Source organism: Paenibacillus sp. 01L418, assembly GCF_056400045.1.
The window spans coordinates 1-51,408 of sequence record NZ_JBFTSN010000026.1 but is presented as its reverse complement, the minus strand read 5'-3'; the positions used below and the strand labels follow the sequence as shown (position 1 = coordinate 51,408).

Sequence of the window (51,408 nt, the reverse complement as noted above, 5' to 3'; positions counted from 1 at the left end):
CCAGCGTGTTATAGAAGCAGTTTTTATAAAACTTAACGATTTCAGGCCACTTTTCCAGAGATGAAATCAATGCGTCACTCTTTTTCATATCGGTAATAGACAGATTCATTCGCAAACATTCCTCCTAATGGTGATCCTTCTACAAGTTGGATAAAGCTTCGTGATAAGCGCTTACAAATAGTATATTATAAACAATATGTCAACATGTCAATATACCAACTAGTAATTTCCTTAATTTTTTTTACAAAATTTGAATACAAATGGGCTGGAATCGCATTGGAACGCACAAAAAAAAGAGGGAGCAGCATCGGCGGTGCAGCTCCCTCTTACCGTATTATTTTAATATGACTGTGGTGTAAGCCGGAATGGTCAGTTTCCCATTATCCAACTTTGCCCCATCATTGCTTGAGCGAATGATCCCCTCGTATGATCCAAAAGTTTTGGATGGCTGAAGATCAGCCATCTGATCCTCGCCCGATAGATTGTGCACAACGAGCACTCTCTCGCTAGCAATGACGCGAACATATACACTTAGCTTCTGATTGGCAGGCTCCAGCTTAAACTCGGCTATTCCGCCATTGCGCAAAGCGGGCTCCTCGTTCCGCCACTTTATGAGCTCGCGATAATGGTTTAACAGCGAATTCTTATCTGCTGTCTGTGCCTCAACAGATACCGTCTCGGCATTCCCATTGAATCGCGATTTCTCCCAAGTGGTTTGGCCTTCTCCTCCACTTGCTGCGCTATACCAAGGCATTGGCTCACGAATGTATTCATCCGGCTTAGCCCCTTTCATGCCCAGCTCCTCACCATAATAAAGGTACGGGGTGCCTGGCAAAGTAAGCAGCATTGCAGCAGCCATCTTGGCATGATTAATATTGCCGTTTAAAACCGTCATGACACGATTCTGGTCATGATTGCTTAGGAACGGCGCATCAACAAATGTACCACCAGATGATTTCTCGTAAACGCCGTATGCACGTCCTAGAGAATAAGCTAAGTCTGCATCCTTCTCCGTATCGGCCGCACTCAGCAGCCGACCAGCTAGATCAAAGTGGAATGCGGAGTTCAGCGCTTGGTCAAAGTAAGGCGCAATAACCGTTAGTGAATCCCAAACCTCTCCGATCAGATAAGCATCTGGCTTCACTTTGTTCATGCCAGCTCGGAACTCTTGCCACCAAGCTTTATTTTTCGCTTGAATCTCAGGCGTGCTGGCCGTAGACGCGAAGTCGCCGTAAATATGCTTTGCCGCATCAAGGCGGAAGCCGTCCAGCCCCTGCTCCAGCCAGTATTGTCCGATCTTAATCAATTCCTCGCGAACCTTCGGCTCGTCAAAGTTCAGATCGGGCATGCCTTCCCAGAAGACACCTAAATACTTGAGACTGCCATAGCTATGCCATGGATCACCACCAACTGCCCCATCTGCTCTAACCTTCTCACCTTGTTTAGCAAATGTGTACCAGCTGCGGTAAGGACTGTTCTCATCCTTTAATGCTTCTTTGAACCAAGGATGTTCCTTGCTCGAATGATTAACGACAAGATCCATAATAACTTTAATATCGCGCTTATGCGCTTCATCCAACAGCTTCTGCAAACCATCCAGCGTGCCGTATTCCGGATTTACCGCATAATAATCGGTTGTATCATAGCCATGGTAGCTTGGCGAAGCGTTAATCGGCATTAGCCAAATACCGCTAACCCCAAGCTCCTTTAAGTAATCAAGCTTAGCGGTTACACCATTCAAATCGCCGATTCCATCTCCGTTCGTATCATAGAAGGAACGGACAAATATTTCATAGTATACGCCGCCAGGCTGCTCATCTACTGTGTAAGCAGCAGTGGAAGCTTCCCCGCTTGCACCTTCTTCATCCGCTTCTGCAGAAGCTGTGCTACTTGGTTTATTATTGTTCGCCGCCTCCTCTGAAGAGCAAGCAGCGAGCATAATAAAGATTAGCGAGCATAACAGGACTATCGCATAACGCAAACGGCTGCGGTTCATTCTCTTATCCTTTCGAAGCGCCAGACATCAGCCCTTGTACAAGGAAGCGCTGCAAGAAGATGAATAGGAGAGTAATCGGGATCGCAATCAACACCGCACCCGCGGCAAACAACGTGAAGTTGCTGTTCTGATAATTGCTTACAAGATCCCACATTCCTACAGCAAGTGTCCAGTTGTCTTTGCTTCGAAGTACCAATCTTGCAAAGATAAAGTCTACCCATGAACCAGCAAATGTAGTCAGCGCTACATAGGTTAACATCGGACGCGACAGCGGAAGCATGATTTTTACGAACACCTGCAGATGAGTTGCTCCGTCGATCCGAGCCGCTTCATCCAAGCTCCGAGGAATCGTATCGTAAAAGCCTTTAACGACAAAGCCACCGAGCACTGCACCAGCAGAATATACGATAATGAGCGCCGCATGTGTATCGAGCAGGTTAAGCTGCAATAAGAAGATAAAGATAGCGATCATACTCATGAAGCCAGGGAACATGCCCAGTACAAGCATAATCGTCAGTGTCATCTTACGGCCGCGGAAGCGGAAGCGCGACAACGCGTACATGCTGAGCGTGACCAGAATCGTAGAGAAGATCATCGTCAACGTCGCAATTTTGAGCGTATTCACGTACCAAACACCGTATTGGAAGCTTGGATTCGTAAATAACTCCTTATAATGAACAATTGTGAATGTATCAGGAATAAGACTGTCGCTAAACAGAGCCGTGCCCGGGCGAAGCGAGGATAGCAGCACCCAAAGAGCAGGATAGATAGCGCACACAGCTATAAATATTAGAACGACATAGCTAAGTGTCAGGCGCACAATATTGGCGGTTTTCCGGCCCATTTTCATTGAATCATATCCTCCTCTTTAAATGACCGTGAGCGGCGATAGTTATAAATAGAGAACGACGCTACGATCAAGAAAATGATGATACCGATCGCGGATGCCATATTGAACTGACTGTTGTTCAGCGTTAGCTTATACAACCAGGTTACAAGCAAGTCCGTGCTGCCGGCGTACTGGTAATCACCTTTAACCGGGTCACCGTTCGTGAGCAAGAAAATAACGTTAAAGTTATTCATGTTGCCAGCGAACTGTGTAATCAGAATCGGTGCCGTCGAGAACAAAATAAATGGCATCGTAATAATACGGAATTTCTGTATGCCTGTTGCGCCGTCAACATCGGCAGCTTCGTACAGGTCTTTCGGAATTGCAGTCAATACGCCTAGAATAAGTACCATTGAAACCGGGATACCAATCCACATATTAACGATAATAACCGTTACCTTTGCCCAAAATGGATCTGTCAGCCAAGGCAGCTTGCCCATACCAAAAAACTTTAAGTATTGATTGATCGGACCAAATTGTCCATTAAACAAATTTCTCATGACGAGCAAGGAGATCAATTGCGGAATGGCATAAGGAATAATGAACAATGTCCGCCATAGCTTTTTAAAACGAATGCCTTTTTGCTCAATTAGCAGCGCAACTAACAAACCGCCGAAATACGTCGTTACCGTTGCAATAACAGCCCATACAATCGTCCAAGTAAATACGCCAACGAATGTATGGCTCCACGTTTTCAAAGTCAATAGATTAGCAAACGTTTGGAAGCCTACCCAGTCAACCAGCTTAGCTGGCGGAATATGATCAGGCGATGCGTAGTTGGTGAAAGCAAGCATAATCATGAAGATAATCGGCATGATCGTTAGAAACAATACACCGAGCGCCGGAAGCGTAAGCAGTAAGTGCGGAAAATTACGATCCGTTACATAAGCCCACGTCTTCCGAAAGCTTGCTGGCGCCACTCCTGCGTCTCTTTGCTTGCCGTTCAGATAAGCATCGCGGATATTCATAACATAGATAAAGACAAATAGCAGGAATAAAATTAACGTTATTAATCCACTGATTAGAAGAAAGATCGAATGGTCTCCCTCTACACGAACACTGATTTTACCTATTTTCTCAAGCCCTTGCGTTTTCTCTCCGAGCGTGACAACTCCCCAAATCGCTCTTCCTAGGTTTGGAATAAAATACATGAGCGCCGCTGCTTCAACAGCAAGCATAATTAAGCCTTTTATAAATTGGCGGTTATACAATTGGCCAAGACCCATTACGAGTAACGACAATATAGCCGCGGTGCTGCGATGACGATTCATCCCGCCTGGCTCCCTTCCTTTCATATAAAAAAACTTGTTGCAACTTGCTAGTATGGAAAGTATCGCTTATAAAACATCGGTTCACCCGCCGAAGGAATTCGGCGGGTGAAACCGTTGATATGATGTTATTTCGATGCCGCTGCGCCGTTGTTAGCGTCTTTAATTTGTTGCACGGCATTGTCTAAAGCTGCTTTTGCATCTTTGCCGGAGTTCCATACGTCAGAGAATGCTGCTCCGATAGGAGTCCATACATTGCCCATCTCAGGGATGGAAGGCATTGGCGTCGATTGGTTGAATTGCTCCAAGAAACCTTTTACCACTTCATTGCCTTGTACAGTAGGATCTGCTGCTGCTTCTGTGTTCGCAGGAATAGCGCCTGTCAGTTCAAAGTTTTTCAACTGAGCTTCTTTTGTAGATGCATAGTAAGAGAATAGACGTGCTGCATTCGGGTATTTCGAGAATGAGTTAACATACCAAGCTTTAATGCCTGAGAAGGAAGAAGCCGGTTGGCCGTTGATGCTAGGCAATGGAGCTACGCCGAAATCGATGCCAGCGTTTCTGTAATCGCCGATAGTCCAAGGTCCGTTAATATCCATTGCAAGTGTACCGCCGATGAACAAACCTTTTTTAATATCGTAGTTGATATCGCCAGAGTTAAGCGGCAAAATGCTGTCTTTCAATGAACCGTAGTATTTCAAACCAGCGATTGCGCCTTCTGTGTTAAGGCCGATATCGTCTTTGTTTTGACCGTTATCGCCGTATACATAACCGCCAGTTGAGATGAACGGATAGCTGAAGTAGAAGTTTCCTACATCCCACATAAGACCGTATTTGTTGTTTTTCGTATCGTTGAACGTTTTCGAGAATGCTACTACCTCATCAAACGTTTTTGGAGCTTCTTTGATTAGTGCTTTGTTATAAAACAATGCGTATGTTTCTACCGAGCGCGGGTATCCATAAAGCACGCCGTCATAAGATACTGCATTTACTGCAATTTCCGAGTTTGCGCTTCTTGATTGCTCTTCATAGTAGTCATTTGGCAAAACCAATCCAGCTGTTACTGCTTTACCAAGGTTATCATGAGGGAAAAGAACAACGTCAGCGCCAAGACCTGCAGGGCCGTCTGTAACCAGCTTGTTTACTTGATCGCCTGCGCCGATTTCCTCGAATTTAATTTCAATGCCGTATTTTGCAGTGAATTCCTTCGCGATGGCTTCAACGAAAGGACGTTCCTCTTTACTTTCCCATATAAGCAGTGATGCGCCTTCTTCAGGAACGATTTCTTCTGATGCAGTACCTTCGTTAGCAGGTGTATTATTCGTTGGAGCATTTGTTGCATTTCCAGTTTTCTCTGTGTTTTCTGCCTTATTTGTTCCACCACAAGCGGAAACGATAAACAAGGCTGTGATTAATGACATTACAAACCACTTTTTCATGCTAGGTGATCCCCCTCCATAATGTGTTTCATGCCTTTTTTTTGAATTCGCGGCGTTCCAACAATTCCTCAAGCTCTTTTCTAATAGGCTGCATTCGCACAAACGTTTTATTCATCGTTCTGAAAAGCTTACTTCCATCATAAATTGGTAAGCTCAACAATGCGCAAACGTTTGTACAAATCATACTAGAAAATAATTTGTGAGCGGTTTTTATGCCGTTTCACAGCTGAAAACATGGTGGAATTGTTTTGAAAGCGTTCTATTCGTGGATTCATCATACAACAAGGTGCACGGTTTGTTAAAACGTTTGCACAGTTCAATATTCCGCTTAAATACGGAGTTATCTTCAATTTTCTTCGATATTCTCCTTCTCATTCAGTTTTTCAATATTTGTGAAACGCTTACTTTAGATATATATTTACTTTTAGGCAACAGTTGCATTAGGATGAAGCATATAAAGCAAGCACGTTTGCGCGGGTGGGGGTTCAACTTAATATGGTAACCATTAAAGATATTGCAAAAGCTGCAGGGGTATCTCCTTCCACTGTATCAAGAGTCGTCTCTAATCATCCTAGAATTAGCAAGGCAACCTCTCAGAAGGTCAAACGGTATATGGAAGAAATGGGCTACCATCCTAACGTGATGGCGAAGAGTCTGGTATCAAAAACAACACAAACCTTAGCCATAATGCTGCCTCGACCAGCTGAAGAGCTGTTTCAGGACTTTTTCTTCGGTGAATTGCTTCGCGGAATATTGACGCAATCAACAAGAGCGGGATACGATATGCTGCTTACCGCAGCGACGTCGCCAAGCGACGAGACGGAAACCGTATCACGTCTTGTATTCGGTAGACGAGTTGACGGCGTTATCTTGTTATCCTCTCGGGTAAATGACCCTTTAATCGACCTATTGGACAAACATAAGTTTCCTACTGTATTAATAGGCCGCACAGAAAATCGGCCTAATATATTATCAGTCGATAATAACAATGAGCAAGCAGCTTATGATGCGACGCAGCATCTCATTGTCCAAGGCCATGAAAGAATCGGTTTTGTTAGCGGTCCGCCATCGTTAACCGTTGCACATGACCGGATGGAAGGCTACCGCAGAGCCATGTCCGAAGCCGGTTTGCCTGTTCGATCCGAATGGATCGTTGAAGGCGAGTTTCTTCAGCAAAGCGGCTATCGTGCCATGTCATTTATGATGAGCCTGCCCGAAAGACCTAGCGGCCTTGTTGTCATCGATGATGTGGTCGGATTCGGCGTATTGCGCGGCCTGACAGAGCTTGGGTACAAGGTGCCTGATGATCTTAGCATCGTAAGTTTCAATAACATTGCATTGTCCGAACTTGCAACACCGCCGATCAGCTCAATAGATATCGGAACCTATCAGCTCGGCTACACCGCATCACAAATGTTGATTCGTCTTATCCAAGAAGAAAGCATACACCAGAACAGAATGATTATTCCCCATAGGCTGATCGTTCGCGAATCATCGATTCAAACCGTATCCAAGAGGAGTTGACAGCATGTCAAATAAAAAACCATTTTTAGTGGATGCCATTATCGGCAATTCCAAGTTTCTCGCATCGCTTGGCCGCACAGGCAAAATGTATCGCCTGTGGTGGCCGAACATTGATTTGCCGCAGCATGTAGACGCTATCCGCACAGGAATTCAGTGGGCGCAATCCCCTGTTTCCTGGTTTGATGAAGAAACGAACGGCTTCACTCATGAGACGGCATATGTTGCAAAAACAAACATTTTGCAAGTGAATGCTCGTACTGACCAACAGCCCGTTCAAGTGGGCAGCTTGCATTTTGCTGTTCCCGGCCAAGATATTATCGTTCGTGAATACACGTTCACAAACGTCAGCGATCAAGCTGCTTCCTTCTCGTTTATCGTTCACTCTTCTTTTCTCGTAAGCGAGAATAATCTATATAACACAACTATGTTTAATGCCGCTGAAGACTCCTTGGTTCATTTCCGCCATAAGTATTATTTTGCGCTTTCAAGTGCAAACGTATGCACAGGTTATCAATCAGGAATCAACTGGGATAACGTTCAGCATGGTGAGTTGAACGGCAATAACATTGATATGAAACCAGATGGTGCCTTGAACTGGCGTATCAATGAGCTTGCAGCAGGCGCATCCGTAACGATTCCCGTCTATATAACAGCCGGCCATGATGAAGAAAGCGTACTGCAACAAATGCGTACTGCAAAAAGCAAAACAAGCGCAGAATGGGTTCAAGAAACGACAACCTACTGGCATGAATTTTTGGCTGCCGCTGCCCCTTGTCCGATTGGCGACAACGAAATCTCAGATCTATATGACCGATCCCTGCTTATGTTCAAGCTCATGTCCGATGAGCAAACGGGCAGCATTATCGCTGCTCCAGAATTTGATGAAAATTTCACGCGCTGCGGGGGTTATTCCTACTGCTGGGGCCGAGATGCCGCATTCATTACGACTGCGCTTGATAAAGCAGGTCTTGGCGCTCTGTCCGACAGCTTCTATGCATGGACGCTTTCTGCGCAATCACCAGATGGTTCATGGCAGCAGCGGCATTATCATGATGGCAGCTTAGCGCCGTCATGGGGTTTGCAAATTGATGAAGGCTCGTCGATTCTTTGGGGAATGTGGCAGCATTATTTGGAGAAAAAGGACTCTGATTTCGCTAAGCAGGTATGGCCTGCTGTAGAGAAAGGCGCATCCTTCTTGATGAGCTTCCTCGATGCAGAGAGCGGCTTGCCGAAGCCTAGCATCGACCTGTGGGAAGAGCGTGAAGCGTCGCATACGTACTCCTCAGCCGCTGTATACGGCGGGTTGACGGCAGCAGCGAGCTTTGCCGAGCTAGCAGGCAAACCTGAGCTTGCAGCTGAATGGACTGCTGCTGCGGAGCGGATATCAGCAGCGATCAAAGAGCTATGCTGGAACGAGGAAGGCGGCCGATTCTACCGCGGAGTTGACCTAACAGTAAACGCAGGCAAATACGAGCAAGCCTTGGCAGCTGGCTCAACTGGTTATGTGACTGAAAGCAATAAAGGCTACAAGAAGCATGTTCTCGATCATGATGCTGTAATTGATATCAGCCTGCTTGGCATCGCTGTACCGTTTGGAGCGGTAGCGGCAGATGATGACTCCATGCGCCGCACTGCTGATGCTGTTGAAGCTGCATTGACTGTACCGGGCGTCGGCGGCATTAAGCGCTATGAGGACGATATCTATATTGGCGGTAACCCATGGATTCTCACTACACTATGGCTTGCTCACTATCGCATTCAAACCGGCAGCATTGATGAAGCGAAGCAATTGCTGAAGTGGGCGATGGACCATCGTACGGAGACCGGCCTCCTGCCAGAGCAAGTAGACAAAAACACCGGCGAAACCGCTTGGGTTGTCCCGCTTACTTGGTCGCATGCCATGTTTATATTGACGATTTTCATGCTTGCGGAAGCGGAAGCAAAGTAAAGTAAAACCTGCTCTATCCGATTTTAAAAAATCACAAATAAATGAAACCCCGACGGTTGCTTGAACCGTCGGGGTTTTTTATGCTTGAATTCCGCGCTGCTGATTTACATCAAGACCAATTGTAGACGGCAGTATCAGACGTGCCTGTCGAACTCGCAGGTGAAGTAAACGAGCGGTTCGTTCCACTCTCCCAGATGACATTGCCGAGACTGTCCTTCTTAATGAACTTGAATTCAAAGGTCGTCCCTTTCGGCACACTTACCGGCAGAAACCATACTGGATAGTTCGGATTCATCATCGCTTCCGTCGATTTAGCTGCATCCCAGCTGCCAAGCTCAGGAATGCTGCCGACGATATGAATATTTTGTCCAACTGTCGTTGTGGCATTGACCTTAAAGATGACCTGCACCTGATCACCCGACAGTACCTCGTAAGTAAAGCTATTGCTGACATTTGTTCCTTTCGTAACCGTAATGCTGCGTGAACCGGCAGCTACAGCTGGAACGACAGCTTCGATAAACGTATCATTGTTAGATACGATTGTTGCAGCAACCGTACCGAATTTCACGGTAGCCGTGCCGCCTAAGCCCGTTCCGTAAATATAAACGGTATTGCCTGGGCGTCCTGAGGTAGAAACAACATCTCCGATTCTTGGAACCGTAGTGCCAAGCGATGGATTGTACGCCAAAATGTTAACCTCGCCGCCTGAAAGCGTGAAGCTGGAAATTTTATTTTGACCTGATACGCTCGTAACCGTATTCGACGCGCCCATTAGCAGCCCGGACAATCCATCTGTGTAAGTTCCTACAGGCAACGTTGTATTAATTGCAGGAACCGTATACGAAATATCTGGCTGTCTATTTACAGCGACAATCACTTGCTTGTCGTAGAACTGACGCTGGTAAACGAGAACATTGTCTGTGCTGTACAGAATGGAAGTTGTACCATAAGCGATCGCTTCGTTGGACTGACGCAAGGCCGATAGATTCTTGATCACTTTGAAAGCCGTTGTCGTCTCATCGAAAGCAGCCGCCTTCTGCATAAATGAACGGCCAGCAATATCGCTGCTGTCCGCGGAGGACATATACTGCTCCGTACCATAATAAATATTTGGTGTTCCACGTGATGTCATAAGCGTTGCAAGCGCAGCATGATAAGGCTTATTGTTCGATTGAATATAGCGGAACCGCGTAACGTCGTGGTTGTCCAGGAATGTTACCGCTTGATTCTCATAGGAATAATCGGCGCTCGTTTGTGTCAGCATATTACCGAAAGTAGACATCGTCTCGGTGAAGTTGCCGAAAGCATTTGTTGCAGAACGATAAAATTCAAAATCAAGATTATTCACGCCCGTACGGTCAGGGAAGGTACGGAATTCATCATATTTCGGGTCAGGTCTGCTAATAAAAAATTCACCAAAATGAGTGAGCGGTCCGCCTGCAGCGGAGTCAATGGCGTCTTTCAAACCTTTCGTGAATGCAGGATTCATATGCAGCGTTGCATCATGGCGGAAGCCATCAACGCCCTTCGATTTCCAGAATGTCGCTGCCTTCTCCAAATGCGCAACTACATTGGCATTCTCTTGCGAGAAATCCGCAAGCGAGCCGAGTTCCTTATGACGGAAGCCATAACGAGAATTGTCGCCTGCGCGATCGCCTAATCCGTGAAACCAGCCGTTTACATCATTATTCGGGTCGGCGATTAGGTTTTCTATTTTGCCATCGTTGTTGTAATCGTAAGGGTTGCCAGCAGCATTAAAGGCATAATTGCCGCTTGCGTCTTTATCCGGCTCATAGAGCTTGCCGTCTTCTGGAGAATTGCCGTTAGTCGGGTTTTGCCAGCGGCTCGTATGATTCGTTACAAAATCAATGACCAGCTTCATTCCTTGATTATGGAGAGCATCACGAAGATTCTCAAAGTCCTTCATGAGCCCAAAATGCTGATTCGTCGCAAAATAATTGCGAACATGATAGCCATGGAAGCTCGTCCATTTATTCATGCTGCCGCCAGGCTGGTAATCCTCAATTACTGTATCTCTATTCTCGTAGGGTGCGGATATCCAAACAGCTGTTACACCCATATTTTTCAAATAAGGAATTTTGTCGATAATCCCTTGCCAATCTCCGCCTTGATAAAGCTTTAAATCATTGCCATCCCCTTTACCATCGCCATTCGCATCATCAAATAAAGCAGCGGAGGAGCCAGCAGGGATATTATTGCTTGTGTTGCCATCATAAAATCGATCCGTAATAATTTGATACACCGTATCCTTTGGCGTAACTGGACTAAGCGCGGACGATGCGGTTAATGCCTCTGCTTCTCTTGGATTAACACTAATTGCCGGCAATACAAGTGCTGCTGCTAATACGAACAAAGCTAACCTTTTCCCTATAACCTTCATCCATTCAACACTCCCCACTATTTTGAAATGCAGATTTATTGCCTAGTTCAAAAAATACCCTCCGTTTAGACGCATGATTTCACCTAGGCTCCTAGAAGTTTGGCATCACCCCCTTCATAGATTGCTGCTTATCACGCTGCTTCTGTTCATTTCTTTACTGCTGTGCTTTGCCTAATGGTCAGCTCGACTCCAATTACGACCTTGCGATCGACAGCAGCATCCTTATCCATTTGTGCAGTCAGCAATTTCACAGCCGTCTGTCCTTTGAGCACAATATCCTGATGAACGGTCGTTAAGCCGGGCACCATATAATGGCTGTTCTGATTATCGTCAAAACCCATTACGGATACATCACGCGGCACAACGATACCGAGATCATGCAAGCCTTTAATTAATCCAATAGCGAGAACATCCGATAAAGCGAATACAGCCGTTAGCTCCTGTCCTCTTGAAGCGATTTGAGATGCCGTGCGATAACCGCTAATGGAGGAGGTAGGAACCTCGAAAACATGGTCGCTTTGGTAGGCCATCCCTGCTTCTTCCAGCGCTCTCTTATAGCCGAGCCACCGTCTATGATTAACGCCTTCTTCCAGCAGTGTCCCGGTCAATAATGCGATGTTCTGGTGTCCAAGTGATAGCAGATGTTTTGTTCCGATATAACCCCCAAGCTCATCATCCAACCCAACTTGGTACAGCTCATTGTTTTTTAAATAGCTATCCATAAACACACAAGGCACATTCAACTCTAAAATTCGCTCGTATATCGGTGAACCCTCAAATACGCCAATAATGATCAAACCATCCAAATGGCGCTCACGAACGAATGAAAAGGTTTCATCCGGCTCTACCCCAACAAGAAGGACATGCAGCTTCTCATTCCGTGCCCCTTCTTCAATGCCCGTAACAAGCTGCCAATAAAACGGATTGTCATGCAGTCTGCCTTTCTCCAAGAAAGGGACAATGACCGCTATTAGCGATGATTTCTTATCCTTTAAATTGCGAGCGGACATGCTTGGCGTGAAATTCATCTCAGCGATAGCTGCTTGAACCGACTGAACCGTGTTAGGCGCTACTCTGCCTGTTCCATTCAGTACGTTGGATACCGTAGCWATCGATACTTTTGCGCGTTTAGCAACATCTTTAATCGTTATTCGTTCCTGACTCATGACGAACCACCTTTACAATAATTAAACGTTTCATCTACGTTAAACACTTATGAACAAAGAGTTTAAATTAGGAGATATATGAAATTAATAAATAATTGATTAAACGTTTCATTTAATAATTCATACTATATTTTATCCTGTATATTTCTGTCAATCATTATTTTGTAAGCGCTCTACTTTGTCCCGTCAGATGGCCTCTTCTACTCCGTAATAAAAAGAAAAATGAGCTTCAATGCCAATAAGATGTTTCAACTCTAACAAAATGGTGTATACATATTGACAGACATCTTCTAGTTTGTAATAATTATAAACAAGGAGTTAGTCTAATTTAATTCAGAATTTGCAATCAACCTTTCCATTTTTGTATTCACTGACTGCAAATAGCGCAAACTACCATCAGAAAGGATGATCATTATGACAACACCTACAACTGTACAACAACATTTGAATCGCCAAATCGCCAACTGGAGCGTACTTTACATCAAGCTGCACAATTATCACTGGTACGTAAAGGGCTCCCAGTTTTTCACTTTGCATGCAAAATTCCAAGAGCTTTATGAAGAAGCTGCGCTTCATGTCGATGAAATCGCTGAACGTTTGCTTGCCGTGAAGGGTACGCCTATCGCAACCATGAAAGATTATTTGAAAACTTCAAGCATTGAAGAAGCATCCAATAAAGAAGATGCGACGCAAATGGTTGAGCAATTGATTAAAGATTTTACAACCGTAATCGGTGAACTGAAAGACGGCATGGAGGCCGCACAAAAGGCTGACGATGAAACAACAGCCGACATGCTCCTTGCTATTCATACGACACTTGAGAAACATGTATGGATGCTTACCGCTTTTAATGGAAAATAATTGTTGCTCGTCCTGTGCAAAAAGGAGCTTCGGCAGTAAACTCACTGTCGAAGCTCCTTTATTTGCTTAGTGTTCTAGCCTGATACATCCATTTTAATCGCTGCTCATTTTGAGAACATCAACCGCTTTCAGCTTGAGTGCTGCCCTTGCTGGCGTAATATTAATAAGCAGAGAGGCCAGCAGCAAGCCAGCTATAATGGGAAAAACAATATCGAATGGATACTCATATAGGAGAGCCGACTTATCGCCTTTCAAATCCTCTTTCACACTCTCGACAAACATATGAACCCCGCTAAGGCCTATCGCTAGGCCTGACAACAAACCCATCAAGCTTATAACAAAACCTTCGATAAACAGCATCCAAAATATGGACTTGCCGGGAACGCCGATGCAGCGCATCATTCCGATCTGTTTGCTCCGCTCGCGCACAGCTCTAAACAAAATAATCGCAAGACCTAGCAAACCAATAAGAGCGGATATAACCGTAAAACCTATGAATCCATAGCCAATTTGTTTATTAATCAATTGCTCCGCTGTATTTTGTACATAAGGTACATGAAAGGCCAGTACGCCTTCAAGTGCAAATCTTTCCTCCAGCTCCTTGGCCAGCTTAATGTCTTTATAATCAAATTGGAATAAAACGAAACCAAGATCGGTTTGGTTGGGCCATTTGTGACCAAGCGGACGCAGCTCATCTACAACTTTTTTGTTCATCAAGGTTGTGCCATAGAAATCTATTAACCCGGAAGCTGCGTCGTTATTTAAAAAACCAGCGATAATGAAATCTCGTTTCTGTGCCGGAACCCATGCTTCTTCTCTCGATCGGAGCTTGCTCTTATATACAGGAAGCGTAATCTTATCGCCTGCCTTGAGATTTAATAATGGCTTAGGAAACTTCTCTTTATAATAGTCAGGCAGGATTACATATGCAGGGTCATTCAGTACAGCCTGCCATGCTTCAGCATCGCTTGAGAACGCTGGCGATCGCGCATTTAATGCAAAGTTGTTATTAAGCAGGAGCTCCTTCGTAACGGGTATGATAGCTTGAGCTATGCCGTTCTCCTGCATACTAAGCATATAAGGCTCCACGACAACTTTCCCCTTCATATGCTCCTGTATCAACGGGTCAGCAGCGGCAACCGCTTCAATTTTATCCTTCTCCAGCTCAGATTGGTATACCGCATAACCACCAAAACCTAAGACAGTTTGATTTATGCGATCAACATTCCCGCTAGCCTGTATAAGCTGCGTAATGCCAACCAAAAATGTAATCAACATCATAACAAGTGCAAATAAAAGCGCTGCTGTGTACGTTCGTCCTTTATGTTGATTCGGGTATTTAACAGCAAGGAGCATGGATATCGGCGGAACACCAATAAGCCGCAGCAGCTTTTGCAGCGGGACAGTCATTTTCCCCACTACATTAAGCGCGATAAATAACACTGTAAACACGGATGCTATCCAAGTAAGCACAATGGTAAGCATGTTGTCATTCGTTAATTCAGGCGGATCGATAAATGCAAATATAAAATGAACGCAAGTAGCGGATAAACCCGCAGCGATTACCCAGCGGTTTCGCGTTCGTTTCCACCCTTTCGCTCGCAAGGTCCCGCTGTCCGCTGAAGGCCCTCGCAGCGCTTCAACAATATTGAATCTGCTTGCTTTACGAGCTGTTAATCCAGAAATGAAAAGAAGGAACAACAAGGTTGCTGCGAATACAGCTGCTGCTGTTAGGATTGAAACATGAGCTGTAATCGGCACAACGAGACCAGCCATTTGAGATAGGTCCGTTGCATAGAAGCTATAAAAAAATTGAATCAATCCATAACCGCCAGACAACCCAATCAGCGTACCAAGCAGCGCACTAGCTGCTGACAGCAAGAGCGCCTCAACCATAAACATCGCAGATATATTGTCTCGCGAGAATCCGATCGCTCGTAGAATACCATACATCTCCCGCCTGGAATCGCCAATCATGACCAGCACCTGCCGCATAAACAGCATGCTCGATATAACGGCTACAATACTGATCATGCCAATAATGATCGAATAGTTCATATCATCGACTTCATTTTTATATTTGCTTTTCAAATTTTCTACATTGTAGGTGTGGCCTGAAACAAAAAACATGCCGCCCAAGTTTACAGATGGATCAGAGTTTCCCGCCAGTATAGCCTCATAGCCATCTCCAGCTTGGCCAGACATTTGACGCACAGCTTGCTCCGTACCGATTATTGTACCGGCAAATGCACCATATTCTTGGTAGCCAGTGAGTCCTCGCTGCTCTACTACCGCACGAATGCGAAATAACTCTTCTTTGCCTGAGACAGTAACCTTAAGCGCGTCACCGACGTCAACATGCAGAAGCTTGGCTATGTCACGGTTAATAATAAGCTCATCGTCAGCCAAGCCATTTGTCCATAAGTTTTCATAGGCAGGATCAAATCTAACAGCTTCCTTCATAGAGAAGCCCATAAACAGCATATTTTTCAGAATGGATTGCTCACCCGTATTTGCAGCCTCAGCAAAAACAGCCGCTTCCGCCTTTACATAGGGAAGAATTGTATAGTCGCTTTTTCGTGAGAAGTCTACTAAAAATGCAGCCTCTTCCGCGGAGAAACCGTCAGAATTAAGCTTCTCCGGCGTTAGCTTCCAGTTGATCKGGCCTAGATGCCTCTCAATCCAAGCTGCCCCGCTTCGCTCGACCGATTCATAGTTTACAGCACTAATGGCGATCAGCATAGCCCCGATGGCTCCAGCCATTATCGTGATCAACGTCTGCTTCCATTGTTTTCTCAGATGACTCAGCGCCATTCGCCATACAAGACTAGACGTTAGCATGACTAAACGCCCCCATCATGGATAACACGTCCGTTTTGCAATCGAATGGTGCGTGATGTTCGGTTAGCTACTTGTTGATCATGCGTCACAATAACGATCGTTGTGTTGTAATGGCGATTGAGCATCTCCAGCATCCCAATGATTTGATCCGCCGTTTCCGTATCAAGCGCGCCTGTAGGCTCATCTGCCCAAATGATATCGGGTCTCCCCACAATAGCTCTAGCGATAGCAACTCGTTGATTCTGACCGCCCGATAGTTGATTAGGATATTGATTAGCTTTATCAGACAGCCCAACCTCTTTGAGCGCTTCAAGCGCTCTCTCTTTGGCCTTATTGGCATCACTGCCTGCGGCAATAAGCGGCAGCGCCGTATTCTCCCAAGCATTCAGCACCGGTATGAGATGATAGGATTGAAACACGAACCCCATCTTCGCAAGCCGCAGCTTAGCGATCTTTTCGTCTTCCCATGAATGGATGGGCGCGTCTCCAATCCATACTTCACCTTTATCGCTGGACTCGATGCCTGCCATAATATGCAGCAGCGTTGATTTGCCGCAACCGGAGGCACCCGTAATGGATACCATTTCTCCTTTATTAATTGTAAAAGATACGTCCCTCAGCGCTCTGACCGCTGCTTCTCCCTTGCCATACGTCTTACATAATTCCTTTATCTTTATCATCTCTTCAATCCTCACCCCTTGTTCCATTGAATGCTATCACTTTATCAAATCGATATGCATTCTTAATGGAGCAAATATGCAGAACTTGTGCAGATGGCTAGTCTTTTATGATGGGGAGGCTTAACGTAAACGCAGCTCCTTTGCCATAGCTGCTCGACACATCAAGCGTTCCGCTGTGGGCATGCGCGAATTGCTTCGCTATAGCGAGCCCAAGGCCCAGCCCTGAGCCGCGTTTGCTTGCTCTAGCTTGCCCAGCTCCTCTGTAAAAGCGGTCAAAAACAAAAGCAAGCTCCTCCTCTTCAATTCCCAAACCATCATCGATGATCGTCAATTCCGCATATCCAGCTTTTAAGCTGAGCTCGATTCGCAGCTCATAGCGTGCATGCTGCAGCGCATTCCCAATCAAATTAATAATAATTTGCCTGATCCTTGCTTCATCCGCATAAATACGAATATCATGCTCCATATGTACCGTTGCCTGTATTGTATGTTCATCCGATTGAACGACAAGCGTCTCAGCAACCGCCGCTGCTAGCGCGGTAAGTGAAAACCAGCTTTTGCTTAAGGACAAATGGCCAGATTCCGCTAGCGACAGCTCCTGTAAATCTCGAACTAACTTAGTGAGACGCAGCGTCTCATCATGAAGCGATACAGTACGCGCTAATGGCAGCGGCAGTCCCTCCTGAATGGCATGGTCCAGCTGCGTCCGCATAACTGCAATCGGCGTTCGAAGCTCATGAGCAATGTCAGCTACCATCGTTCGCCTAACCGTTTCTAAGCGTTCTACGCGCTGCACAAGCCCATCTATTTGATCGAGCGCATCCGTGAGCTGCTTGTCCCCGTCTATACGATGATTTGCTGATAAAGAGGCTCGCTCCCAAATTAACGCCGCTATTCGCCGCTCCGTTTGTTTTGAAACATTGTGCGAGCGTTGAATAACCCATAATCCAATGATGTATATCAACATAGCGAGCAACAGCGGCGGCAATACCATTCTCATACTTATAAGTTTCTGAGCTGTAGTCGATACCTGCGTATACCCGACAATCGAGCCATTTGAGAGTACGGCTATTTTCCGCGCGTCTTTATCCGTATTTTGCTTAATGACAAGCGTGGCTGTCTCGGTTACAGCATCTTTGTCATAAACGATAATGGACAGCGACTTGTGTCCGGAAATCATGTAACGATCATGCTGAAGCCGATCCTCAAGACCGATCCAGCTTCCCGTCGACTCATAAAAAAGCTTGGCGTATCCATTCCAAAACAGCTGCGTCTTCTTAAGCTCAGTCCGATCGATGCTGTTCATCATCCATGAGGTACAAATAAATGCAACAACGACAGCAATCATACATATGTAAATTAATCTAAGCTTCTCACGCTGCATGCTTGTACTGCTATAGCTCTTCACAGTACTTCCTCCGTAAAACGATAGCCAACTCCATACACGGTTTGAATGAGCTCACGCTTCTCATCGCCGCCTTCCAGCTTACGCCTCAAATTGCGAATATGTGAATCGAGCGTTCGCTCATAACCGAGAAAACCGTCGCCAAGCGCCTCATCCATCAAATGTGTTCGTGTAAACACTCTGCCTGGATTTGCCGCGAGCTTCCACAGCAGCAAAAATTCAGTACGGGTCAAGTCAAGTTTGTGCTCATTGAGCACAGCTGTGAAGCGCTGCTGATCGAGCATGAGCGGTCCTCTATAAATAATCGATTCATCAGGCGCAGGAAGGGATGGCTCGCCATGCTTGCTTGCTCTGCGCATAACCGCTTTAATTCTCGCACTTAGTTCACGAAGCCCAAACGGCTTCGTCAAATAATCGTCCGCGCCAAGCTCCAGTGCCAGCACCTTATCGAATTCATCACCCTTGGCTGTTACCATAATGAAGGGCAGCTTCCACTCTTTTTCATTACGCTTGCAAATGTCTATTCCGCTCGCTCCACCGGGCAGCATCCAATCTACTAGCAGCAAATCCGGATTCATCTGCTTAATGAGCGGCTCCGCTTCGGTCAATGAGGAAGCGCCATAAACCTCCACCGATTCTTTCCGCAAATAATCAGCGCATTCCTGAAGCAGCTGCTGCTCATCCTCAATCCAAACGACTTTCATCTTACACTCACACTCCCCTAAATAAATTGTTGCATAAAAAAACAGTTCTTCCAAGTAGGGAAGAACTGTCTTTTCATACAAATCTATGGATGTTCGCTAAACAAACTCGCTGCCGCGAAATGATAATCAATTGATCTTATACAAACTTTACGCTGCAGCTGCCTACAGCTGTACCTGCCCATAATGCTTGCAGCTGGTCACCATCATGCAAAGCAGCCACCCCTGCTGGCGTTCCTGTGAATAGAAGATCGCCGGCGCCAAGCCCGTAATGCTCTCCTACGAATTGAATCAGCTCCGATACGCTGAATAACATATCGCTGACTTTGCCGCGCTGCGCCTCTTCGCCATTTCGCAAGAGCACAAACTCGTTTTCAGCAAGAGCCGCTGCACCTGGATAAGGAAGCCATTCACCAAGCGGAGCTGAGTTTTTAAACCCTTTGGCCGCAAGCCATGGCTGTCCCTTAGCCTTCAGCTTGGACTGAACGTCACGAAGTGTTAAGTCCAAACCAAGCGCCATGCCGTCAATGCATTGTTCTGGATCGATGCCCGGCTCATACCCACGGCCAATCCGCAGTACGATTTCAAGCTCAAAGTGCACCTCGCCTACATTACCGGGAAGATCAACGGTGTTGCCTGCCATTGGAACAATGGCATGCGACGGCTTTGTAAACACGAGCGGCTTATCAGGCACCTCATTGCCAAGCTCCAAAGCGTGAAGTTTATAATTTCGACCGATACAATAAATATTACGAATCTCATTGCTGCTCATGAACAATGCCGCCTTTCTATTTCAACTAAGTTAAATCGGTTTCGTTTACTTCTGGGCAGCAATTTGCTCAGCCAATTCATTCAGTTCTGCCCAGCGGTCCATTAGCTTCTCCAGCTTTTCTTCCAGCTGCTGCTGCTCTGCTGCCAGCTCTAGGAGACGAGCAGAATCGCTGCTTGCAGCTTCCATGCGTGAGGCGATTTCACTGATCTCGGTTTCCGCAGCCTCAATCCAGCCATCAATTTGCTCAAAGTCCTTTTGATCCTTATAGGACATTTTGAGTGTACGTCCCTTAACCGCGGGTTTCGCAGCCGCTTCTGTACTTTTCAACTCTGCGCTCGAAGCCGCTTTTGCAACGGCTGTGTCGGCTGCAACCGCTGATGGCGTAGTTCCAGAGCCGTATTTCTCAACAAACGCTTGGTAATCCGAATAGTTGCCGGTGTGATGTGCAATCACGCCATTGCCCTCGAACGCGATAATCTTGTCTACTGTCCGATCAAGGAAATAACGATCATGAGAGACAACGAACACCACGCCCGGGAAATCGTCAAGATAATCCTCCAGCACTGTAAGTGTGGAAATATCCAAGTCATTCGTCGGCTCATCGAGCAGCAGCACATTCGGCGCATTCATTAACACGCGCAATAGCTGCAAGCGGCGCTTCTCGCCGCCGGACAGCTTCGAAATCGGTGTCCACTGCATCGTAGGGGAGAATAGGAAACGCTCCAGCATTTGTCCCGCCGATATGGTCGAGCCATCAGCCGTCTTTACTTGCTCAGCGCCCTCGCGGATATATTCGATCACCCGCAAAGATTGATCCATCTCTTCATGCTCTTGCGAGAACCAGCCCAGCTTGACTGTTGTACCAAGGTCCACGGTTCCTTCGTCTGGCGTTAATTGCCCTGTAATCAGCTTCATTAGCGTTGATTTCCCGCTTCCGTTGCGGCCGACGATGCCTACTCGGTCCTCTGGAACAGCAATATAGCTAAAATCGCGAATAAGCGTCCGATCACCAAAGCTTTTTTTCACATTTTCCATTTCAAGGATTTTCCGGCCAAGTCTAGTCGAAGCTACCGATACGTCCATCTTCCCGCCCGCTTGCTTCGGTGCATCTGCCTTAAGCGCCTCAAAGCGATCGATACGCGCCTTTTGCTTCGTCGATCTTGCTTTAGCTCCTCGTCTGATCCAAGCGAGTTCATTGCGCAGCAAATTTTGACGCTTCGATTCTGTCGAAGCTTCCCGCTCCTCGCGGTCCAGCTTCAGCTCAAGGAAACGACTGTAGTTTGCTTGATAGAAATGGGCTTGGCCTTTATCGAGCTCGATGACGCGGTTACTGACACGATCAAGGAAATACCGATCATGCGTAATCATGAGCAATGCGCCTCTGCGTTTTTGCAGCATGCCTTCGAGCCAAGCCACGGAATCATTATCGATATGGTTCGTAGGCTCATCCAGAATGAGCACATCGGAAGGAAGCAATAAAGCAGCAGCCATAGCGACACGCTTGCGCTGGCCGCCGGACAGCGTCTCTACCTTCGCTTCAAAATCATTAATGCCAAGCTTTGACAGCGCCATCATCGCATCGCTCTCCAGCTGCCATGCATCAAATTCATCCATAAGCTGATTTGCCTTAATCAGCTTATCTTGCAGCGCTACATCGCTTGGATTAAGCTCAATCGCTTCCATTGCCGCAGCATAAGCCTGCACAGCTCTTAGCTGAGGAGAATCTCCGCCAAGCACATGCTCCAGCGTCGTTTCGTTCGGAGCAAATACCGGATCCTGCGCCAGCATTCTAACCGTTACCCGGTTGCCGATCGACACTGTGCCTGAGTCAGCTTGTTCTAGGCCCGCAATCACCTTAAGAAAGGTGGACTTTCCCGTGCCGTTCACACCAATGATGCCGACTTTGTCGCCATCCTCTACGCCAAATGTTACATTTTCGAACAATAGCTTCTCGCCATAGCTCTTCGTTATATGTTCTACAGACAATAAATGCATGAGACAAACCTACTTTTTTGGAATAGTATTGCTGCGATTGCAGCCCCTCGTATCATACCATAAAAAGCCCATATCATAACATGAACCTCTGTACAGCAAAAAGAATCAGCACCTTGTCCCATGAGACAAGAGCTGATCCTTTCTTATTTCGCTGTTTATTAACGCTTTCCGATCATGTTCTCGGGACGAACAAATTCATCGAATTGCTCTGAAGTAAGCAAGCCGCTCGCGATAGCCGACTCCTTCAATGTTAGTCCTTTTTTGTGAGCGTTTTTGGCAATGGCAGCCGCATTCTCGTAGCCGATATGCGGATTAAGCGCTGTGACCAGCATAAGCGACTGATCTAGATTACGTTTGATTACCGCTTCGTTTGGCTCGATGCCAACCGCGCAGTTGTCGTTGAATGAAACCATGCCATCAGCAAGAAGGGCTACTGATTGCAGGAAGTTATAGATGATAACTGGTTTGAATACGTTTAGCTCGAAGTTTCCTTGGCTTGCTGCCATCGAAATAGCCGTATCATTGCCAATCACTTGGCATACTGCCATCGTCAAAGCTTCGCTTTGCGTTGGATTAACTTTACCTGGCATAATCGAGCTGCCCGGCTCGTTCTCTGGAATCGAAATTTCACCGATGCCGCAGCGTGGACCGCTTGCCAGCCATCTTACATCGTTTGCAATTTTCATCAAATCAGCCGCCAGCGCTTTTACGGCACCATGCGTGTATACGATTTGGTCGTGGCTTGTAAGGGAGTGGAATTTGTTCTCTGCCGTTACAAATGTTTTGCCCGTAAGTGCCGTTACTTCTTGCGCCACTGCGACTGCAAAGTCAGGGTGAGCGTTAAGGCCCGTACCAACTGCCGTACCGCCAAGCGCTAGATCGCGCATCGTTTCTACGCTTTGAACTAACATAGCGCGCGTTCTGTCCAGCATAGAGTACCAGCCGCTGATTTCTTGACCAAGCGTAATTGGTGTAGCATCTTGAAGATGAGTACGCCCGATTTTTACAATATCGTTAAACTTCTCCGCTTTCGCGCGAAGCGTGCCATTCAGTAGATCAAGAGATGGAAGCAAGCGATCCTCGAGCGCAATTACGCCAGCAATATGCATCGCTGCAGGGAATGTATCATTCGAGCTTTGTGAGCGGTTTACGTCATCATTCGGGTGGATGCGCACTTCGCTTCCGCGTTCTGCAAGCAAGTTATTCGCACGGTTAGCAATAACCTCATTCACGTTCATGTTCGTTTGCGTGCCGCTGCCTGTTTGCCATACGACTAATGGAAAATGCTCATCCCATTTGCCTGAAACGATTTCGTCTACCGCTTCACCAATAATCGCTGACTTTGCTGCATCCAAAACGCCAAGCTTCTCGTTGGCTTGCGCGGCTGCTTTTTTAATATAAGCCATCGCATACACCACTTCGATCGGCATGCGCTCACCGCTAATTTTGAAGTTTTGCAAGCTGCGTTGCGTTTGTGCGCCCCATAGCTTATCCGCAGGAACCTGAATCTCGCCCATTGTGTCCTTCTCAATACGATAATCCATTAATTGAACGACTCCTTTAATCAATTGTGTTTTCTCTTTTTTGACCCTGTTTCTGTTATAACGCTATTCCCGATCAGAATCAAGCAAAGCTCCCAAATTGGTTATAAGGACTGCGCTTTTGCTGAGCATACTGCTCACGCTAAACATACGCTTCTTCAGTCATAAGAGGGAGTTCTAAGGCAAAGCATGAGCCGTGCTCATTGGATTCCATCAGCCATATCCGGCCTGCCATTTGCTCAGCAAGTTTCTTACAGATAGATAGCCCGAGCCCTGTACCGCTGTATTCGAAGCTGCGCTCAGGTGTATGCAATTGAGAGAATGGTTTAAAAAGCATGTCCAGCTTCTCCGCACAAATACCGATTCCTGTATCTCTAACCTTTACAAGCATTAAAGGATAACTTGATTCTGAAGACAGCTGCTCCACAGAAAGCGTTACACCGCCAGTATTTGTGAATTTGATTGCATTGCTGATTAGATTAATCATGATTTGCTGAATTTTCGTAGCATCGGTCCTAACCATATCCGGTATAGTAGGACAGACCTCCACATGAAGCTTAATCCCTTTTTTGGCAGCATCCGGACCAAGCAGCTCTTGAACTTGTTTGACGCATGATCGCAGGTCAAGCGGGAGATGAACGAGCTCTGATTGATCGGATTCGATTTTGGCATACGATAAAATATCATTTAGCACAGCGAGCAATGAATCACCGCTGGACTGTGTAATTTTAATATATTTACGCTGCTCCTCGGTCAGCTCAGTGGACTGAAGCAGATCGATCATCCCGATGATACCGTTTAGAGGGGTGCGGATTTCATGACTCATCACGGCCAGCAGGTTGGATTTCTCCTCAGCCAAATCACAAATCTTATGATGGGCTTCCTGCAGTGCCATGGCTGCGTCTTCCAATTCTAGAACATTGGCAAAAAAAGCAGCTAACGATGACATGAAAGCTACTTCCTTCTCGTCGTAAGCATAAAAGTTATGGTCAAAGGCACAAAGGGAGCCGTATACTTCTCCACTTTTTTTGACGATCTGAACTCCCATGAAAGAACAGCCGCCGACCAGCTTCGTTGCATCCATATCCCGCGTGAGCGGATGTGTCAGATTATTATTAATAATTAATGGCCCTTCTGACTTTTCAATGACCAAATGACAATAGGACTCTTCGTTGTCAACGACTAAGCCTTCATCCAAAATCATGTAGTCGCGATTATACGACCTCAAGACGGTTGTTGTCATTCTGTCATTTATAGCGATGCAAAACGTGTTTGCAGGTATCATCGTATAGGCCGTGCTCATTACTTGTGTAGCCGAATTATAAATATTTGCTGAGACTATCGTTAGCATGTCCTCAATAATAGTAGATCTCATACTACCCATCCCATCATGATTATGAATATGACCGTTACACTAAAATTCCATATGTATTGATCATATACTTCTATAGGAAAGAAGTCTAAGCCTTTCGACCTAGCAATGCCTGTGATTAAAGCAAACGTTGCCTCTGAATAGTCACGAGCTGCCTATTTTTCTTCGTTATTCTTTTCGCTGCAGCGTACCGYTTTTCTCTTCGATTTCAATAAATACTGCTCTTTCATCCGGCTCATTGTTGGGTGAGTGCATGGCAAGCATAAGCTGTCCTTCCAATGAGCGGAACAACATGCCATGTCCACCATCCTGCGGGAAAAGCGTCTCCGCATCCTGCGTCCATGGCCCTTCAATCGTTCCGCTGGCTGAACGGGCGATCCCAATAGCGTAGCCATTTTTCGAACCGCTTGACCAAAGCATAAGCAGCTCGCCTACTTGATTACGATATAGATAAGGGCCGTCTGTTATATAGTTGTTATGATCATCGCCAAATGGAATGGCCCAAGCTGCTTCCGATGCGGAGAAAAGCATGATCGGCTCTCCAGCCGCTTCCTTTAAATCTGCGGTCAATGGAATGGCGCACATTTTACCATCATTCACCTGCACCCATTCTTGGCAAAATACCATCCATGGCGTTCCATCTGCTTCGATATGCAGCGTACCGTCAAGACATTCCCACTCCGATGGAGTGACGGGCTTATCTGTAAGTGGGACAAAAGGCCCAAGAGGGCTTTCCGATATTAAAACCTGTGTTGCGCGCCGCTTATCCTCTGACTTAAATGAAGCAAACATATAGTAGCTGTTATCGTAAACATACACTTCTGGCGCCCAAAAATGATGATCCGACCAAAAACCAGGCGCTGGCCTGAAGGCTGGATAAGGCCCATCCCAATTCTCAAGATCAGTGCTTTTGTACGTATCGAACCCCGTCCCTGGAGCTGACCATACATTCTCATCCGTTGTCCCGTATAGGTAATAACATTTCTCTTGCTCATTTACGAGTATGTAAGGATCACGAATTCGAATTTGCTCTCGTTTCAGCATTGGCTGGATTTCCCCCTCTAAACTAGTCACGTAACTATGAGAAAATGATATCCTTTTTTACATTTCAAAAAAAAGAACCTGACAGAGGCAGCCTCCGTCAGGTATTTGATTAAAGTCCTTTTGCTTCGCGGTAAGCTGCGATATAAGCAGCGGCTTTCTTCTCAATGAGCGAGAAGTCGCCCGTTTTTACAGCGTCCTTCGTTAGATCGGATCCGATACCGACCGCTACCGCGCCCGCTTTGATCCAGTCCTTTAGGTTGTCGAGTGATACRCCGCCGGTTGGCATAACGTTAGCCTGCGGCAACGGTCCTTTTATAGAAGGAATCACACTTGGTGAATATAGGTTGCCTGGGAACAGCTTCACGATATCAACGCCCAGCTCCAATGCCGTTTGAATTTCATGAATGGTCATTGTACCCGGCAAAATAGGAACCGCATAGCGATTGCAAAGCTTGATCGTATCCGGATTAAGTGCTGGAGAAACGACATATTCCGCCCCTGCCAATATAGCAGCGCGTGCCGTTTCTGGATCTAGTACTGTGCCGACGCCGATAATAGCAAAGTTGTCAGCATCAGGTGATACGGAGCTTGAATACTCTTTGGATAATTGCTCGATGGCACGCAGTGCAAATGGCACTGTCATCGTAATTTCAATCGCTTTGATACCGCCCTTAATTGCACGGCGTGACATTTCCACAACTTCCTCAGGCGATTCCGCACGCAATACCGCCACGACGCCGGCATCCGTCAACTGCTGAAGCACTCTAAGCTTTTTCATCCCTTAGTCCCTCTTCCCATTATGTTCGTATTTGTTCGAAAATGTGTAGTCTATACCGCTCATTATATGTCGTATCAGCTAAATCTTCAATGGAATGTCCTACTTCGCGTAATCGATTTCAAGAAACTTTTCTACTTCTGTCACCCAACGTTCATTTACAAACTGCACATGCAGCGGATGCTCGTTATAAGCATCGTAATCAGCCTGATTTGCAAATTCCATGGCGAAGCCATGGCGGTAGTCATTTTTCCCGCTTACTTGCTTATATACTTGAAAGTTCTTTACAGACGGAATCGAAGTAAGAATCCGCTCTCCATCCTCCAAAAACTGCTGTTCCTCCGCAGAGCCTTGTTCATGCTTCAAGCTAAAAATGACGGAGTGCAAAATCCAGTCTTTTGTTTGCGTTGTCATACGTTTCACTCCTTCTTCTCTATGAAATGGTTTTGTTCCTATAAAAATAACATAAACAAGCTGCTAAGTGGAACGCTTTTCGTTACAAAGCTTTCCATTTTTTGTTCTTGTTCTTTTTTCAAAATATACATTATTATTACCTTGGTTCTATTAAATTTCGAAAATATAGTATTGGAATTTAGTAGCTTCTGCTCTATTATGTTTATGTTAACATTTATGACATGAGAGGAAGATTGGTAGAATGCAAGAAGGTCAGCTTAAGGGGAAAAAGGGTTTACGAAAGCTCGCTGTCTCGTCATTGACTTTATTCGTACTGTCGATGCCGTTTAACGGTATGTTCGCAGCAGCAGCGGATGCAGGGTCCAGCGTGAAACTCAGAATTATGGAAACAACAGACATTCACACCAATCTTGTGCCGTACGATTATTACAAAGATGCCGTTTCCAATACGGTCGGATTTGCTAGAACTTCAAATCTGATTAAAGCGGCTAGAGCAGAATCAAAGAACACATTCCTTGTTGACAACGGTGACCTTATCCAAGGCACGCCGCTTGGCACTTACAAGGCTGTCGTAGCTCCAATTAAAGACAAAGAGATTCATCCCGTTTATAAGGCCATGAATCAACTTGACTACGACGTTGCTACCCTTGGCAACCATGAATTCAACTATGGATTAGATTATTTGGACAACGCTCTTAAAGGCGCCAATTTCCCTTATGTGAGCGCAAACGTATATATCGATGATAAGGACTCGAATCCGGATAACGATGTGAACCGCTTTGAGCCTTACAAAATTATTACGAAAAAAGTCGTTGATGAATCCGGTCAGGAGCAGACGCTGAAAATCGGTGTTATCGGCTTTGTACCTCCGCAAATTACACAGTGGGACAAAACTTGGCTTGAAGGCAAAGTCATTACGAAGGATATTGCCGCAACTGCTGAGAAATTTGTACCTAAAATGAGAGCGGAAGGCGCAGACATTATTATTGCTATGGCGCACACGGGCTTTAATGCCAACTCTCAAGCAAATACTAACGCGGAGGATGCTGTACTGCTTCTAAGCAAGGTGTCTGGTATTGATGCAATTACATTCTCTCATACTCATAAAGTATTCCCTGCAGTTGACGAGAAATCGCTCGACGCTTTATTTAAGGATGCTTCTGGCAAAGTATATGCAAGCGTTGACAATGCGAAGGGCACGATTAATGGAGTGCCAGCCGTGCAAGCTGGATACGGCGGAAGCAATCTAGGAATTATTGATTTGTCGCTAGAGAAACAGGATGGCAAATGGAAAGTTGCTGGCTCCCAGTCTTCCACGAAAGCGATTTACGATAGCGCAGCGAAGAAACCGCTTGTTGAAATCGATCAAGCGATCATCGACGCCGTGAATGGTGACCACGAAGCAACGATTAAATACGCAAACAACCCTATCGGAACAACAACAGCGCCGATTCACAGCTATTTTGCGCTCGTACAAGACGACCCTTCTGTTCAGATCGTAACGAACGCACAGAAATGGTATGTTGAAAACTATATTAAGAAAAACCTGCCCGAATACAAGGACACGCCAATCTTGTCCGTAGGCGCTCCATTCAAGGCGGGACGCAATGGCGTTGAGGAATTCACAGAAATTAAAGCCGGCCCGCTCGCGATTAAGAGTGCAGGCGATCTCTATCTCTACGACAACACGCTTAAAGCGATCATGGTTAAGGGTTCTGTTGTGAAAGAATGGCTGGAAATGTCTGCTGGCAAATTCAATCAAATCGATCCAAGCAAATCGGAAGAGCAAGAACTGCTTAATCCTTCATTCCAAGTGTATAACTTTGATGTGATCGATGGCGTAACTTACCAAGTTGACGTTACCAAACCAGCTAAATATAAAGTTGATGGTACGATTAATGATGCAGCTTCCAGCCGGATCATTAAGTTAAACTACAAAGGCAAGCCGGTAGATCCAAATCAAGATTTCATCGTTATTACTAACAATTACCGTGCTGGCGGCGGCGGCAACTTCCCAGGCGTTAAAGGAAGTAAATATATTATTGACGCACCGGACGAAAACCGCCAAATCTTAATGGATTACATTAGCACCAATAAGCAAATCAACCCATCGATCGATAACAACTGGTCGATTGCTCCAGTTATGGGCGATGTAAAGGTTACATTCACTTCATCTCCAAAAGCGGCGGAGTATGCTAAAACGACGAACAACATCCGTTACTTGGATAAAGTCGATGAAAAGGGCTTCGGCATCTTCTCCCTCGACCTAAACAAGCTATTTACTGATGTACCAGCTTCTCACTGGGCTTCCCCTGCTATTAATGAGCTGGTTGCAAAACAAATCGTTACAGGCAAAACCGATACCACTTTTGAGCCAAACACGAACGTTACCCGCGCGGAATTCGCGACACTGCTCGTGAAAGCTTTGAAATTGACTGCGAAAAGCAAAAGCTCGTTCACCGATGTTCCAGCGACTGCATGGTATGCGGAATCCGTTGCAGCGGCAAGCGAGAACGGMTTGGTTAACGGAGTTTCCAAAGGCAAATTTGCTCCGAACGACAAAATTACGCGTGAGCAAATGGCAGTAATGGCAAGCAACGCATTGAAACTCAAAGCAGGCAAAGAGACGATCGTAGCGGAAAGCAAAAAAATGGCCGACGATGCTCAAATTAGTGCTTGGGCAAAAGCTGGCGTGAATATCGTAGTTGACCGCGGGGTTATGAACGGACGCGGCGAAGGCAAGTTTGTCCCTAAAGCGTCATCGACTCGTGCGGAAGCGGCGAAAGTCGTTCATACGCTGATCAGCGATATTTCGGTACAATTGCTGGGCATTAACGATTTCCACGGACAATTGGATTACAAAAAAGATGTAAAAGATGCAGCGGGCAAAGTCGTGTCGACACTCGGAGGCGCGGATTATTTGGCCACATATTTGAAACAACGCGAAGCTTCGAATCCGAACACGCTGCTTGTGYATGCTGGCGATGCGGTTGGTGCTAGCGCACCGGTATCCGCGATGCTGCAGGATGAGCCGACGATCGATTTCTTGAACCGTCTCGGCTTCGATATCGGCACACTCGGCAACCATGAGTTTGACGCTGGCGCAGCTGAAGCACTCCGCTTAATCAACGGAGGCAAAAACCCGAAAACGGGCAAGGATTTCGCCGGTGCAAACTTCCCTTATGTCGCTGCAAACGTAGTGGATGCAAACGGCAAACCGCTGCTTGACGCCTACAAAGTACTTGAAGTTGGCGGAGTTAAAGTCGGTTTTATCGGGGTCGTAACGAATATTACGCCTTCTATCGTAAAAGCTGAAAGCATTAAAGGCCTTAACTTTATCGAGCAAGCTCCAGCGGTTAACAAAGCAGTGAAAGAACTGCAAGCGAAAGGCGTGCACACCATCGTTATTTTGGCGCATGATCCATTCGATGGCAAAGCCGACGCTCCAACTGGCGAAGTTGTCGATCTGGCTAACAACGTTGATGATGATGTAGACGTCATCTTCGCAGGCCACAACCATGGCGGCCTGAACAAAATGATCGACGGCAAACTTGTCATTGAAGCCTTTTCTTATGGTACGGCATTCTCTGATGTGGATCTAGTTATCGATCGTGCAACGCATAATGTTATTTCCGCTAAAGGCGAAGTCGTTGAAGTGAAACGCGAAGGCGTTACGCCGGATGCAGAAATTGCACAAATGATCAAATCGTACCAAGAGCTGAACGCTCCAGTTATGAACGCACCGGTTACTAAAACGGATGCTGCCATTACACGTACAACTAGCGCTTCCGGCGAATCAGCGCTAGGAAACCTAATTGCCGATGGCATGCGCGAAGTAATGAAAGCGGACTTTGCATTCATGAATTCAGGCGGAATTCGTAATGATCTTCCACAAGGAAATGTCACTTACGGAAACATGTTCTCCGTACAGCCTTTCGGCAATGTGCTCATTAAGATGACGCTGACTGGCGCGCAAATGAAAGAGCTGATGAATCAGCAATGGGCAGGAACAAGCCCGAAGATTGGCCAAATTTCCGGTTTCACATATAAGTATGACGATAGCAAGCCAGACGGCCAAAAGATTGTTGAAATCAAGAAAGCCGATGGCACTGTTCTAGATGACGCAGCAGCCTATACGATTGTCGTGAACGATTTTATGGCAACAGGCGGTGACGGCTACACGGTGCTCTTGAAAGGAACAAACCGTGAGGCTGGTCCTGTAGATCTTGACGCTACGATCACATATATTAATGCGAAATCCACAGCCGGTACTATCTCGGCAAAAATTGAAGGCCGCTTTACTAAAGTGAACTAATCACCTGTTAAAAGAAAATCCCCCTCGCCGAGGCTTCATTCGCACCGGTCGAGGGGGATTTTTTGTATAATAAAGTGAACAATGAAAAATAACCGAATCGTAAATAGAGAGGGGATTCATTGCATGGCTTCATCTAAGCGAGCAAAGAATGCAGCAGCACCTATTTTAGGAACGCGCCAATTAAATAGAGCTTTGCTTGAGCGGCAAATGCTGCTGCGAAGATCCAATATATCCGTGCTGGAGACGATCCAGCATTTGGTTGCCATTCAGTCACAAGCGCCTAACCCGCCCTATTTTGCGTTATGGACACGGCTTGAAAACTTCCGACAAGAGCAGCTCTCTAGGCTCATCACGGAGCGTCAAGTCGTGCGCATTGCTCTCATGCGCTCTACGATTCATCTGGTCAGTGCGCGTGACAGTTTGGAATTGCGGCCCTTGCTTCAACCTGCTTTAGAAAAAGGCATGTTTAGTACATACGGAAAGATGCTGCAAAACGTAGACCTCGAAGCTATCCGTGAAGCTGGTCGCGCTTTAGTGGAGGAGCAGCCTCGCACATTCAACGAACTCGGCAATCTACTCGCGTTAGAGTGGCCTAATGTTGACCCCTCTGCCCTTAGCGCTGCTATTCGTACTCTCGTCCCGCTCGTCCAAATCCCGCCTCGCGGTGTATGGGGACTTAGTGGTCAAGCAACACATACATCTGCGGAAGCTTGGCTTAGTCAATCGCTTGCGAACTCTCCTTCCCTCGAGACGATGCTGCTGCGTTACCTTGGCGCCTTTGGCCCCGCAACCATTAAGGATATGCAAGTTTGGTCTGGGCTAAGCAAGCTCCGCGAGACTATTGAACAGCTGCGTCCAAGCCTGCGTACCTTCTCCGACGAGAAGGGCAATGAGCTGTTTGATTTGCCGGATGCTCCCTTGCCGCCCGGCGACACGATAGCACCGCCGCGCTTTCTATCCGAGTTCGATAATATGCTGCTCTCCTACTCTGACCGCAGCCGCATTTTGGATGAAAAGTATAAACCGCTCGTGTTCACGATTAACGGCATTATTCGCTCTACATTTTTAATAGACGGATTCGTACGCGGCACGTGGAAGATAGAACAAAACAACGAAACTGCAGCACTCATCATTCAATCATTTGAGAAGTTAAGCGCAGCTGATCATGATGCTTTAGTGGAAGAAGGCCAAAAGCTGCTCACATTCGCTGCAGGCAGCTCCCTCTCGCATGATATTCAGTTCATAGCACTAAAATAAGCATGATCCGCAGCCTGTGCATCTGCTGCTTTTTTCGAAACCTGAGCTTTCCCGCTAAATGACCAATATGTTGCAATGCGAAGCAGTCGCTCAAATGGACCATTTTTGAACCAGAACAGGATGAAGCTGGACACAACGGCTTGAACGGCATAAATGGCTATGCCAAGCAGTACGCCGTTAAGCACACCGATTTCTCCAAACCAGCCCAACGCATATCCATAAAATATAGTGGTACAAATCACCGTCTGCATTAAATAGTTGGTCATAGACATTCGTCCAACCGATTCAAATGCCATGATGATATAGGATCGTTTAGATAAAAACGACATGACGACCGCAAGGCCAAAAATATACCCAAAGGCCAGCAATTGCCCGCCTAACGACAATAATACGCTGCTCCATGCCCAATCCGGCTTTAATACAGCTATCGCTTTCAATAGAAGACCTAGTGGCAGCAGTATGCCGCTGAGCCAAGCAAATTTACGTCTCTCCCGCTTGGGATTATGAAACCACTGCTTATTGGCAGCCGCTATGCCGAACAAAAACATCGGCATCATCAGCATCGGCATCAAAGCCATAAGCACTGCCATGACGGCCACAGGCAGGTCTAGCGGGTCCTCTTCTTGACGAAAATTCATAATTTCCTGATAGGTTCCTTCACCATATACGGTAATAGACTCTTCTACGTAATCATGCATGCGAGCTTTCTCTTTTGGCGTATCCTCCTTCAAGTCGTAGCCGAGTCCAGACATTAATATGCTTAATATGACTCCCCATATAATAAGCGTTTTTGGCTTTCTTTTTACAAACAGTAATAAGAAAAACCCAGTTATTCCATAGGCCAATAGGATATCGCCCTCCCAAAGGAGCATGCTATGCAAAAGCCCAAGTCCTATTAGCATAAAAAAGCGTCGTACCATATACCTCGCCGGCTTGAGCCCCTTGGCGACTAGTCCTTCGCGCAGCTTAAAGAGGCTGTAGCCGAATAAAAACATAAAGATAGGCATAAAGCTGCCTTCCACCGCTACCTTGAGAACTTGATGCGTCACTTCATCTGTAGGAGTAGGATGAAATAGCTGCATTTCCTCTTTCCCATAAATACCATATTGAAAAATAAGCATGTTCGCCAGCAGTATGCCAAGCAAGCAGAACCCTCTAATCGCATCAATAACGCGAATTCGCTGTCCCGTTTCATTTTGATTTATCATTCCTATCACCTCTTACCCAATCATAAAGATTCCAATTGAACAGCGAACAAACGGAATCATAACAGCAGCTTAATTTTTTTCTGTTTTGTTCAACAGATGTTAAGGTTTGTGTGCTAGCATAAAACGGGGTGATGAACATGAACAAAATTGTCATAGTGGAAGATGAACCTTCTATTGTAAAAATGCTGCAGCTGGTGCTCCAAAAGGAAGGCTTCCAGCATATCTATACGGCAGGAACCTGCCAAGAAGCTCTCGATACGATCGCTCGCCACGGAGCCGATATCGTGCTGCTGGATGTGATGCTGCCCGACGGCAGCGGATTTGAGCTTTGCTCAAAAATTAGACAGCTGGGCAATCCGCATATCTTATTTTTAACCGCCAAAGCATCCGATCTCGATATACTGACCGGATTTGCGATGGGCGGCGATGACTATATCACAAAACCATTTAATCCATTGGAGATTGCAGCTCGCATTAAAGCAAGGCTGCGCCGCATGGAAGAGGCGGAGTCACCTCCACCGCATTCCACATTTGCTACGTCAATATCCGCTGCCTCTGCCCCTCATCTAACCTACCGTTATGGCCGTTTTCAGTTAAATGAAGCAGCTGGGGAATTATTAGTAGATAATCAGCCGGTATCATGCCCTGCACAGGTTTTTCAGCTGCTGCTGTATTTCTGCAAAAACCCCGGCATCGTCTTCTCGAAAGGTCAGCTTTATGAAGCGGTATGGGGCATTGACGGATTAGGGGACGACAACACGGTTATGGTTCACATCAGGCGAATTCGCGAGAGAATTGAATATGATCCCAGTATGCCGACGCATCTGCTTACCGTTCGTGGTCTCGGCTACAAATTAGTTAAGGAGCCTGTAAGCCTATGAAGGTTCAACGCCGAATGGCCTTTCATTTTACATATCAGCTCGTCGTGTATTCGATTCTCATATTCGTTGCGATGATCGTGCTGTTTCTTGTCCTTATTAATAAAATTACGAACGAGGATCTCAAACGGAACTTTCCCGCCGGCGCGCTTAGCTCCATTGTCGCGGAAACCGACTATTCGAAAAAAGAGATTAAGATGTCGACGCACTGGAAGGAGCTCATTGAAGATCGTGATATGTGGCTGCAAGTCGTGGACTCCAAAGGGCAGGTTATTTATTCCGTCCATTCGCCGAAAGAGCAGCCGACTTCTTATTCGATTACGCAGCTTTTAGCCATCCAGCAATCCGAAAAATCCGGCATCTATACCGTCGATAACGAGCTCGATCTGACGTACTCTACTCCGCTGCTCTTTCTTCTTGGCTACAAAAATCCGCAGCAAGAGAAGCTGACTGCATGGTATATGGCATATCAGCAGAATGGTCTAGTAAATGAGGCATATAAGAATGACCTGCTCACCGAGTTAAGGAAAACGAAGAGCTATTTGCTAATCGTAGACCAAGCTGGCAAAAGTGTTCAAACGATTGGAGATCAGACTTCTGCTATCGATGTATATGAGCCGCTGGAAGTGCTGACTATGCAGCAAAAGCCTGGTGATTATGATACGAACATCTTTGTGTACCAGCCTGAAAATAGTGATTTGACTTGGATTTTGCACACGCCAAACGAACAAATAACGTATACGAAGCAGCCCATCCTATCGGAAGCTATACGTATCTTCATTTGGATAGGCGGCTCGCTGCTCTTACTCTCCCTTGCTATCTCCATTTGGCATGGCTATCGCTATGGTCAGCCACTCATCCTATTCGCCGGTTGGTTCGAGCGGATGGGCAATGGACGGTATGATGAGGTGCTTACGCCAAAGGATCGCAAAAAGGTATTCCGCCGCAGCGGCAAGCTGCGTATTCGCTACCGCCTTTACCGGGAAGTGATTGCGGCTTTCTACCAAATGGCCGAGCGGCTGGCGCAAACGGAGAAGGATCGGCGCCAGCTTGAGAAAACGAGAGAGGAATGGATGACTGGGATTTCGCATGATTTGCGCACGCCGCTCTCTACCATTCAAGGCTACGGCTATATATTGGAAAGCTCCCCTGCGCAGTGGAGTGATGAAGAGCTTCAGGACATGGGCAAAATGATTCGTGAAAAAAGCAGCTATATGCTGGAGCTTATGAATGACTTCTCGCATATTTATCAAATAAAGCATGGAACCGTCCATATGGATCGACATGAATTCGAGCTCGGCGAGCTGGTTAGACGCTCAGTACTCAAATATGTGAACGATGCTACGCTTTCCGAGGTAGCCTTCCTTTATGAGGGAGACGAGCTGCCTGTCAGCCTTTATGGCAATCCGAAGTGGATGCAGCGGCTAATGGATAATCTGCTTTCGAACGCCGTGAAACATAATCCTGCAGGCATAACCGTTACGGTAACCTGCGGCATGCTGAATGATGATGCCTACATCCGCGTCTCCGACAACGGGAGAGGCATGGATGAGGCCACTGTCAACAAGCTGTTCGAAAGATATTACCGCGGGACGAATACAGAAGAATCAAGCAGTGGTACTGGCCTTGGCATGAGTATCGCCAAAATGATCGTAGAAGCACATCAAGGCCGAATCGAGGTGCGTTCTGCGATTGGTGAAGGCACCTCGATCAGTATTTATTTTCCAAGCGATTGATCCACTCGTTTGGGCCGTGAGGGAGCCTCTGCTGGCTCCCTTCTTTATTTCCCAGACATACCGTGTGTCCTCAAGCAGCGATCCATACGCTCAAGCGCTTCGTTAAGCCTTGATACAGAGGATGCGTAGGAGCAGCGAATAAAGCCCTCTCCTCCTTGACCGAACACATGCCCAGGCACTGTAGCAACACTGGCATCAAACAATAGCTTTTGCGCAAATGCATCGGAAGTAAGTCCCGTATGCGCAATAGAAGGGAAAGCATAAAACGCGCCCAGCGGCTCATGGCAGGGCAGACCAATTTCCCTTAGGCCCTTAACAAACATCCGTCTGCGCTGCGCATAAGCCTCAATCATCCTATCCTTTTCATCTAAACCATTGCGAAGTGATTCTATCGCCGCAACCTGCCCAATAATTGGTGCGCACATGACGGTATACTGATGAATTTTGAGCATCGCTGCAATAAGCTCCGGATGACCGCAAGCATAACCGATTCTCCACCCTGTCATTGCAAAAGCTTTGGAGAAGCCGCTTATAAGCAGCGTTCTGTCCCGCATGCCTGGCAGTGAAGCAAAGCTTACATGTTTCGCATCGTAGGTCAGCTCCGCATAAATTTCATCGGATATAACGATTAGATTATTTTCTTCCACGACCTTAGCAACAGGAAGCCACTCTTCATAGGTCATGATCGCCCCTGTCGGGTTGTTCGGATAGTTTAAAATAAGCACCTTCGAGTGCGGAGTAATGACGGCTTTCAAGGCTTCTGCCGTTAGTTTGAAATGATCCTCAGCGAACGTTTCAACCTCAATGACCTTGCCGCCATTTAATTGCGCAATCGGCGCGTAGGCAATATAACTAGGAACAGGAACAATAATTTCATCCTCTGGCGCTATTAACGCCCGCAGTGCAAGATCAATGGCTTCACTGCCTCCAACGGTAACAAGCACTTCATTCAATGGTTCGTATTTCACTTGGAACCCATTGTATAAATAGTTGGCGATTTCTTCTCTAAGCTCAATAAGCCCTGCATTTGAAGTGTAGGAGGTTTTGCCCTGCTCTAGCGCACGGACGCAAGCCGCTCTTACATGCTCAGGCGTAACGAAGTCAGGCTCTCCAACGCCAAGCGAAATAATATCCTTATTGCCTTCAGCCAAGCTAAAAAATTTACGAATGCCCGAAGGCGGAATTTGCTGCACCATTGGTGAAATCATTTTGCTCATTGACCATGTCTCCATTACTTTTCCTCCTAAAATATGGATAAAAAACAAAAAAAGAGACCCATCCCTATAAAGGGACGAGTCTCTACCCGTGTTACCACCCTAGTTTCACGCCAAAAGCGCGACACTCTGCTCATGTATCTAGCAATACATGTTCCCGTTAACGCTGGAAATGCGGCAGAGCTTACTCTCGTTCAGCCTGCTTCTCGGAGATGGCTTTCTGCTACTACCCGAACGTTGGTTTTCAGCTGCCCCAACTCTCTGTTCGATCAGGCCCATAACGTACTCTTTCTCGTCATCGAATGTAAAAGCTATTTAACTTGCCATATGTGTTCATCAGTGATCTTAAAATTTTACCAATCGTACCATCAAAAACTCGGATACGCAATACCCATTTTTTAACGGATTAAAATCGATTCATTCATAGTTTAAAACTATAAAGTATATTTATATTATATATTTCCATTATGAAACAATCATCTATAATATACTGTTTAACTCAAGTGAAAATGACAAATCAGCACGCAGCCCACTATTCGAGGAGGCATTATTGTGAATGAAAATGTGAAAAAACAGTTTGATGCTGTCGCGCCTGAATATGGTCGTCAGCGCCGCCAACTGATCCCCTGCTTTGATGATTTTTACAGCATAGCAACTGACTTGGTTCACTGTGATAGCGATGCCCCGCGTATACTCGACTTAGGTGCCGGAACAGGACTTTTCTCATCTATGATTCGCAACAAATACCCAAATGCCAATCTTACTCTTATCGATTTGAGCGAAGAAATGCTAAAGGAGGCGCAATCTCGCTTCGGAGCTGACCCATCAGTCAGCTATATAGCTGCTGATTACTCAAGCTATCCTTACACAGAAAATTACGATGCCATCATCTCCTCCTTGTCCATCCATCACTTATCGCATCCAGCAAAACGCGACTTATTTCATACCGTTCATCAGCTTTTAAAAGAAGGCGGTAGCTTCGTTAATGCTGATCAAGCAGCCGGTACAACCGCTTATTGGGATCAATATTATATGTCGCAATGGACAACAGCCATCCGGCAAAGCGGGTTAACCACAGGTGCAATCGAAGCGGCCATCCAGCGCCGAAGCGTCGACATTAATGCCACTGTAGAGGATCAGCTTAGATGGCTGAGTGAGGCTGGTTTTGTTCATTCCGACTGCGTATATAAAAATAATGGCTTCGCTGTTTTTGCAGCATTTAAACGTAAATCCCATTTCGGACTGAATGGGACAAAAACACAATAATTACAAATTGCTTGCAATCCCTTTAATTCCTAGTATAATACTAGGTATATAAACAAAACGGAGATTGGAGCTGACCAGCATGACTTATTCCGAGAAACAAATTGCAGCAAAATGGGTTGATGATTATTTAGATCTTTATAACTTTGCTGTAATGATCGGAGATGCAGAGTGGCAGCAACAAATCCTTCAAAACCTGCGCGCCAAAGATAACCATATCCGCCTTGAAATCGAGCATGGCATTCGTGTCGATCTATGGCTTCGCTTCGATCAAATCAATCGTAAAATGCTTGATATTTACGAGCAGCTTCGGAATGCACATAATTCGGAGCAGCAGATTCAGCTAAGAGAAAAGGTTTGGGAGTTTAAGCTTCAACGGGTTATGATTGCCAGCAAGCTGAAAGCCCACTATGCGTTATAAGGCGAAGGTTCGAGGCGCAATGGTGAAGGTCTAGAAATAAAAAAAAGCCTGCATGCAGTTGGCTGCTCTGCTTAGCTATGTAGGAAAAAACGATATACGACGGCATGCCGCGAACAGCTCTGCCGATTATACTAACCGCTATGAATGGTCAGATTCATAGATGATTACATCGATACTTGCTCCATGTCACGCTTATTACTCCGCTTGGAATTATCGCGTTGCTAGGAAAAATAATTTTAAAATAAAAAGGCAGTTAAGGAGGCTAAAATAACCCTCCATTAACTGCCTTTCCCTATTTCATTTTTTATTCAGCTGCTCCCTGCTCGGGTTCCGCCTTTTCCTTATGCGCCTCAATAAAGCTTTGTGTATCATACAGCATTCCTGCCGCTTCAGCACGGGTTAAAACATGCGCTGGATCAAAGTTGCCCTTCTSATCTAGAGACGCAATCTTATATAGCAGTGAACGCTGAATGGTTCCTTGATACGCCGTCGTAATATCCTTTTCGTCCTKGATATTAATAAACATCTTGATCGTCGGATATTGACCGGTAAGCTCTAATGCTTGAACTAGATAATGCGTGAACTGCTCTTTAGTAAGTGGCGCTTGCGGATCAATATCAGCCGGGATGTCCAAACCGTTGTAGTGTGCAATGATGAAATCCTCCGCGTACCACGCATCGTTTTTCACCTTTGTATAGAAACCATCAGCGGTAGGCGCACTAGAAAAATCAATGGCTGCTAGGCTAATTTGCGTCGTTCTCACGATCAAAGAAATGCCTTGTGCTGCCGTCAAATTATCCTCTGGATGGAATGCCGTATCGCTCACTCCTTTAATAATTCCTTGCTGCTGCAAAGCTTCAATCTTTGCTTTACTGCCAATGTTTGCGATATCGCCAAATGGAGCCGCCGCGAAGGCTTGTGCTGCAATAGATGTAGAAAGCATGACCGCGATTGCTGTTATGGCTAAACTCCGTCGTTTCCTCATGGTCGTTCACCTCTCCTATAACATGATGTCCATTCTCTTATTCGAACGACCATAAGATAAGAAAGGTTGCAGTTATCCAGTATGAGAGCTTATTTTGCTGCTCGTGCCCACTTCTCTGCGCAGCCGCGCAAACAACAAGAAGAAGCCAACAATCCCGAGCGCAGCCATGACGCTGCATAATTGATACATCGCCTGCGGACCCATTTGCTCAAACACCCAGCCTCCGAGAAACCCCGCCGCAATGCCTGACAAGCCTCCCCAAGTCAGGGCATAAAGCGCTTGTCCCGATGCTCTGAATTCAGCAGGCACAAGCTGAACGGCCAGCTGCGTGCCAATATAATAGTAGCCGCCAAATGTTAAGCAGTGCAGCACTTGGATATAAATAATTTGCTGAGCAGTGTCTGCGTTTGACATCAGAAACCAGCGCAAGGCGAACAGGATGCTGATGACAACGAGGCATAATACCATCGTTTTTGTATTTTTTTTCAAATACCGATCAAGCAGCAAGAAGACTGGAATTTCAAATATGGATGACCAGAAGGCAGACCAACCGATTAAGGAAGCCTCTCCGCCCAATTCCTTAATATACAGCGGGATAAATGTCGTATTCATAGAGTTAGGAATGGAGATCACTAAACCTATGATTAAGAACAACAAGAAGGAACGGTTTACGAACATCGAACGGTAATTCACTTTGCCGGCAGGGGCTGCACCCTTCGCCTCGCCCTTTGGCAGCGTAAACGCAAAAGCAAGCGAGATAAGCATCATGACCGAATAAATAATCCAGAGACGCTCAATGCCAATTTGCCCGATCACAGGTCCAGCCACCAAAGCGATAAACGCCCAGCCGAGCGAGCCGAACAAGCGAAAAGCGCCGAATTTATGGTTCGTTCCTTCAATGCTGTTAAGAATGAGACTGTTGCTCTGTGAAAATAAAGGCATTTGAAAAAAGAAAAAGAACAGCATACAGGCGTAAATGATCGTATACGATTGATATAAAAAGACGAGCTGCATGACAAGCATGCTGCCAATAAGCATCACGATCAGAATTAGCCTGACATTGCGGAATCGATCGCTCAAATAACCCCATAGCGGGTTCGCGATGATGGAAACAATCGGGCCGCCGGCCATTAACGCACCAATCTCAAGCGTGGACATTCCAATGGATTGCAAATAAACGACAAAAAACGTACTGTACACAGCAATCGCGCCATATACAAAAAAGTTAAACGCTTTAATTAAATGAAATGTACGATTCTGATTCTGATTCATATCCAAGTCCCTCGTCTTGCTCTTTAGCTTAGCACTTCTTTAAAGCTCTACAGCAGAAGTACGTGCGCGTACAATAACTTCGTCCGCGCTAACCTCACGTCCAAGCTCCTCTGACATATAAATGCCTTCGCTAATGAGCATCGTATTCAGCGCGATTTCCGCTGTTGGCAGTAGTGGCACTCTGCCTTGCAGAGCTGCGATCCAGTGATGCTGAGATGAGCTGTAGGCATCCTCATTCTCATATAAGCGATTCCTGCGCAGGTCCATCATATCAAGGTCCAGCGTACTGTCCATATCCATATCACAAACCGTGTTATGGAAGCTGAAGGACTGAGCCCCCGCTCCAGTCTGCTCGTTCGGCAAGCGTACGCCACCCTTGGAACCGGCGATACTGCTGCCCTCGAAGCCGCCAAGATGAACAGCCCACGCCTCTACGATATCAAGCGTCAAACCACCGCTGAACCGAATCAAGCCTGTAGCTAGCTCCTCTACATCAAAGCCGCTTTGTTCCCTTCTCTCTTGCAGCATATCCGTCTCTTGATAAACTTTCCCTGAAATTCTTTCAACCTGCGGGTTGCCTAATAAATAGAGCAGCTGTGCAATGTGATAGACGCCCATGTCGAGCAGCGCGCCGCCTGCCGCTGTTTCCTTGCGTGTAAAATAAGGCGTGCCATAACCATCAACAAACGGTCGATTTCTTCGGCGAAAGCCTGACGAGCGGGCATGGTACAGCTTGCCCAGCATGCCGCCATCAATTAATGTTTTGGCAGCTTTCGTATCTTTACCATATAACGTGTAGAGCTGCACATGCAATTGTTTTCCACATAACTTCGCAGCATCGACCATAGCCTTGCCATCTGAATAGGTTCCTGCAATCGGCTTCTCACAATAGACATGCAAGCCCGCCTGCAGCGCTGCGATCGTTACCGGTGCATGGAAATTGTTGTGCAGGCACACGTCGACCGCGTCCAAATCATCACGCTTCAGCAGCTCTCTAAAATCAGAGTAGGCATGAGGGATATCATAATGCTCGGCAACTCGTTTTGCTTCTGCTTCATTTAAGTCGCATACTGCAACAAGCTCAGCGCCAGCGATATTTTTATATTTTTCGATATGCATTTTTCCAATTTGTCCTACGCCTATAATGCCAATTCGTATTTTATTCATAGTGCTGAGCCCCTCTGCCTGATTGTTGATCTGCCTCGATCAGAAGCTTCTTCACCTTCGTAATAAGCAGCTCCGTTTCTACGTATTGATTTTTTGGCGCATTATATTCTACTCCCCAATATCCCTTGTACCCTGATTCTTGCAGCATATGGATCGTCTCCAAAGCATGAGTACCGTCAGCAGTTTCTTCGTCAAAATGGGTATGGTACGCCCAAGGCGCAACGATGCTGTCTCCTTCTGCTTGATTCTCCTTCCAACGGCCTAAATGAACAAGAAAACCAAAGGCTGGATGATCAACTGCCTCTGCGAGACGTTTCATCTCATTCGGATTTAGTGACGCACCCATATGGTTCTCTGGTCCAATTAGAAAGCCATGGTCAGCCGCATATTGGGAAAACTCCTGGTATCTTTTTACCGTATATTCAAATTGCTCGTCGCTCATTGCTTCCCAATCCTCGTAGCTGCCTCCCGTATCAATACGGACGGTTTCTGCACCTAAAATAACGGAAGCTTTCAAATGAAGGAGAGCATTATCATACAAATGCTGTCTCATTTCCTTGTCTGGGTCCCACAAATGAGCACCGTCGATCGCAAAATTAACGACCCGCATTTCTTTTTCATCGAGCGCCTCACGTATTTTGCGAATATAGCTTTCATCGGCCAGCTTCATAATAGGCTTGCTGCTGCGATCTATAAAAAAGCCATTCCACAAATCGACCACATCCATCCGATACCGGTATTTTACCGTTTCCAAATATCCGAAAATATCCATTTTTCCTTCTAAATTCGTGTTGTTGAATGAATAACCTCCGATTGAAATGTTCATTGATTGGTCCTCCTATAAGTGAATAGATTTGCGAGCATACCCCCATTATAAACCTCGTTCAAAAAAGACCATGGTGCACTTTCTTCTTATAGTGGGGTAAATTTCTACTATTTCCTTCTTAAAAGAAGGAAAATTGGATTTAGGTGGTAATTTTCCTATCTTTACAAATTCGATACAATTTCTAAATATTGGGATGATAATTGATTGTTATGATCAGGTAGAAATAAACGATTCGTTACAAAATGTATTGATCTAGCGCTGCCTGGGAGGGATCAAGCCAACCGTATATACTGACCGAGTATGCCTTGGATTGTATTAATAAAAAAAAAAAAATACCCATTTGAGAAAGGTGACCCAATTCCATGCAAATGAAAAAAGCAATGGCAATCTCGATGATCGCAGCAGCAATTAGCGCATCAGCAGTTACTCCGGTATTCGCACAAACCGCTTCAGTAAAGCAAGCTGCACAAATCAGCACAGCAAGCTTTCTAGTAAATGCTAATCCAGTAACTGTTCGTACCGTTGTAGACGGCGGCGTTACACTCGCTTCTGTTCGGGACATGACAAACGCGATCGGCGCGACTCTTCACATCAACAGCGATCATACGGTAGTTGTAAAGTTTGGCGACAAAACGCTGAAGCTAAAAATCGCTGCAAAAACAATGAACATAAACGGTGTTGCAACTGCACTTCAACATCCAGCTATTGAAGTGGCTTACTCCACTTTCATCGAGCCTACAGCATTCGTTGAGGCACTTGGCGGCACTTACGAAGACAACAACATACATACGGTTCAATTGCTTGATAGCGCTGAGCATGCAATCTGGGTTAACTCCAAACAGCTTATCGTATCGAACACGGCTGGCGAAGGCCGCGAAGATTTCTTAGTTGATGCTGTTACTGGAAAATATGAGCTGCTTCTAGCATCCTCTGACACTTCCGATCTTATTTTGTCTCCTGATGGCAAAAGTGTAGCTTACTCCGATGCAAACGGTGCAGTATTCACAATCGATCTGAGCACAAAACAAGCGAAACAAGTAAGTACGGACAACTCGATCAAAAATGAGCTTCAATGGTCAAAAGACGGTTCTTCCATCTTCTTCTTACAAGGCGACAAAAGCTCTGTCATCGCAAAGCTTGCTATAGCTGACGGCAAAGTATCCAAAGTATTGGAAGATAAAGTAGATTACAAGGCAAACCTTGAAGTATCTGCAGACGGCACTAAATTCGCTTTCTACGTCTTCAAGCAGCCGAAAGTAACGGCAGACAGCAGCAAAGACGTTGAGCTTGATGATGTTGCTATTGATGCAACAGGCACTGAGCCGCAAATCTACTTCTATAATTCTACAGTTGGTGATAATAAACCTGTACAGCTGACAAAAGAAGCAACGGATAAAGTTTTCCTTAAGCTGGCAGCAGACGGCTCCAAAGTAAGCTATGTTAGCGTAAGCTCAGACGAAGCAAGCGTTGGTCAGCTCGTAACGGTGGACAATACAGGCAAAGCAAGCACGCCTCTCTTCGCTGACAAAGACGTTTACCAATTAGTTCAAGGCGGAAGCAAGCTCTATCTGCTTACAGCTGACGGAAACAGCACTAACGCAATCTACGAGATTGACAGTGCTACAGGTACGAACAAACTTGTGCAAACCGTATCGGACAGCGCAACAGAATTAGTCGTATCGGGCAGCTCCGATTTCGCAGCACTTATTGATGGTCAATTGGCAGTATCCGTTCAAGGCAAATGGAAAAACATCACAAACTAATTAATGGAGGTCATTCCTAATGAAATGGTTTAAACAATTAACAATCGCAGCGCTTATCGCTGTTATCGGCTTCAGTTCCGTTCCTGCATCAACACCTACGGCTACCGCAGCTAGCAAGCTTAGCGGCAAAATTGTCATCAACGGCTCCTCTGCTCTTCTGCCGTTGACACTTCAAGCATCAAGCGAGTTCAAAAAATTGAATCCAAAAGTAAAAATCTCAGCTTCCGCTGCTGGATCGATTACTGGACCGCAAGCTGTACGCAAAGGCATCGCAGACATCGGAGCAGTTGACTGGGACGCATCCAAAGATGTTCCAGGCTTCAAAAAATTCGAAGGCCAAGTTGCACATAAAGTAGCTATCATTCCTTTCGCAGCTGTTGTTAACAAAAACGTAACTGCAACAAACCTAACGACTAAAGACTTGCAAGGCATCTTCTCCGGTAAAATCAAGAACTGGAAAGAAGTTGGCGGCAAGGATGCTGATATCATCGTTGTAAACCGTACTTTCGGTTCCGGTACTCGTGTTAACTTCCAAGACAAAGCGCTTGATGGAACAGATTTCATGAGCAAAGGCGACAACTACAAAGAAGTAAAAACAAGCGGCGACATGAAGTCCGCAATTGAAACAACACCAAACGCTATTGGTTACATGGACCTTGCTTATGTAACAGACAAAATGACTGCTGTAAAAATCAACAACATCGAACCAACTGAAGCTAACGTTATTAACGGGAAATACAATGTATGGGGCTATGGCTACTATATGACAAAAGGCGAGCCAACTGGCGCTACAAAGGAATTTATTAAATACGTACAAAGCACAAAATTCCAAAATGGTTCGCTTAAAAAGCTTAAATTCATTCCGATCTCAGCTATTAAATAGTTAAAAACAAGAGGAGCGGTCGGCTTGCGCACAAGAGCGCTTAAGTCGATCGTTCTTTTCTTTCATCGCATGAATCATTATCCCCATTTATATTTTATTGCGAAACAAGCTTAGCTGCTCTAGAAACAGCTAGGGCGGGTTTCGCACAGAGGAGCCTATAATTTATGTTGGAGTCCACTCATGCTGCAAGGCAGCCGCGTCTCTCTTCTGAGCTCGGCAGCGCGATCTTGACTGGCAGCAGCAAGCCGTTTGACCGGAGATCGCGCTTGTTTTTCACGAATCGTATGTTTCGTTACTTGTGCATAGCAGCAGCCGGTTTTGTTTGCCTCATCCTCTTACTCATATTGCTGCTTATGTTCCGTACCGGCGTTTTGACATTCGGCAACATTTCACTAGCAGATTTCTTCTTTTCCACGGAATGGAATCCCGAAAATGAGCAATACGGCGCGCTTATTTTCATATTCGGCACCTTCGCCCTGACAGCTTTGACGCTATTAATCTGCGTCCCTATTTCCTTAATCATTGCAGTATTTCTGTCTGTCTTTGTACCGCCGTGGCTTAAAAACATGCTGCGTCCGGTTCTTGACCTGCTCGTCGGAATTCCGTCCGTCGTTTATGGCTATTTAGGCTTGACCGTTCTTATTCCTCTGATTCGAAATGTTACCGGAAGCGGAATGGGCGATGGGCTGCTTGCGGCAGCGCTCGTGCTTACAATTATGGTTCTGCCTACTGTAAGCCGTATAAGTGATGACGCGATTAGCGCTGTACCAGCCAAATTCAGCGACGCTTCCTATGCATTAGGCGCTACTCGTTTTCAAACCGTATGGAGAGTATTGCTTCCTTCAGCCAAAAGCGGAATCATGTATGCCGTCATTCTCGGCATGGCGCGTGCAGTCGGCGAGACGATGGCTGTCGTTATGGTTATTGGCAATACGCCTCAACTGGCAGACAGCTTGCTCAAGCCTACCTCCGTTCTTACGAGCAACATCGTTATGCAAATTTCGAATGTTCCTTTTGATTCCACTTGGAACTATGCACTCTACTTAATGGGCTTCTTGCTCCTTGTTATTTCGCTGCTTATGATCGTTGCCATTCGCTGGCTTCAAAGAAAGGGGTCGCAAGTATGAAACAAGCTTTAGATATGAACCCATTAGCAAACCCCTTTAGCAGCAAAAAAGGACTTAACCGCTTTAAAGACCGTCTGTTTACAGGTGTTGTTTGGTCGTTAGGCATTTTAATCATCGCTTTTATATTTGGCCTTCTTTTTCTAATTCTTCAGGACGGTCTTCCAAAAATAACATGGGATTTCATATTCGGCTTGCCAAGCGAAATTGAAGAAGGCGGAGGTATCGGCCCTACTCTTCTTAACTCCTTCTACATCTTATTTATCTCTTTGCTCATCTCTATTCCGCTCGGAATGGCAGCTGGCATTTATTTGGCCGAATTTGCGCCTGACAATAAGCTAATCGGCTTCGTACGCATTTGCGTGGAAGGACTCGCTTCCGTGCCTTCTATCATTTTCGGCTTGTTCGGTATCGCTCTATTCGTTGAATACTTCGAGATTGGCTTGACCATCCTTGGCGGTGCAGTCAGTCTAGCTTTTCTTAACTTGCCTGTACTAACCCGCGTAACAGAGGAGTCCATTCGCGCTGTACCGAAAGAGCTGAAGAGCGCTTCCTTTGCACTTGGCGGTACGCATTTGCAGACTATTACTCGTGCACTTATTCCAGCTGCGCTTAACGGCATCATCACAGGGATCTGCCTTGTTGCCGGTCGCGCATTCGGCGAAAGCGCCGTAATCATCCTAACTGCTGGTGTTACGACATCCGGTGAAATGTGGGATTTCAGTCTCTTCTCGCCTGGTGCTACACTTGCCGTTCATCTGTGGTATGTACAATCCGAAGCCATTGTTGGCGACGCTCAGGAGATTGCTCAAAAAGCGGCAGCCGTGCTCGTATTCGTTGTCCTGCTGATCAACTTAGTGTTCCGTATCCCGCTTTGGCTGAATTCCCGCCGTATGAAACGCTCTTAAAAACTAAGCAGCTCAAGCTAAAACGCCTTCGGCGTCCTTTGGAAGCTGAAGCAGCTTTGACGGAGAAATATAAGCCTTCTATAAATATCAAACTTATAAATTCTTATATTTAAACAAATAAGTGATCGAGCAACTCCAGTCTTAGCCCTCCCCCGGCCTAGGCTGGAGTTTCTTATTTGGAAAATTACTGTAAAAAAGGTTACTATCCGCAACGCCATACGCTATAATTAATGAGTATGCACATGATTAGAGATAAGGCGGTGCTGCCACAATGGCGAATTTACCTAAGCTTACTATTGCAAAATCAAATCTTGAAAGATGGCATGATGGAATATCGGTTCTACTCCTGCTCTCGTCCGTCATCTATTTAATTGTAAAATGGCCTGATCTTCCGCAAACGATTGCCATTCACTTTAACGGGAGCGGCGAGGCTGACGGATGGGGAAGCAAAGCAGCACTCGTCATTTTACCGATAATCTCATTCCTTTTATTTGCTGGGCTTGCGCATTTACGCAAAATTCCACATGAATTCAATTACATGACCACCATTACAGAGCAAAATGCTCCATACCAATACAAAACCTCCATCCTTCTGCTAAGCTGGATCAAGCTTGAGATTGTAGCCTTATTCGCTTATGTGCAATGGGCTGCCATTCAAGTAGCTTCCGGAGGCGCCTCTAAGCTTGGCATATGGCTGCTTCCTGTGATCCTCGTCATTCTTATTGGCACGATTGTCTTTTATGTGATGAAATCAAAAAAATAAACCTGCTGCGGCGTTCTACCATATTGTAGTTTCCATCTGGATAACTTTTTCTGATAGAATGAATAACACAGGCTATCTATCGGAGGTTAAGATTTTGGACTACATTATATTGGATATTGAATTTAACGGACGAAAATTCGCAAGCGAATTACCTATGGAGGTTATTGAAATTGGCGCGGTTCGTCTCAATAGTTCACTTGAACAGGTAGATGAATTTTCCGCATTGATTAAACCGATTTATTTCTCCAAGCTGAACAGCTTCATTAAGAAAAAAACAGGCATTCCACAGGAAGACATCGACGTAGCAAGCCGTTTCCCGAAAGTAATCGGGGATTTCACCGCATGGCTCAAAAAAAGCGACTCCTTCCTGTTGTTCACTTGGGGCGGCGAAGATTTGAAGAGGATCGTCTATGATACGCGCATGCATAAGCTCGATGACAGCTTCTGGATGGCTGCCGATTATTTCGACCTTTTGAAGGGTTACATTCGATATAAGAACGTAACGAACGATGTCAGCGTCGAAGCTGCGCTCATTGATCTTGAAATCACAGCTGAAGGCTCGGCGCACCGGGCACTCGATGATGCTCGTATGACGGCTGAGGTATTCCGCAAAATTTTTGGCGAGCTGGATTTCGAGCTTAAGCAGCAGTTCAAGGATATGTACACGAATGCAAAGGAACGCAGAATGGTTAAAAACGCGATTCGCTCAATGAACGCGCAAAAGATCGTTCCTCAATGGGAAGTTTTCGCGGAACGTTATTTAGCAGGCAAAGCCTCATTCGAGGATGTAAGAAAAGTGACGGAGCTTCAGCAGTATTTTGACGCAGAACTCGAGAAGGCTGGGAAAACTTCAGCTGGACAAGCCGGATAGCCGTAAGAGCTGTTATGTTTGATCATAAATATAATAAAGCCCCCTGATCCTTCCATTGCAGATGCTGCAAATGGACTCAGGGGGTTTATAAGTATGGGAGAAATTACAACGATGAACCGCAGCACCAAGTCTTTAGCTACTTATGAATTGTTATACATTATTGGTATTATCGCTATATCCTTTTCTTCCATTTTCGTTCGTTGGTCAAATGCTGACGTTGCCGTCATCGCCATGTACAGGCTCTATCTAACTAACCTGATCATGCTGCCGCTCGTCTTTAAATACCGCACGGAAATGTTCCAGCTCAGTGCCAAGCAGTGGAGACTGCTCACCCTCTCCGGCGTCATGCTCGGGCTGCACTTCTTGTTATGGATGGCTTCTCTGCGGCTGACCACGGTCGCAAGCTCTACCGTTATTTTGACATTGGAGCCTGTTATGGTTATGCTCGGCTCCTACTGGCTGTTCCGTATTAAAGCAAATCGCATGATGCTGTGGGGGATGGGGATCGCGCTGATCGGCTCCATCGTTATTGCATCGGGAGACTTTTCCCTCTCAAGGGATGCGTTGATCGGCGACGTTTTGTCCTTTCTAGGCGCAGCTGCTGTTGCTGTTCATATGATGATCGGCAAGGAATTGCGTAAGGATATGAGCGCATTTACTTATAATTTCTGGGTATTCGCACTTGCTGCGACTTCACTCGCCGTCTACAATCTCGTTCGCGGCAATTCCTTTACAGGCTACAGTCCGCAGGAATGGGGCATTTTCTTGCTGCTTGCGATCGTACCGACGCTGTTCGGGCATTACTTGTTCAATTGGCTGCTGAAGCATATGAGCGCAGCAGCCGTTTCCATGGCTGTACTGGGTGAACCCGTCATCGCCTCCTTGCTCGCTTGGGCTCTATTAAAGGAAGCATTAACGGCTTATCAAATGGCAGCCGGCGTACTCATCTTGTTCGGCGTGTGGCTATTCATACGTCATGGCAAGGAGTAGAAGCTAAGAGCTGCAGCAATTATCGAATTTTTAAAATGGATTAGATCCTCATAATACAAACAGCGGCAGATCTGGACGAGAAAATAAGTCCTGACTGCCGCTGTTTTATTAAGCTGTAGTGCTCCGTTAACTTAACCATAAGAAAGCTTGCTGCCAAAGCCAAACAGCTCCCTTTTCAGCTCAATTATCCTGCCCTTCTGTCTGAACAATCCCCTACAAATGCATGGTAATTGCACTATAAATCAATAATAATCCCATGAATATATTGAACTTTTTCTCATGTGCAGCGAGAAATTTTTGAAATAATGCACCAAAAACAGCCCAGCAGGATGTGGCTACCAGTCCTACAAAGGCAAGGAACATCGAAAACAATAATAAGCCTATATTTGATTTGTAAAATGGCATGATGAACGTCGAAATCGCTGTGATCCCGTATAATATCACCTTAAAATTAACGAACTGCAGCAGCATGCCCGATAAGAATGAATTCAGCTGCCCATGATTATCTCCATCACTACGGTGTGGTTTACTC

General features: G+C 46.0%; 40 protein-coding genes and 1 other annotated feature. Of the genes, 16 read left to right on the top strand and 24 right to left on the bottom strand.

The genetic code is table 11. The features are described 5' to 3' along the window. Window positions 1-334: 334 nt before the first annotated feature. From AC1DSE_RS06115 to AC1DSE_RS06100, 4 genes are all read right to left on the bottom strand, one after another. A complete protein-coding gene (locus AC1DSE_RS06115) occupies window positions 335-1,996 on the bottom strand; it encodes an alpha-amylase family glycosyl hydrolase (protein WP_477512432.1) in 1,662 nt (553 codons plus the stop codon). A 4-nt stretch (window positions 1,997-2,000) separates the two neighbouring features. After that, a complete protein-coding gene (locus AC1DSE_RS06110) occupies window positions 2,001-2,840 on the bottom strand; it encodes a sugar ABC transporter permease (protein ID WP_076268893.1) in 840 nt (279 codons plus the stop codon). Window positions 2,841-2,842: 2 nt separating this feature from the next. After that, window positions 2,843-4,156, bottom strand: a complete 1,314-nt coding sequence (locus AC1DSE_RS06105; protein WP_076268830.1) for a carbohydrate ABC transporter permease — start codon at window positions 4,154-4,156, stop codon at window positions 2,843-2,845. 125 nt (window positions 4,157-4,281) lie between these two features. Then, complete coding sequence (locus tag AC1DSE_RS06100) at window positions 4,282-5,592, bottom strand: sugar ABC transporter substrate-binding protein (RefSeq protein ID WP_441878547.1); 1,311 nt, start codon at window positions 5,590-5,592, stop codon at window positions 4,282-4,284. Window positions 5,593-6,087: 495 nt separating this feature from the next. Here AC1DSE_RS06100 and AC1DSE_RS06095 point away from each other — a divergent pair, with 495 nt between their 5' ends. Together AC1DSE_RS06095 and AC1DSE_RS06090 are read left to right on the top strand one after the other, a co-directional pair. Beyond that, on the top strand, window positions 6,088-7,116 hold the full coding sequence (locus AC1DSE_RS06095) for a LacI family DNA-binding transcriptional regulator (protein WP_076268828.1): 1,029 nt from the start codon (window positions 6,088-6,090) through the stop codon (window positions 7,114-7,116). A 4-nt stretch (window positions 7,117-7,120) separates the two neighbouring features. Next, window positions 7,121-9,064, top strand: a complete 1,944-nt coding sequence (locus AC1DSE_RS06090) for a glycoside hydrolase family 15 protein (RefSeq protein ID WP_477512431.1) — start codon at window positions 7,121-7,123, stop codon at window positions 9,062-9,064. A 109-nt stretch (window positions 9,065-9,173) separates the two neighbouring features. Here AC1DSE_RS06090 and AC1DSE_RS06085 read toward each other — a convergent pair whose 3' ends face one another. Further along, window positions 9,174-11,465 carry an alpha-amylase family glycosyl hydrolase gene (locus AC1DSE_RS06085; RefSeq protein ID WP_477512430.1) on the bottom strand — a complete coding sequence of 764 codons (2,292 nt, stop codon included), beginning with the start codon at window positions 11,463-11,465 and terminating at the stop codon, window positions 9,174-9,176. Between the two features lie 146 nt (window positions 11,466-11,611). Next, a complete protein-coding gene (locus tag AC1DSE_RS06080; RefSeq protein WP_477512429.1) occupies window positions 11,612-12,631 on the bottom strand; it encodes a LacI family DNA-binding transcriptional regulator in 1,020 nt (339 codons plus the stop codon). A 414-nt stretch (window positions 12,632-13,045) separates the two neighbouring features. Here AC1DSE_RS06080 and AC1DSE_RS06075 point away from each other — a divergent pair, with 414 nt between their 5' ends. Next, complete coding sequence (locus tag AC1DSE_RS06075) at window positions 13,046-13,492, top strand: Dps family protein (protein ID WP_430055183.1); 447 nt, start codon at window positions 13,046-13,048, stop codon at window positions 13,490-13,492. 93 nt (window positions 13,493-13,585) lie between these two features. Here the strand turns inward: AC1DSE_RS06075 and AC1DSE_RS06070 are convergent, their stop codons facing one another. From AC1DSE_RS06070 to AC1DSE_RS06020, 11 genes are all read right to left on the bottom strand, one after another. Then, window positions 13,586-16,333, bottom strand: a complete 2,748-nt coding sequence (locus AC1DSE_RS06070; RefSeq protein ID WP_477527497.1) for an ABC transporter permease — start codon at window positions 16,331-16,333, stop codon at window positions 13,586-13,588. Window positions 16,334-16,335: 2 nt separating this feature from the next. Continuing rightward, on the bottom strand, window positions 16,336-17,013 hold the full coding sequence (locus AC1DSE_RS06065) for an ABC transporter ATP-binding protein (RefSeq protein WP_477512427.1): 678 nt from the start codon (window positions 17,011-17,013) through the stop codon (window positions 16,336-16,338). 97 nt (window positions 17,014-17,110) lie between these two features. Then, entirely contained in the window at window positions 17,111-18,421 is a 1,311-nt protein-coding gene (locus tag AC1DSE_RS06060; protein WP_477512426.1) for a sensor histidine kinase, read from the bottom strand. Further along, window positions 18,418-19,122, bottom strand: coding sequence for a winged helix-turn-helix domain-containing protein (locus tag AC1DSE_RS06055; protein ID WP_441878562.1), 705 nt, complete (start codon window positions 19,120-19,122; stop codon window positions 18,418-18,420). The genes AC1DSE_RS06060 and AC1DSE_RS06055 overlap by 4 nt, the downstream gene beginning before the upstream one ends. 136 nt (window positions 19,123-19,258) lie before the next feature. Then, complete coding sequence (locus AC1DSE_RS06050; RefSeq protein WP_477512425.1) at window positions 19,259-19,891, bottom strand: fumarylacetoacetate hydrolase family protein; 633 nt, start codon at window positions 19,889-19,891, stop codon at window positions 19,259-19,261. A gap of 45 nt (window positions 19,892-19,936) precedes the next feature. Next, window positions 19,937-21,886 carry an ABC-F family ATP-binding cassette domain-containing protein gene (locus AC1DSE_RS06045; RefSeq protein ID WP_477512424.1) on the bottom strand — a complete coding sequence of 650 codons (1,950 nt, stop codon included), beginning with the start codon at window positions 21,884-21,886 and terminating at the stop codon, window positions 19,937-19,939. A gap of 158 nt (window positions 21,887-22,044) precedes the next feature. Further along, window positions 22,045-23,430 (bottom strand): class II fumarate hydratase, encoded by a 1,386-nt coding sequence (gene fumC / locus AC1DSE_RS06040; RefSeq protein ID WP_076268818.1) that lies wholly within the window; start codon window positions 23,428-23,430, stop codon window positions 22,045-22,047. A 139-nt stretch (window positions 23,431-23,569) separates the two neighbouring features. After that, window positions 23,570-24,802: a GAF domain-containing sensor histidine kinase gene (locus AC1DSE_RS06035; RefSeq protein ID WP_477510792.1), complete on the bottom strand. Its 1,233-nt coding sequence runs from the start codon at window positions 24,800-24,802 to the stop codon at window positions 23,570-23,572. Between the two features lie 165 nt (window positions 24,803-24,967). Then, window positions 24,968-25,843 carry a glycoside hydrolase family 43 protein gene (locus AC1DSE_RS06030; protein WP_477527496.1) on the bottom strand — a complete coding sequence of 292 codons (876 nt, stop codon included), beginning with the start codon at window positions 25,841-25,843 and terminating at the stop codon, window positions 24,968-24,970. Window positions 25,844-25,952: 109 nt separating this feature from the next. Next, the gene (locus AC1DSE_RS06025; RefSeq protein WP_477510794.1) at window positions 25,953-26,621 is read right to left on the bottom strand and encodes a bifunctional 2-keto-4-hydroxyglutarate aldolase/2-keto-3-deoxy-6-phosphogluconate aldolase; all 669 of its coding nucleotides are present in this window, start codon (window positions 26,619-26,621) and stop codon (window positions 25,953-25,955) included. Window positions 26,622-26,720: 99 nt separating this feature from the next. Then, window positions 26,721-27,032 (bottom strand): Dabb family protein, encoded by a 312-nt coding sequence (locus AC1DSE_RS06020; RefSeq protein WP_477510795.1) that lies wholly within the window; start codon window positions 27,030-27,032, stop codon window positions 26,721-26,723. 241 nt (window positions 27,033-27,273) lie between these two features. Between AC1DSE_RS06020 and AC1DSE_RS06015 the strand changes: the two genes are divergently transcribed. Then, window positions 27,274-31,347 (top strand): bifunctional 2',3'-cyclic-nucleotide 2'-phosphodiesterase/3'-nucleotidase, encoded by a 4,074-nt coding sequence (locus AC1DSE_RS06015; RefSeq protein WP_477527495.1) that lies wholly within the window; start codon window positions 27,274-27,276, stop codon window positions 31,345-31,347. A 123-nt stretch (window positions 31,348-31,470) separates the two neighbouring features. Further along, window positions 31,471-32,604 carry a winged helix DNA-binding domain-containing protein gene (locus AC1DSE_RS06010; RefSeq protein WP_477510797.1) on the top strand — a complete coding sequence of 378 codons (1,134 nt, stop codon included), beginning with the start codon at window positions 31,471-31,473 and terminating at the stop codon, window positions 32,602-32,604. On the opposite strand, the gene AC1DSE_RS06005 is transcribed toward AC1DSE_RS06010, so the two are convergent. Further along, window positions 32,583-33,812: a DUF418 domain-containing protein gene (locus AC1DSE_RS06005; protein ID WP_477510798.1), complete on the bottom strand. Its 1,230-nt coding sequence runs from the start codon at window positions 33,810-33,812 to the stop codon at window positions 32,583-32,585. The two genes, AC1DSE_RS06010 and AC1DSE_RS06005, sit on opposite strands and share 22 nt — an antisense overlap. Window positions 33,813-33,943: 131 nt before the next feature. Between AC1DSE_RS06005 and AC1DSE_RS06000 the strand changes: the two genes are divergently transcribed. Next, the gene (locus AC1DSE_RS06000) at window positions 33,944-34,693 is read left to right on the top strand and encodes a response regulator transcription factor (protein ID WP_477510799.1); all 750 of its coding nucleotides are present in this window, start codon (window positions 33,944-33,946) and stop codon (window positions 34,691-34,693) included. Then, window positions 34,690-36,426, top strand: coding sequence for a sensor histidine kinase (locus AC1DSE_RS05995; RefSeq protein ID WP_477510800.1), 1,737 nt, complete (start codon window positions 34,690-34,692; stop codon window positions 36,424-36,426). The genes AC1DSE_RS06000 and AC1DSE_RS05995 overlap by 4 nt, the downstream gene beginning before the upstream one ends. Before the next feature lie 44 nt (window positions 36,427-36,470). On the opposite strand, the gene AC1DSE_RS05990 is transcribed toward AC1DSE_RS05995, so the two are convergent. Further along, the gene (locus AC1DSE_RS05990; RefSeq protein ID WP_477510801.1) at window positions 36,471-37,658 is read right to left on the bottom strand and encodes an aminotransferase class I/II-fold pyridoxal phosphate-dependent enzyme; all 1,188 of its coding nucleotides are present in this window, start codon (window positions 37,656-37,658) and stop codon (window positions 36,471-36,473) included. A 52-nt stretch (window positions 37,659-37,710) separates the two neighbouring features. Then, window positions 37,711-37,948, bottom strand: a binding site (T-box leader). A 244-nt stretch (window positions 37,949-38,192) separates the two neighbouring features. On the opposite strand from AC1DSE_RS05990, the gene AC1DSE_RS05985 reads away from it, so the two are divergent. Both AC1DSE_RS05985 and AC1DSE_RS05980 read left to right on the top strand, forming a co-directional pair. After that, complete coding sequence (locus tag AC1DSE_RS05985) at window positions 38,193-38,906, top strand: class I SAM-dependent methyltransferase (protein WP_477510802.1); 714 nt, start codon at window positions 38,193-38,195, stop codon at window positions 38,904-38,906. Window positions 38,907-38,985: 79 nt separating this feature from the next. Further along, window positions 38,986-39,324, top strand: a complete 339-nt coding sequence (locus AC1DSE_RS05980) for a hypothetical protein (RefSeq protein ID WP_076268806.1) — start codon at window positions 38,986-38,988, stop codon at window positions 39,322-39,324. Window positions 39,325-39,628: 304 nt separating this feature from the next. On the opposite strand, the gene AC1DSE_RS05975 is transcribed toward AC1DSE_RS05980, so the two are convergent. The 4 genes from AC1DSE_RS05975 to AC1DSE_RS05960 form a co-directional block, all read right to left on the bottom strand. Then, window positions 39,629-40,309: an S-layer homology domain-containing protein gene (locus AC1DSE_RS05975; protein ID WP_477527494.1), complete on the bottom strand. Its 681-nt coding sequence runs from the start codon at window positions 40,307-40,309 to the stop codon at window positions 39,629-39,631. A gap of 72 nt (window positions 40,310-40,381) precedes the next feature. Beyond that, on the bottom strand, window positions 40,382-41,581 hold the full coding sequence (locus AC1DSE_RS05970; protein WP_477510804.1) for an MFS transporter: 1,200 nt from the start codon (window positions 41,579-41,581) through the stop codon (window positions 40,382-40,384). 39 nt (window positions 41,582-41,620) lie between these two features. Further along, window positions 41,621-42,748, bottom strand: coding sequence for a Gfo/Idh/MocA family protein (locus tag AC1DSE_RS05965; RefSeq protein ID WP_477510805.1), 1,128 nt, complete (start codon window positions 42,746-42,748; stop codon window positions 41,621-41,623). Continuing rightward, window positions 42,741-43,574, bottom strand: a complete 834-nt coding sequence (locus AC1DSE_RS05960) for a sugar phosphate isomerase/epimerase family protein (RefSeq protein WP_477510806.1) — start codon at window positions 43,572-43,574, stop codon at window positions 42,741-42,743. Before AC1DSE_RS05960 ends, AC1DSE_RS05965 begins: the two co-directional genes overlap by 8 nt. 362 nt (window positions 43,575-43,936) lie before the next feature. On the opposite strand from AC1DSE_RS05960, the gene AC1DSE_RS05955 reads away from it, so the two are divergent. The 7 genes from AC1DSE_RS05955 (at window position 43,937) to AC1DSE_RS05925 (ending at window position 50,876) form a co-directional block, all read left to right on the top strand. After that, window positions 43,937-45,337, top strand: a complete 1,401-nt coding sequence (locus tag AC1DSE_RS05955; protein ID WP_477510807.1) for a stalk domain-containing protein — start codon at window positions 43,937-43,939, stop codon at window positions 45,335-45,337. Window positions 45,338-45,356: 19 nt separating this feature from the next. Continuing rightward, window positions 45,357-46,220, top strand: coding sequence for a phosphate ABC transporter substrate-binding protein (locus tag AC1DSE_RS05950; RefSeq protein ID WP_076268799.1), 864 nt, complete (start codon window positions 45,357-45,359; stop codon window positions 46,218-46,220). Window positions 46,221-46,384: 164 nt separating this feature from the next. Continuing rightward, a complete protein-coding gene (gene pstC / locus AC1DSE_RS05945; RefSeq protein ID WP_076268798.1) occupies window positions 46,385-47,347 on the top strand; it encodes a phosphate ABC transporter permease subunit PstC in 963 nt (320 codons plus the stop codon). A 14-nt stretch (window positions 47,348-47,361) separates the two neighbouring features. Further along, window positions 47,362-48,252 carry a phosphate ABC transporter permease PstA gene (gene pstA, locus AC1DSE_RS05940; protein ID WP_441878872.1) on the top strand — a complete coding sequence of 297 codons (891 nt, stop codon included), beginning with the start codon at window positions 47,362-47,364 and terminating at the stop codon, window positions 48,250-48,252. 271 nt (window positions 48,253-48,523) lie between these two features. Then, a complete protein-coding gene (locus tag AC1DSE_RS05935; RefSeq protein WP_477510809.1) occupies window positions 48,524-49,015 on the top strand; it encodes a DUF1648 domain-containing protein in 492 nt (163 codons plus the stop codon). Window positions 49,016-49,109: 94 nt separating this feature from the next. Next, the gene (locus AC1DSE_RS05930; protein ID WP_076268796.1) at window positions 49,110-49,886 is read left to right on the top strand and encodes a 3'-5' exonuclease; all 777 of its coding nucleotides are present in this window, start codon (window positions 49,110-49,112) and stop codon (window positions 49,884-49,886) included. Window positions 49,887-49,997: 111 nt separating this feature from the next. Further along, window positions 49,998-50,876 (top strand): DMT family transporter, encoded by an 879-nt coding sequence (locus tag AC1DSE_RS05925; protein WP_339209500.1) that lies wholly within the window; start codon window positions 49,998-50,000, stop codon window positions 50,874-50,876. A gap of 213 nt (window positions 50,877-51,089) precedes the next feature. Here AC1DSE_RS05925 and AC1DSE_RS05920 read toward each other — a convergent pair. Further along, window positions 51,090-51,408 (bottom strand): LysE family transporter (locus AC1DSE_RS05920; RefSeq protein WP_477527493.1); only part of this gene is annotated, 319 nt, incomplete at its 5' end.

Coding starts and splice junctions, on each gene's coding strand:
- AC1DSE_RS06115 (WP_477512432.1), bottom strand. CDS start 1,996: ATGAACCGCAGCCGTTTGCGTTATGCGATAGTCCTGTTATGCTCGCTA.
- AC1DSE_RS06110 (WP_076268893.1), bottom strand. CDS start 2,840: ATGGGCCGGAAAACCGCCAATATTGTGCGCCTGACACTTAGCTATGTC.
- AC1DSE_RS06105 (WP_076268830.1), bottom strand. CDS start 4,156: ATGAATCGTCATCGCAGCACCGCGGCTATATTGTCGTTACTCGTAATG.
- AC1DSE_RS06100 (WP_441878547.1), bottom strand. CDS start 5,592: ATGAAAAAGTGGTTTGTAATGTCATTAATCACAGCCTTGTTTATCGTT.
- AC1DSE_RS06095 (WP_076268828.1), top strand. CDS start 6,088: ATGGTAACCATTAAAGATATTGCAAAAGCTGCAGGGGTATCTCCTTCC.
- AC1DSE_RS06090 (WP_477512431.1), top strand. CDS start 7,121: ATGTCAAATAAAAAACCATTTTTAGTGGATGCCATTATCGGCAATTCC.
- AC1DSE_RS06085 (WP_477512430.1), bottom strand. CDS start 11,465: ATGAAGGTTATAGGGAAAAGGTTAGCTTTGTTCGTATTAGCAGCAGCA.
- AC1DSE_RS06075 (WP_430055183.1), top strand. CDS start 13,046: ATGACAACACCTACAACTGTACAACAACATTTGAATCGCCAAATCGCC.
- AC1DSE_RS06065 (WP_477512427.1), bottom strand. CDS start 17,013: ATGATAAAGATAAAGGAATTATGTAAGACGTATGGCAAGGGAGAAGCA.
- AC1DSE_RS06055 (WP_441878562.1), bottom strand. CDS start 19,122: ATGAAAGTCGTTTGGATTGAGGATGAGCAGCAGCTGCTTCAGGAATGC.
- AC1DSE_RS06050 (WP_477512425.1), bottom strand. CDS start 19,891: ATGAGCAGCAATGAGATTCGTAATATTTATTGTATCGGTCGAAATTAT.
- AC1DSE_RS06045 (WP_477512424.1), bottom strand. CDS start 21,886: ATGCATTTATTGTCTGTAGAACATATAACGAAGAGCTATGGCGAGAAG.
- fumC (WP_076268818.1), bottom strand. CDS start 23,430: ATGGATTATCGTATTGAGAAGGACACAATGGGCGAGATTCAGGTTCCT.
- AC1DSE_RS06035 (WP_477510792.1), bottom strand. CDS start 24,802: ATGAGATCTACTATTATTGAGGACATGCTAACGATAGTCTCAGCAAAT.
- AC1DSE_RS06020 (WP_477510795.1), bottom strand. CDS start 27,032: ATGACAACGCAAACAAAAGACTGGATTTTGCACTCCGTCATTTTTAGC.
- AC1DSE_RS06010 (WP_477510797.1), top strand. CDS start 31,471: ATGGCTTCATCTAAGCGAGCAAAGAATGCAGCAGCACCTATTTTAGGA.
- AC1DSE_RS06005 (WP_477510798.1), bottom strand. CDS start 33,812: ATGATAAATCAAAATGAAACGGGACAGCGAATTCGCGTTATTGATGCG.
- AC1DSE_RS06000 (WP_477510799.1), top strand. CDS start 33,944: ATGAACATGAACAAAATTGTCATAGTGGAAGATGAACCTTCTATTGTA.
- AC1DSE_RS05995 (WP_477510800.1), top strand. CDS start 34,690: ATGAAGGTTCAACGCCGAATGGCCTTTCATTTTACATATCAGCTCGTC.
- AC1DSE_RS05990 (WP_477510801.1), bottom strand. CDS start 37,658: ATGGAGACATGGTCAATGAGCAAAATGATTTCACCAATGGTGCAGCAA.
- AC1DSE_RS05980 (WP_076268806.1), top strand. CDS start 38,986: ATGACTTATTCCGAGAAACAAATTGCAGCAAAATGGGTTGATGATTAT.
- AC1DSE_RS05970 (WP_477510804.1), bottom strand. CDS start 41,581: ATGAATCAGAATCAGAATCGTACATTTCATTTAATTAAAGCGTTTAAC.
- AC1DSE_RS05965 (WP_477510805.1), bottom strand. CDS start 42,748: ATGAATAAAATACGAATTGGCATTATAGGCGTAGGACAAATTGGAAAA.
- AC1DSE_RS05960 (WP_477510806.1), bottom strand. CDS start 43,574: ATGAACATTTCAATCGGAGGTTATTCATTCAACAACACGAATTTAGAA.
- AC1DSE_RS05955 (WP_477510807.1), top strand. CDS start 43,937: ATGCAAATGAAAAAAGCAATGGCAATCTCGATGATCGCAGCAGCAATT.
- AC1DSE_RS05950 (WP_076268799.1), top strand. CDS start 45,357: ATGAAATGGTTTAAACAATTAACAATCGCAGCGCTTATCGCTGTTATC.
- pstC (WP_076268798.1), top strand. CDS start 46,385: ATGTTGGAGTCCACTCATGCTGCAAGGCAGCCGCGTCTCTCTTCTGAG.
- pstA (WP_441878872.1), top strand. CDS start 47,362: ATGAACCCATTAGCAAACCCCTTTAGCAGCAAAAAAGGACTTAACCGC.
- AC1DSE_RS05935 (WP_477510809.1), top strand. CDS start 48,524: ATGGCGAATTTACCTAAGCTTACTATTGCAAAATCAAATCTTGAAAGA.
- AC1DSE_RS05925 (WP_339209500.1), top strand. CDS start 49,998: ATGAACCGCAGCACCAAGTCTTTAGCTACTTATGAATTGTTATACATT.